This is a genomic window from Vibrio sp. T11.5 (genome assembly GCF_027587155.1).
Taxonomy (GTDB): Bacteria; Pseudomonadota; Gammaproteobacteria; order Enterobacterales; family Vibrionaceae; genus Vibrio; species Vibrio neptunius.
In genome coordinates, this window is record NZ_JAPPTP010000030.1 from 1 (window position 1) to 53432 (window position 53432).

Below are 53432 nucleotides of genomic sequence, written 5' to 3' on the forward strand. Positions count from 1 at the left end.
TGTAAGAGATCCCCAACTCACTTGTTCCTCGTTCTGGGGGTGACATGCATGAAAACAAAAAGGGCCGACGTTATCACGTCAGCCCTCAGGGTTCTCTCGCGGTTCAGCTTACTTGTCTGCTAGCTTCTCTTCCAGTTCAGCCAATTTCTGCTCCATTTCGGTCAGTTTTTGGCGAGTACGTAGCAATACCTGAGTTTGAACATCAAACTCTTCGCGGCTCACGACATCGAGTTTGTTCAGTTGGCCTTGGATGACTTGGCGTACTTTCTGGTCAACGTCTGCACCAAGCTCTTTCACTGGTGTTGGCATTGAGTCATGTATCTGTTTAGCAATTTGTTCTAGTTTCTTTGGGTCAAACATGTGACGAAAACTCCTGTCTCTTATTGTTGGTATTCTATGTAATTGATACGGGAAAGTCGCTACTTCGATAGCAAAAATTCGAAGCGACTAACGACAAATAGTGACCAATAAAAAAGGCCACCGAAGTGGCCTTTTGGCAAACGTTGAGTTTAGCTGTTGTCAGACAGCTGACGCTGTGCGGCTTTTGCTTCGTCAACACGAGCCAGTTTTTCCAGGTCCTTGTCTTCAACAAACACCGGTAGTGGCTTGTGTTTCTCAGCTAGGTAGCTGTAGATAACCGGCAGTACGAACAGGGTAAACAGAGTACCAATCGCCAGACCAGCAACGATAACGATACCGATACTGAAGCGCTGAGCTGCGCCTGCGCCTGTTGCATACATCAGTGGGATAAGACCTGCAATCATCGCAGCAGTCGTCATCAGGATAGGGCGTAGACGAACTTTCGCCGCTTCCATGACCGCTTCTGTCTTACCTAGTTTATTGTGCAACTGCTCTTCTTTGGCCACTTCACAGATCAAGATACCGTGCTTGGTAATCAGACCAACCAAGGTGATCAGACCGACCTGAGAGTAGATGTTCATTGAAGCTGCCCCCCACGCTAGAGCGATTAAAGCGCCACAGATTGCTAATGGTACGGAAACCATGATGACGATTGGGTCTTTGAGAGACTCAAACTGAATTGCCAGAACTAAGAAGATAATCGCTAGTGCTAGACCAAAGGTCGCGTAAAGCGCACTCCCTTCTGTGACATACTGGCGAGCTTCACCCATGTAATCATGATTGTAACCGTTTGGCAGTTTTTCAGTCGCAATATTTTCTAGCCAGTTGACAGCATCACCCATGGCTGTACCTGGTGCAGGTACAGCACCAATGGTGGCAGAGTTAAGCTGGTTGAAGTGTGGCAGTGAGCGTGGCTCAGCGACAACATCAATGGTGATCAAGCTACCCAGAGGAACCGCACGGTCATCTGCAGCACGCACGTAGTAGTTGTTCATCGATTCTGGGTTTAGACGCCATTTTCGCTCAACCTGAGGGATTACTTCATACGAACGACCATTAAGGTCAATTCGGTTGACGTAACCATCAGACATCATAGTGCTCAGCGTGGTACCAATGTCTTGCATTGTTACGCCATATGCCCCCGCTTTGTCCTTGTCGATGTTGATCTTCATTGTCGCTGAGTCGTAGTTCAGATCCAGCTCAGAATAAACAAACATCGGGTTAGACTTTACGTCACCAAGAATATCGGTGGCGATAGTGAACAAGCTTTCGAACGCGTTAGGTGTGGTGATCACGAATTGAACTGGAAGACCTGAACCTGCACCTGGAAGTTCCGGCATCTGGAATGCTGTCACTGCCATTCCAGGAACATGGCTGACTAAACCTGTCACGCGGTTGGCAACTTCAGACTGGCTCGCTTCACGCTCACTCCATGGCACCATAGACGCGATACCAAAGGCTTGGTTCGAGTTAGGCACACCAGTAAACACCTGCGCGTACGCGACTTCTGGTTGGTCAGACAGAATCCGGTTAACGTCATTCATGGTGTTTTGCATGAAGTCGAGGTTGGCATTCGATGGAGCAGTACCCATCAGCATGACTACCCCTTTATCTTCCGACGGTGCCAATTCGCTTGGGATGAACTTGAACAGCATCGGCAAGCTAGCAAACACTATGAGAGCAAAACCAATCACCACAGGGCGGTGCTTCATGACCGCACCCAGCATACGCTCGTAACGGCTGGTCATGCCATCTAAGACACTATGTACCTTCTGTTCGAATTTGTTTGGCGTTTCATTAGCCTTCAGCATCTTCGAACACATCATAGGTGATAGTGTCAGAGCGACGATACCGGATACGAATACCGAACCTGCGAGGGTGAGGGCAAACTCTTTAAATAGTGAGCCAGTAATACCACCCATCAAGGCAATCGGTGCGTATACTGCACCCAGCGTTAGAGTCATGGCGATAACTGGCACCGCGATTTCACGTGTACCGATAATGGCTGCACGGAAAGGTGACTCTCCCAGCTTGATGTGTCGGTCGACGTTCTCTAGAACAACGATCGCATCATCTACCACCAGACCGATGGCCAATACCATCGCCAGTAGCGTCATCAGGTTCCATGAGAAGCCCATCGCTTGCATCACCATCGCCACACCAATCAGAGATAGCGGGATGGTAACTATAGGGATCATAACTGCACGGAAAGAACCTAGGAACAGCGTAATTACGATCAAGACAATCAGTGCCGCTTCAGCGATGGTCTTGATAACCTCGTTGATCGACTCATTAATAGCGATGGTCGAGTCATACATCACGTTCATGTCGATGTTACTTGGCAGGTTACGCTCTAGTTGAGGTAACAGATCAAGGACATCCGCTGCGATGTTGATTGGGTTCGCACTTGGCGCCGCGTTGATCGCCACCACGACCGCTTCTTTACCATTGGCACTTGCACGGTAGACATCGTGGCTCTTCTCAAGGGTGACTTTTGCGATATCGCTAAGGCGAGTGACATCACCTTCGTCAGAGCTAACAACAAGGTTCTTCAGCTCTTCGACGTTAGAGACCTGAGTATCAGCGCTACCGTTATACAGAACGAACTCACCGACAGCCTGACCAGCCGCTGACTGGTAGTTGTTGGCATTTAGCACGTTCATGACATCAGTAGCCGTTTTACCCAGTGCTGCCATTTTGGCAGGGTCTAGCCAAATACGCAGCGCGTATTTCATACCACCATAGAGGTCAACCTTAGAGACACCGTTAACAGTGAACAGCTGCGGGTTGATGACACGCTCTAGGTAGTCTGTTATCTGGCTTGATGAAAGCTCATCACTGGTAAAGCCGATGTAGAGCACCGCTGTTGTAGAACCCGTCGACATAGTTACAGTTGGGTCTTCGGCTTCTTTTGGAAGTTGAGAGCGAACCGAGTTGGTCTTAGCCAGAATGTCAGACAAGGCGGCATTCGGGTCAGTGTTCAACTTCATGTTAACGGTAATGGTCGATGTACCGAGTACTGACGAGGACGTCATGTAATCAATATTGTCAGCCTGAGCGACAGCCTGTTCCAGAGGCTGAGTAATAAAGCCTTGGATAAGGTCGGCACTGGCGCCGTAGTAACTGGTGGTGACCGTTACTACCGTATTTGTCATTTCAGGGTATTCTCGGACCTGCATCTTGAACACCGCTTGCAAACCAAGCAAGGCGATCAAAAAACTGATCGATACCGCTAAAACTGGACGTTTAATAAAAACATCAGTAAAGCGCATGAGGCCTCCAATTACAGCATAGGTGTTTCAGCTGGTGGAGTAGTCGCATCGCTTTCTACTACACGAACTTTCGCGTCATTGCTTAGACGAACCTGACCAGATGTCACGACAAAATCACCAGGTTTAACGCCATCGAGGATGTGAGCAATGTCTTTCACTCGTTCGCCCACTTTAACCACATGTTGCTTAACGCGTTTTTCACCATTCTCTTCAGAGATGATGTAAACATTGTCCCCATAAAGTGTGAAGGTAATGGCGGTTTGCGGCAGGGTTACCTGATTTTCGAGCGTTGGCAAAATGATATTGGCACGCGCGAACATACCGCTACGGAGCTTGCCATCGCTGTTTGGAATGTCAGCTTGAACCTGGATCAGACCACTTTGGACGTTAACTGCAGGTTCAATCGCGGTGATTGAGCCTTCAAATGGTGTCTCAGGGTAAGCATCAACGAAGATATCGACTTGCTGATCGAGTTTGATGCGGGAAATGTCAGTCTGAGGCACAGTGAAGCGCAAACGCATAACACTGGTGTCTTCTAGGCGAACAATGTCCGTACCTGCTTGTAGGTATTGACCTAGGTAAACGTTACGAATACCAACGACGCCTGCGAAAGGGGCTTTGATTTCACGACGGTCGATGGTCGCTTTTAAGCTTTCAATATCGGCTTTAAGCGAGAAGTAGTTCGCTTCGGCGTCATCAAAGGCTTCTTTCGATACTGAGCCTTTCTTATATAGACCTTGGTAGCGTTTATACTTAGCCTGTGCTGCTGGTAGTTTGGCCTGCGAGCTCTTCAGATCAGCTTTTTCTACTTCAGAGTCGAGTAGAACAAGAGGCTGACCTTCTTCAACGACGGTACCTGAATCGAAAGTAATTTTATCAATCACCCCCGCTGTTTCATTGGCTACAGTGACACCTTGGTTCGGTTCAATGAAACCGATCGCTTCGATGACAGGAACCCAATCAACAGGTTGTACTTCCGTTACGGTCACCGGAAACTCAGGTTCTGGGCGATTAGCCAAATATTCGGCTATCTTCTGTTGCTTGAATAGATTGAAGCCTATCACGCTACCAAACAGCAGTATTGCGATAAGCAACATAAAGAAAGTCCACTTTTTCATTCTGATCAGAACTCCAAGTTAGTGTTGAATGATTGCATCCCAGCTAGCTTCGATGGCGGCTTCTAAAGCGACGTCATCCAGCTGGTAGTATCCCAAAGCATGTTTGCGAGCCAGTGCAACACTGGCTTCAAAACTCAGCCCTGAAAGAATCTCATTGTCGAGAGGTTTAAAAATCCCTTGTTCCTTTCCTTGATTAAACAACCGATCCACTTTGGCAAACATTTGTCGCTCAAGTTCCCGAGTTTTTCGCTTGTTTGCACAGGGAAGAGATTCATATTGAACGCGATTGCTCAGGGTTTCCATATTCGAACCTGCAAGGTTCCAGATGTTTAACCACATAGTGCGATAGCGTGTTTTCAAGGGCATATCGTCGTTGACGTCAGCTTGAACGGCAGTTGCGATTCGTTCGGCGACGTTTAAACGCACTTCATCCAGGAGATGCTCTTTATCTGAGAAATAACGATAGATAGTACCTGCAGCCACCCCTGCCTCTTTTGCCAGCTTGTGCATCGAAAGGCCTTGAAAACCTGACTCTGCAATTAGCTTTTCAGCGGCTGTGAGGATCTGCTCGTGCTTATCTATTGATGTGTTACTAGACATAGTCTCACTTTCAATGAATGAACGTTCATTCATTATAGCCCGATAGCTGCACACTAGTGCAATAAAAACATTTTATTAATTAGATAAATTTACAACCAATGAGATCCTTTTAGCCGGAGTGGCTGCACTACGATTAAACATAGCAATCGATCTATTGCACCATTATTATAGGCGCCATAAATTTTGACCTCAGAGACCTCTATGAAGCTGAACCCCAATCAAGACGAAGCCGTTAAGTACGTATCAGGACCCTGTTTGGTTCTAGCGGGAGCGGGATCGGGTAAAACACGTGTTATTACCAACAAGATTGCGTATCTGGTTCAGCAGTGTGGTTATAAAGCTCGTAACATCGCAGCGGTGACGTTCACCAATAAAGCGGCGCGTGAAATGAAAGAACGTGTTGGTCAGACGCTTGGCAAGAACGAATCGAAAGGCTTGATGGTATCGACGTTCCACACCTTAGGCCTCAACATTATTAAACGTGAATACAAGGCATTGGGGTTAAAGTCGGGCTTTTCTCTGTTTGACGACCAAGATCAGTTAGCACTATTGAAAGAGCTGACTGAGAAACAGCTCGATGGCGATAAAGATTTACTACGCCAGCTGCTGAGTACCATTTCCAACTGGAAAAATGACATGCTGACTCCGGAGCAGGCAAAAGCATATGCTCAAGGTGAACAGCAGCAACTGTTTGCCTTCTGTTTCGACATGTATCAGAAACAGATGAAAGCTTACAATGCACTCGACTTTGATGACTTAATCGCTTTGCCGGTTCTGCTGCTGCGCACCAATCAAGACGTCCGTCAGCGTTGGCAGAATCGTATTCGCTATTTATTGGTCGATGAGTATCAGGATACCAACACCAGCCAGTACGAGTTGGTCAAACTGATTGTTGGCGAGCGGGGTCGCCTGACAGTGGTAGGGGATGATGACCAGTCAATCTATTCTTGGCGTGGTGCGAAACCCCAGAACTTGGTGCTGTTGGGTGAAGATTATCCAAGCCTTCGTTTGATAAAGCTGGAGCAAAACTATCGTTCTACCAGCCGAATTTTGCGTGCTGCCAATATACTGATTGCCAACAACCCGCACGTGTATGAAAAGTCGCTGTTTTCTGAAATACCGGATGGCGAAAAGCTTAAAGTATTACTGGCGAAAGATGAAGAACACGAAGCGGAGCGGGTGACAGGTGAGCTGATTGCACATAAGTTTCTTAACCGAACCGATTACCGCGACTACGCTATTTTGTATCGTGGTAACCATCAGTCTCGGCTGATTGAAAAATCTCTGATGCAAAACCGAGTGCCTTACAAGCTCTCTGGCGGTACCTCGTTTTTTGCTCGTGCGGAAATCAAAGACATCATGGCGTATTTACGAGTGTTGGTGAACCCTGATGATGACAACGCATTTTTGCGCATTGTGAACACGCCTCGGCGTGAGATTGGCCCAGTAACACTGGAAAAACTGGGTAGTTACGCCAATATGCGTGGTAAAAGTCTGTTTGAATGCAGTTTTGAAATTGGTCTGGAGCAACATTTGTCTGGCCGTGGGTTAGAAAACTTACGCCGCTTTAGCCAGTGGTTAGTCAAGATAGCGGATCAGGCCGAGCGCGGAGACACAGTCGAAGCCGTGCGTTCATTGGTGCGTGATATCAATTATGAAGACTGGCTGTATGAAACCTCTGCGAGCCCGAAAGCGGCCGAAATGCGGATGAAAAACGTCTCCGATCTCTATTCCTGGATTGTCGCTGATTTAGAAGGGGATAATTATGATCAGGAAGAGAAGACCATTAAAGAAGTGGTTCAACGTTTAACACTACGTGACATGATGGAACGTGGTGAAGAAGATGATGACAGCGATGCGGTACAATTGATGACCCTACATGCTTCCAAAGGCCTAGAGTTCCCTTATGTTTACTTGATTGGTTCGGAGGAGGGGATTCTGCCTCACCAGACCAGCATCGATGAAGACAATGTTGAGGAAGAGCGCCGTTTGATGTACGTCGGGATCACCCGAGCCCAGCGTGAGTTGACCTTTACCATGTGTAAAGAGCGTCGTCAGTTTGGTGAGTTAATCAAGCCGACTCAAAGTCGCTTCCTTGATGAATTACCGTTTGATGACGTGGAATGGGAAGTCAATAAAAAGCCACAAACGCAAGAAGAGCGTATGGCTAAAGGGCAGGCACACATTGCGAATATTCGTGCAATGTTCAACAAAAAATAGCGGTTATTTTTGTTGAACAGAAAAAGAAGGGCTTGGTGAAAACCAAGCCCTTCTTTTATATTAATGAGGGATTACAGACCCGCAATCATGTGCTCAATGGCAGCAACGATTTCGTCATCTGAACAATCCATACAAGAGCCTTTCGCTGGCATGGCATTGAAGCCGTTGATGGCGTGGTCCTTCAGCACGTCTTTACCTTGCGCAATACGCGGGCCCCAGTCACCAGCGTTACCTGTTTTTGGTGCGCCGCTTACCCCTGATGCGTGACAAGCGATACAAAATGTGCCGTAAACCGTTGCACCATCACGTGGGCCAGTTGGCTCAGCTTTTACTGGCTCAGCGCCAGCCAGATAAACACCACCAACAGGTTTAATGCGTTCTGCAATCGCATCGTAGTCTTCTTGGCTGACATTAGCTGCAAAAGAGGCGCTAGAAAAAGTGATCGCAGCGGCCAAAGCGGTTAAGATTTTTCGAGACATATCCATTAAACTCACTTTACATTCCTGAAGGTAAGTTCGTGCTTACCTATTATTAGAGTGTGGCTTGATCGACAGCGTTTTGCTGTTAAATCAATGTAAATATTGGGTGATTATATCCTGATAACTTGTTGCAATAAACAACAAGTTAACCGCTTCCATAGGGTTATCTAATCGGAAATAGGGGTTTATCACACTTTAATTGCCCAAAAAGGCGTCAAACGATAAAAAAAAGTGTAAAAAGTACTAGACGGCCTAGTGTGATATCCGTATTATTCCACTCCGCCGATAGGGCATGCGCCCGTAGCTCAGCTGGATAGAGCGTTGGCCTCCGGAGCCAAAGGTCGAAGGTTCGAATCCTTTCGGGCGCGCCATCCGGACGCTTACTAAGGTAAGTTAATTGGCATATATAATGGTGGCTATAGCTCAGTTGGTAGAGCCCTGGATTGTGATTCCAGTTGTCGCGGGTTCAAGTCCCGTTAGCCACCCCATTATTCTGGTGGCATTGTCTCCATTCTTGATTCATTATCGAGATAAAACATAAGTCGTTGAATAGCGTGTTCGTAGCGTATCTCGGCTCTTGGAATAAGCGGGACCAGAGGGTTGACCCTCTATAACGTAAACCAAGTAAAAAAATAACTTGTCGGTGAATAGCGTGTTTGTAGCGCATCCCGGCTCTTGGAATAAGCGGGACCAGAGGGTTGGCCCTCTATAACGTAAACCAAGTAAAAAAATAACTTGTCGGTGAATAGCGCAGCTTGGTAGCGCATCTGGTTTGGGACCAGAGGGTCGGGGGTTCGAATCCCTCTTCACCGACCACTTTTCGTTTATGGCTTTTAGAGCGGTAGACACAAGAATTGATGGTGGCTATAGCTCAGTTGGTAGAGCCCTGGATTGTGATTCCAGTTGTCGCGGGTTCAAGTCCCGTTAGCCACCCCATTATTTGCTCGATGAATAGCGTGTTTGTAGCGCATCTCGGCTCTTGGAATAAGCGAGACCAGAGGGTTGACCCTCTATAACGTAAACCAAGTAAAAAAATAACTTGTCGGTGAATAGCGCAGCTTGGTAGCGCATCTGGTTTGGGACCAGAGGGTCGGGGGTTCGAATCCCTCTTCACCGACCACTTATCCTTTTCTTAGGTTAGTTTTCTAACGTAAGAATGGGTCGGGGGTTCGCCTGTTCATTGAATTGGCTCTTCACGACCACTATTAGAGAAAACCCCAGTCGAAAGACTGGGGTTTTTTCGTTTTTAGGGTGCCTTTTTTCGTGCTCAACGCTCAGGAAGACGTATTTAGTCCTTCCCTTACCTCATCTCAACAAGGCCTCGCGAGTAGTGAAGCAAAGAGTGGAACGGCCGTTCTTAACGACCTTTATCCGTCTTCATGATGCTCACTGCGTTGATTATTCAGCCTTGAACGCTCAGTATTTTGCTCGCACAACGCCGCTAGCCAAGCGTCATATTGTCTACCCCTGAAAGAGATAGTTAAGCAGAAACCTCACTTTTTATGGCTGTAGTGAATAGGGTTTATTGATGGTAATTTTTGCTGTTGATTTATCATAAATCTGAACTAAAGTTTTACTATTGATGGAATATATAGATTAAGTTACTGATTATCTGTTTAATAGCAGCTTTATGTTTTTATTTTGTTAAATAGTTTGGTTGTGTTTTTTGTGAATTTTTATTCTCTTGCTCTTATAACGTCAACGTCTGGCTTATAACCTTGAGGACTTACAAATAAAGCGTTTTGTTCTCCATTAACAACAGGTATGACCAACTGATGATATAACTCAATTGCATACTTATTTTCATAAGCTGCTTGGTATTTGTTCAAACTCGACTTTTTATTCTATGTTTGTTGCTTTTCTGTGAATTTTTTGCCAAATTGATGACCTTGTAAATTGCCAGAACCGTGTCCCCAATTTTGCTTCACTTGATTGGGTGATCAGGCTGGCTTGAATGGATTCACTTTTCAGACAGGGCAGAAAACTGCCAAAGCAGTAGAGGTCTGGTAATGTCACTTTTAGAAGTTAAAAATCTTCGTATCGAATACCCATCACGCCACGGTGTGCATGCCGCGGTTAAATCTCTATCGTTCAATATTGAGCGTGGAGAAATTGTCGGCGTTGTGGGTGAGTCTGGCGCAGGTAAATCAACGGTCGGTAATGCCGTCATTGATCTACTTAGCCCACCTGGCCGCATCGCTAGTGGTGAAGTTTATTTAGATGGTGAGCTGATTTCAGGTTTATCGGCAGAAGAAATGCGCCAAGTACGAGGTTCAAAAATTGGATTTATCTTTCAGGATCCAATGACCTCACTGAACCCACTTTTTACTGTTGAACAGCAGTTGAAAGAAACCATTCATGCCAATATGAGGGTCACAGACGAGGAAGCGTATCAGCGCGCTTTATCTCTGATGCAGCAAGTGGGGATACCTCAACCGGAAAACCGCCTCAAGCAGTTTCCGCACCAGTTTTCTGGCGGTATGCGTCAGCGTGTTGTTATTGCGATTGCCTTGGCTGGTGAGCCTGACCTGATCATTGCTGACGAACCAACTACGGCTCTCGACGTTTCAATCCAAGACCAAATTCTTAGCCTCATTCGCGAATTGTGCATTAAGAACAATGTGGGCTGCATGTTGGTGACACACGATATGGGTGTGGTTTCCAATGTGACAGACCGTGTCGCAGTGATGTACCGGGGTGATCTGGTTGAATTTGGCCCTACAGCCAAAGTGCTGGGCGAACCCGATCATTCCTATACTCGCAGCCTGATTTCTGCGGTACCACGCTCTGATATCAAGCTAGATCGCTTCCCACTCGTGAGCTACATAGAAGAAGCACACGAAATGGAACCATTGGATGTTAAGAACCATTGGTTAGGTCAAAGCCAGGATCACCGTGATTACACTGGCTCATTATTGACAGTTGAGAATGTCAATCTTCGCTTTACCACTAAAGATTCACTGTTTGAAAGCCGCCGTGAGTATGTTCAAGCATCGAACAATGTCAGCTTCGAAATTTTTGAAGGGGAAACGTTTGGTTTGGTGGGCGAATCTGGTTCGGGTAAGTCAACCATTGCGCGGGTCATTGCTGGTCTGTATCAGCCAAACTCGGGCAAAGTCACCTTTGAAGGGATTGATCTGACATCGCTGAAATCAGAAAAAGAACGTCGCCCTCTGCGTCGTCAGATGCAGATGGTATTCCAGAACCCATATACCTCAATGAATCCGCGCATGAAGATTTTTGACATCATCGCGGAACCTATCCGTTTCCATCAGTTAACCAGTAATGAAACGGAAACCAGGCAGATCGTGCATGACCTTCTCGATCACGTAGGCCTCGGAAAAATGGCGGGTGTGAAGTACCCGCATGAATTTTCAGGCGGGCAGCGTCAGCGCATCTCCATTGCTCGCGCATTAGCGACCCGTCCTCGTCTGCTTATTTGTGATGAACCGACGTCAGCGCTCGACGTGTCAGTGCAGGCTCAGATCCTTAACTTGCTCAAAGATCTGCAAGATGAATTAAATTTAACCATGCTGTTTATCAGCCACGACTTGCCTGTGATTCGTCAGATGTGTGACCGTGTTGGTGTAATGCAGATGGGAACCTTGTTAGAAGTCGCCCCGACAGAGCAACTGTTTAAATCACCTCAGCATGAATACAGCAAACAACTGATTTCCCTAATGCCTGAATTCACGGGCTTAAGAGAAGAAATGAAAACGGCGTAAGTCGTAGACCTTTCCTGATACAAGCAGCATCAGGGACTAAACAGACACAAATACAACAACTAGGGATAGAAATCCCGCATAAGGAGTTATGCAATGAAAACCATGAAAAGCAAACTAGCAGTGGCTTTAATGGCAGCTGGCCTTAGCTTTGGCGCAGCGGCAGCAGATATTACCGTCGCTTATGATGCCGACCCAGTGTCACTGGATCCGCATGAGCAACTGTCTGGCGGTACACTGCAAATGTCTCACATGGTATTTGATCCACTTATCCGTTTTAATCAGAAAATGGAATTTGAACCTCGATTGGCTGAATCTTGGAAACGTCTTGATGGCGAAACAATGCAGTTTACTATCCGCCAAGGTGTGAAGTTTCACTCAGGGAATGTACTAACGGCAGACGATGTAGTGTGGACATTTGATCGTCTAAAGACATCTCCTGACTTTAAAGGTATCTTCGGTCCAATCGTTTCTGTGACTAAAACGGGTGACTATACCGTTGAAGTCAAAACCGATGGCGTTTACCCGCTAGTAGAAAACGTCATGACTTACCTATTCCCGATGGACAGCAAGTTCTACTCAGGTAAGACAGAAGATGGTAAAGACAAAGCTGAGCTAGTGAAGCACGGTAACTCTTACGCATCGACTCATGTGTCTGGCACGGGGCCTTTTATCATCACGCAACGTGAGCAGGGCGTAAAAGTCACGTTTGAGCGTTTCAACGATTACTGGGATAAAGCCTCTAACGGTAACGTAGATAAGCTAACACTAGTGCCAATCAAAGAAGATGCTACCCGTGTTGCCGCTCTTCTATCTGGTGATGTAGACATGATTGCGCCAGTAGCGCCAAACGACTACAAACGCATTAAGAAAGCCGACAGTGTCGACCTTTACACTATGCCTGGTACGCGTGTGATCACGTTCCAGATGAACCAAAACAGCAACCCAGCCCTGAAAGATGTACGTGTTCGTCAAGCGATCACCTACGCTATTAACAACGAAGGCATCACTAAGAAAGTGATGAAGGGCGCAGCAACCGCCGCGGGTCAACAGAGCCCAGTAGGTTTCGTTGGTCACAACCCAGACCTAAAACCTCGCTACGATCTCAAGAAAGCAAAACAGCTGATGAAAGAAGCGGGTTATGAGAACGGTTTCTCACTGACGATGATGTCGCCAAACAACCGTTACGTGAACGATGACAAGATTGCTCAAGCCTCTGCGGCCATGCTCTCTAAAATCGGTATCAAGGTTGACCTAAAGACGATGCCAAAAGCGCAATACTGGCCTGAGTTCGATAAGTGTGCAGCAGACATGCTCTTGATCGGCTGGCACCCAGATACAGAGGATTCAGGTAACTTCACTGAGTTCCTAGCAATGACACGTAACGCTGAAACAGGTAAAGGTCAGTACAACTGTGGTCACTATTCAAACGCTGAAGTTGATAAGCTGATTGAAGAAACGAACACAATGACAGACCTTAAGAAGCGTAGTGCCTCGCTGAAGAAAGTCGAAGAGATTCTATACAACGAAGCGGCATTTGTTCCTCTACACTGGCAAGATCCATCATGGGCAGCGAAAGGTAACGTTGATATTGGTCCAATCATCAACGGCATGAACTTCCCTTACTTCGGTGACTTGGTGGTGAAATAACCCGGCACAGAATTAAGTAACAATACTGGCACCCTCATCGGGTGCCACACTTAATTTTTTGGTGCTTGGCTTTGTTTCAGTCGGGTTAAGTGCCATTTTTCAGACTGATAATGCCACCGGAATATTTCTGGTTGAGCAGACTGAAATCCATGGAAAGTTAAAGGGGCAAGGAATGTTTTCGTTTCTGGTCAAGCGCCTGTTTCAGGCACTGATAGTGATGTTTGTGATCAGTCTAGTGGCGTTTGCCATTCAGGATAACTTAGGCGACCCATTACGTGAGTTGGTTGGTCAGTCGGTTTCAGAAGCCGAGCGTCAAGCACTACGTGATGATCTAGGTCTGAATGATCCCTTCATTACAAAATACACACGCTTTGTTGGCAATGCGCTACAAGGTGATTTAGGTACATCTTACTTCTTCAAGCGCCCAGCGGTTGAAGTGATTCTCGATAAATTAGTCGCCACACTTGAGCTGGTATTTGGTGCCACGCTGATCATTGTATTCTGCTCGATCCCTCTTGGTGTTTACTCGGCGATTCATCCAAAAAGCTTCTTCACTAAGCTCGTCATGGCTGGGAGTAGTATCGGTATCTCGATACCGGTGTTCTTAACCGCCATCATGCTGATGTATGTTTTCTCGATTGAGCTAGGTTGGTTACCATCTTATGGTCGAGGCGAAACAGCGAACCTATTTGGCTGGGAGTCTGGCTACCTGACACTGGATGGCCTAGCACACTTAATACTGCCATGCATTGCGCTCGCCTCTATTATGCTGCCGCTCTTTATTCGCTTGGTTCGTTCTGAAATGCTGGAAGTGCTGAGTTCTGAATACATCAAGTTTGGTAAAGCGAAAGGCTTAGCGCTGAATAAAATCTACTACCAGCACGCACTGAAAAACACCATGTTGCCGGTGCTGACTGTGGGTGGTGTACAAATTGGTACCATGGTGGCATACACCATTCTGACTGAGACAGTATTCCAGTGGCCGGGTACTGGCTTCCTTTTCCTAGAAGCGATCAACCGTGTTGATACACCGTTAATCACGGCTTACGTTATCTTCGTTGGCCTGATTTTCGTCGTGACGAACACCATTGTTGACTTGCTATACGGCGTCATCAACCCGACCGTAAATCTCACTGGTAAAGGAGCATAATCATGAACCAGACAGCAACTGCTCCTTCTCGTTGGGAGCGTTTTAAACAATCGGATTTCTTGTATTACTTCAAGCGTGACAAAGTCGCGATGGCAAGTTTTACCGTGTTCATGCTTTTCTTAGTGATGGCTTTGGCTGCACCAGTGCTATCACCCACTGACCCATACGACTTGTCGTCGATTGATATTATGGACTCAGAACTGCCACCATCATGGATGGAAGAGGGCGATGAGCGATTCCTACTGGGTACCGATGAGCAGGGACGTGATATTCTATCGACCATTCTCTATGGCTCACGTTTGTCACTGACCATCGGCTTTTTGGCGGTAGGTCTGCAACTGGTACTTGGTATCATCATTGGTTTGTCAGCGGGTTATTTTGGCGGTCGTATCGATAGCTTCCTGATGCGTTTTGCCGACGTACAGCTTTCGTTTTCTACCATGATGGTCGCCATCATCGTATCGGCCATTTTCAAAGCCAGCTTTGGTAGTGACTTTTACAGCCAATATGCTGTCGTGATGTTGGTGGTGATTATTGGTGTTGCAGAATGGCCGCAATACGCGCGAACTATTCGTGCTTCAGTATTGGCTGAGAAGAAGAAAGAATATGTCGAAGCGGCGCGTGTGATGGGCTTTAAAGCGCCACGTATCATGTTCCGCCACATTCTACCCAACTGTCTGTCACCCATCTTAGTGATTTCGACGGTACAGGTGGCAAATGCCATCATGTCTGAAGCGGCACTTTCTTTCCTTGGCTTAGGTTTACCTGTAGACCAACCATCATTGGGTGCGCTAATCAGCATTGGTTTTAACTACATCTTCTCTGGAGCGTGGTGGATCACCGCCTTCCCAGGCATCGTATTGGTAACATTAGTATTAGTTATCAACCTGTTGGGTGACTGGTTACGTGATGTATTTAACCCGAAAATCTACAAAGGGTGATCCAAGCCTAAGATTTGATTATAAAATTCACACTAAACTCAGAGCCGTATCTAAATACGGCTCTTTTTTTGCATCGACATTTTCTCAACAGTGAGCCGTCAATAATGTCACTATACCCTTAGGGTAGCGACACCGACTTTAGGGTTTGAATTTAGACTATGGGAACGAGAATGGCTGTTAAATCTAAGCGACCTTTGTTAGCACTGATGAGCTTTGCGGTATTCGCTTTGCCTATGTTGTCCGCCCCGACCTACGCTGAAGAATTTCTCTGTGATGCGACTCAAGCTTCCAGTGCCTCTTTGCCAGTATTAGATGCCGCTTGCCCAATAGGTAAAGGGATGTGGGGCAAACAGCAGCCGAAAGGGCAGTCGTCTTACTTTTGGATTCAGTGTGGGGTGTTTGGCCAACCCTTGGCTTTGCCTGAAGCGAAGCAAGTGTATCAACATATCAGTACCGATATTTGGGCCAAGCAAGAAGGCAACACTTATCGTTGTTTGATCGGGCCTTACAAAGCGTTCTCCGAAGCAAAGGCTGATCTCGCCAAAGTCAAACAGTTGCCCAATTACCAACAAGCCTTTATACGTGAAATCGTCAAAGGTGCGCCTGCTGTTAAAGCTGCGAGCGTGGCACGCGCAGTGACAAAGTCTAAGCCGACGCCTGCGATGAAAGTGGCGCAGCAAAAGACAACAATACTTCCACCCCCCAGCAAGCCTGAGCCTAAAGCCGCCGCAAAGCCTCAGTCAGAGCCCTCACGGGAAAAAGGGGTGTCGATTCGTCAGCACACCATCATCAATGGCGTTGAGTACAAAGTGCCCTACGCGATGTTTGGGAACGATCAGTTCTATATGGAACATGAATTGCCTTGGAATCGCATGGACTATGAGATGGCGTATAAAACTTGCTATCGAATGGGAATGCGTTTGGCGACCGCAAACGAATGGCAAGCTTTACTCAATGCAAAGGTGATGTCACGCGACAAGTGGCCCATGCACTTGCCGTATTGGGGCGCAGAGCGTACTGGGCTTTTCTATAGTGGTAAAGTCAATCAGCTCAAAGGCACATCGCTGCTGAATGTCATGTGTGTTAAATAATCCCAAACCCAGTGGCTGGGCTAGGGGTTTTTATCTTCCGCCTCTTTCATTAAATCGAGATACTTCTGCTCAACAAAGTCTTTCTCTTTAATAGTGTGGTGTAACTGCTGCTGAACCGCTTCAAGTTGGGCTTTAACTTCACCGAGATCGCCTTTCTCTGCGGCTTTTTTCTTATAGGTCTCTATAATGCCAAGCAGTTGTTGCCTTTCGTTCTGATACTCCTGCTCAAGTTTGTTGAAGCCACCAGCCTCGCTGATTTCGACATATTCTTGTTCCAGCTGCTCAAACTGTTTCTCTAACTGCTCTTTCTCTTGTTGCAGGCTTTCTACCGTGTCCGATTGTCGGAGGAGCTTATTTTTTGCCTTTTTAAGCCCTTTGATACTACGGCTAAGGTCGCCTTTTAGCTTTTTGATCAACTGGTGCGATTTACTCAGTTTTTGGTTAAGGTCTTCGATGGATTCCTGATCCTCAGCACTCAGCCCCCCTTGATTCGCGGATTTGATTTGTGAAACCTGCGCTTCTAAAGCTTGCTGGATAACGATCAGGTCATTGAGAGTGTCATTGTTTTCAGCGGTGTAGTTCAACGCGCTGTCAACAGATTGCTGGCAAACTTCATAGGTATTGTCGTCCATATTCTTCTTGCCATGGACCACCTCTTTGGCGAAGTGGCGAAACTCGCGAAGTATCAGCAATAAGATCACAAACCATACCAACAGGATCAACAAACCCAAGTCGACCGCGAGGGCGATGAGATTTTCTGTGGTGAGGAGAGGTGCTAAATCCATGAACTCATTCCATGTTTTTCAATCCCAATAGAGTGTAAGTTTAGTTGTCATAACAAATTGTGCCTATAATTTAGACAGTCGGGTCCAAGAGCAGAATACGATTTGTGAAGATTCTTATTGTTGATGACAGCAAAGCCACATTAGAAATTGTCAGGCGAGCCTTAGAGAATTTTGGTTACCGTCGTTTGTCTATTCAGAAAACCGACAGTGCTCTTGATGCTCTGGAACAAGTGAAACAATCGCAGCCCGAAATCGTCCTGACCGATTGGTACATGCCTGATATGACAGGGCTGACCTTAATCGAGGAAATCAAAAAACTCGACTTGGGTGTCAAGATGGGCATGATCACGACCGTCGATGACCAAGTACAGATCAATCAAGCCAAAGCAGCGGGTGCCAGCTTTGTGTTGTCCAAACCTTTCAATGACAAAGAGCTGCATCGCAAACTCTTACCCTTAGTGCAGGGAGCAGAAGAAAGCGAACGCGCGTTAGACAACATCAATAGTGTCCAGAAAGAACTGGCTTTACCTAAGTTGTCCCAACTGGAAAAGCTGCTGAAAAGGGAAGTCAGTGATCGCCTAGTGTTGAACAATATCCGTCAGCAATCGTTTGATGAGAGCAAAATCCCGTGCCTACTCGCGGTGTACGAAGATGGCGAAACACAAAGACCACGTGCCGTCGCGATTCTCGACATCTATGCGATTTGTGTATTCGCGCGCTGCAACGCTGCGATAAGCAAGCAGGACTTGCAAAGAGCGGTGCACAGCAAGCTGGTGAGCAAAGATATCCTCGATACCTGCCAGCAGGTGCTAGACAAATCCTCGCTGGCCTTTCTTGACGGTAACTCACGCAAGAGTCTGCGCTTGAAAAACGTCAGCTTTGTCCCCTCTGCATTTGAAAAACTGGAAGCCTTGTACAGTAAAGAGGCCGATAAGAGAGTCGATTTTTCTTGTCAGCTTGAAGACATGGCGCAAGGCAAGGTGACCTTAATCGGCTTCTAAATTTAACCGCTGTGAACCACCACTTCCTTTCTGTGGCGTGCACTTTTCTCTGTTGATCCTCACTCGTATCAGTCGCAACCATCTTATCCTTACTTTTAGTAGTAAAACACAATGCATAGGGTATGATACGCATATTATTTTTGCTGATAGTTTTGATAAATCATGGATGTACGTAACCCAGACATGGAAGCCATGTGCCATGTATTCAAACGCTATGTTGAGTACATGGGCGTCGATCAGACGGTGTCTTTTTCTCGGGTAGATACCCAGTTAGAGCAGGTGAAAACCGTATCGACCAACTACTCATGGCACCTAGCGTATTGGGGCGACGAGCTGTATAAAAACCTCCATTCGCGTCTCAAGCCGGGCATTAACCTATGGAACAGCCAAGGAGCGCATAATTTCCGTGAGTCAGCGAAAGCCAGCCATAACCGCGTCGATATCGTCACCAATCAGGGCTCACAGTTCGACATCCTCTCTATCTCTTTGCCAATCACGCCCTTACCTTGCGACGTGGTTAGTCAGGCGATTGCGTTCCGCCCTAAGGTTAACCACCTTGCGCTTGAATGCTGGAGTGATAAAGAGATACAGATCCCGATTGATAGCTTGTCAGCCGCCAATTCAGTTCAGTCGACTTATGACGAAGAGAAGCCGTATGTGTTCGGCAATCTGACGTTGACGCACGATGAGCTCACCAGCGTCCGCTATTTTCTTGAGATGAAAACCTTACACGAGGTGGCGCTACTTCGTGGCTGCAAAGAGGCAGAAGAAGCGCGGCGACTCTATATCATCAAATGCAAACTAGGCTGTGAATCTCAGCCAGATTCAGTCTTCTTTAGAAAACTGGTCGAACATGGAGTAACAGTCGCATGTCTGGACAGTTTCATCACGTATCGCTAACGGTCAGCGATTTAGTCGCCAGCCAAAATTTCTATGCATTGTTTGGTTACCAGCTTGAACGACGTTATCGGGATGAGCAGGTCACCATTCATATGTTGGAAAACCAAGGCTCGAGAATCGAGCTTTTTCATTTTTGTGGGGATGTTTCACCCCCAATTCCTGAATCATTGATCGCGTTAAAAACAGTGGGCATTACCCATTTTGCTTTGCGGGTCGATGATCTTGAAGCCTTACATAGAAAATTATCGGAAGTCACCAACATCACGACTATTTACAACGCTAGGCTAGGTCGTTTCCGTTACTTTTTCTGTTCAGACCCCGATGGAAATCAATTAGAACTTATAGAGGAGTAAAACAGAATGTCACTCACCTGGAAGCAGCGCACCAGTGCTGTCCTTGGTAATGCCATGGAGTTTTATGATATCGCTGTATTCGCATCGATATCGATGTACATTTCCCAGCTTTTCGCCACCCAAGGTATTGAGCACTCAGAGCTGGTGGTGTGGGGCGTTTTTGCCTTACGTTTTTTGGTCAGGCCTTTTGGCGGTGTTGTCATCGGTCGCTACGCCGACAAATACGGCCGCAAGCGGGCACTGGTTTTTTGTAACTTACTGACGGGAATAGCCACCGTCTCAATGGCGTTTGTCCCTGTCGACACCGTTGGACAGTACGTGGTGGTGGTTTTCTTGTTGTTCCAAATGATTCAAGCGTTTAGTTTTGGTGGTGAATACCCGACCTTGATCAATTATCTTCTTTACGACGCGAAGCAATCCGAACGTTCACGTGTCAGTAGCTTGATTGTTGCCAGCTCGATTGTCGGTGTGATTATTTCCCTGCTTATTGTGGCCAGCTTAGAGCACTACTTAACGGCAGAAGAGATGAGCGCTTGGGGGTGGCGAGTACCGCTACTAGTGGGGGTTGCCAACATCATCGTTAGCTTGTACTTGCGTCTTTCTCTGCCTGAACTGCCTAAAGCAGAAGCGGTGGCGAGTCACTCCAGCCGTCAAATCATTGCCAAAGTCTTTTGTATCTCCATTCTTGGAGCGGTGGTGTTCTATGTGCAGAATCTGGCCAGTGGCATTTTGGGTAAAGCCATGGGCATTGAGAACCTTGCGCTGATCAACGCGTCCGTGCTGGTTGTCTTGCTGTTTGTGTTGTCGTTTATCGTCGACAAAACCTCTTCACCACAGCAAGCATTCAAAATCGGCGCCTTATTTATGCTGTTCGCCGCAGTGCCACTGTTTGCCTTACTCGGATCCAGTACCTTTATCTGGCAAGCGCTCGCTGTGCTGGGCATCAGCACCCTAGCCGCGATCATTCTCGGTAATTTGGCCGCGCTGTTATGGCAGCAATCAGCCAACCAAACCACCAGCTTAGGTATTGGTTACAACATTGCCTTGTCTATTTTTGGTGGCTTAACCCCATTGATTGTTACCGAAGCGATGTCATTCAGTGCCATCTATGTTGGTGTGTATGTGGCGCTCGCCACTTTACCGGGGCTTGCGGTACTGTACCGTTTTAATACCCCCGCGCACCCAGAGCCGGCTCACTCGGTATAGGGGTTCAAAGCCGTGAAATATAGGCGCTAACACGCAGTGTTTAGCGCCTTTATGTTAGGCGTTTACTTCGGGTTGCGAAGCGCAAACCCATGGTAGCCGAGGAGTAACCCTTGGCTTATTTACCCTTTTATCGACCATATCAACAGTGATGAATGGTCGATGATTGCTGAGCTCGAACACCGTGTGCTTGTGTTTAATAAAGTCAGCAGGGCGGTGCCTTTGTTGCGTCGCCATGTCACTCTCTGGATAGTGGAGAGAGAACATGGCGAAGATAGCGCTATACGCCTTTGAATGATCTGGTGCGGTATTAAACGATTTTCGGTTGTCCATCGGAAGCGGTTGCACCACCATCAACGGGTAAGTTGACACCGTTAATAAACGAGGCGTCATCACTGGCTAAAAAGGTGACCACTGCGGCAATCTCTTTTGGTTCAGCAGCGCGCCCTAATGGGATTCGCTCATTAAATTTATCACGCACTGCTTGAGGCCAACCATTGGTCATATTGGTTTTAACTAAGCTTGGGCATACGGCATTGATGCGGACCCCTTCCAAACCATGGTCCAGCGCCATTGCACGGGTCAAGTTGACCACGGCTCCTTTGGTTGCACAATAAAATGCTGCCCCCCAATCACCGCCTAATCCAGACACCGAGGCGGTGTTAATTATGCAGCCACGGGTTTTAAGTAACTCTGGCAAGGCAAATTTTGCACAATAAACCACACCATCGATATTGACCGATGAAATTTTACGCCAATCTTCGACGCTGCACTCCAGCACAGTGCCGGGAATATGAAGTCCAGCATTGTTGACTAAAATATCCAACTGGCCAAAATGCGCGACACAATTTTGCACCAAGCTAGCCACTTGCTGGGCGTCAGACACATCGACCTTCTGTGCGACAACTCGAGACTTATCAAAATGCTCCAAAGCATTCAGTAATGGCTCTTGATCCCAGTCTGCCAGCATCAATCGAGCTCCCTCGTCATACAAACGTTGTGCAATCGCCAGACCAATACCATTCGCGGCTCCGGTGACGATCGCCACTTTATCGGTTAAACCTTTCATAGAAAAACTCCTTCGTTGTTAATTTGAAAAACAGGATCTTGTTGCGCTTCGCTTCTGGCTTGCATTAGCTTGTCGTTGTCTGAGTAGTCGACGGGAATCGCGACAACCACGGGGCCTTCTAACTCCATTGCTTGGCGGAGAATAGGCATCAGTTGATCAGCTTGAGTGACGGCAAATCCATGTGCTCCAAACGACTCGGCGTAAGCTTGAAAATCAATCGGCCCAAATTTGACGCCTGAGATACGTTGGTATTTTTGTTGTTCCTGTATCTCGACCATGTTGTAAGCATTGTCAACCCAGATGATGTGAACAATATTGCACTTCAAGCGCACCGCCGTTTCTAACTCCATGCTTGATTGCATAAAGCCACCATCACCAGAAACCGACACCACCTTATGGCCAGGTTTTAATAAGCTTGCAGCAATCGCCCAAGGTAGCGCCACTCCCATCGTTTGCTGACCATTCGATACCAACATCTGCCGAGCACGAAAACAGCTCAAGTAGCGCGCAATCCAAATATGAAAGCTCCCCATATCAAGGCATAAGGTGGTATCGGGTGTGATGATGGCCTGCATGGTTTTAATTAAGCTCAAGGGATGAAAACCGGCGGCTTGTCGCTTAATCGGAGCACTTTTGATGATATGCCGTTGTTGCGCCACCTCTTCTAGAATCGATAAGGCTGTCGACGATAAACGGTTACATTCGCTGATCTGGGTGCATAAGGTTTGTAAGGTCGAACCGATATGACCCACAATTTCGATACAGGGTTGGTAATGCTGTTGGTACTGGGCCGGTTCAATATCAATGTGGATAATGGGGCAACGACCAGCATTCCAGAGTTCTGGATCGTATTCGATGGGGTTAAAACCTATGGTGATGATCAAATCGGCATCTTGCAGTAACACATCCCCGGGCTGATTATTGAATAACCCGACTCGGCCAGCAAAATGGTGATAATAGTTGATATCGACGGCACCAGCCGCTTGATAGGTTCCCACCACAGGCAGTTGCGTTTTTTGTAAAAACTGACTGATCATCGGGGCGTTGGCTTGATCGCTCGCATGTAAACCAAGCAGCACTACACAGCGCTGAGCTTTACTGATCCGATTGGCCGCTTCTTCAATCGCGGCCCGATCCGCATAAGCGTGTGGTCGATAGCTAGGTGGTGTGACTAAATCGGTATCTGTTTGATCACTTAAAACATCTTGAGGGACACTGACAAAGCATGCGCCTGGCCGACCTGACTCAGCAATGCGAAATGCATTTGCCATGATTTCACTGGTTGCATCAATATGCTGGATCTCTGCACTGTATTTAGTGACTGAGCGAAAAATGCTAACCGTATCCATGCTCTGGTGAGTTTGCTTTTGCTGGTAACTGCGTTTGACTGCGCCACCAATGGCTAGCATAGGGTCGCCCTCTGCGTTGGCCGTTGCGACGCCGGTGACTAAATTTCCGCATCCTGGGCCTGAGGTTGCCAGTGTCACGCCCGCCTTGCCTGTTAAACGTCCCATGACTCCGGCCATAAACGCGCCGTTGGCTTCATGTCTTACTGGAATCAGCTGAATTGGGGTATCTTCCAGCGCATCAAATAAGCGATCAATCTTGGCACCGGGTATACCAAATACATACCGTATGCCGGCGGTCTCTAACTGCTGTGCAATTAACTGCGCACCACTGCGCAAAGCGTGATGGGATGACATAATATTTCCTTTTAACTGACTGTGTTGGGTTACTTTTCAGCCGCTTCGATCGCGGCATGAAGGTCGTTGGGTACTAAATCGGCATCAAGAAAATCAGGGGATACTGGGGTATCAATCACTAGGCGCGAGACTCGGCCTATTTGGAGAAAACCCGATGAAATCAGGTAATCCTGAACATGGCCTCCGCCTGTTCTCGCTTGATCAATAAAATGCTCGTGGTAGCCAGGAACGTTAATGCCCGTGGTGTATTTCGGACTGCGAAATCCCGCCATCACGCCTGATTTATGTTTAAAGTGAAAGGTGGGCTGCTGTTCGATCGCTTCCAACATCGGCCGGTAAGGGCGTTGCTGTTTAGGCACGGTTCGGGTTTGAACGGATGGAAACTCGCCTTCAAGCCGAATCGCACAAAAGATGTTGTCACTGGGAATCAGACGGTCGATAAGATGGTGGACTTCCTGACGAGTGAGCGTGTCATTGATTGGCAGTTCAATGTCGGGTTTGAAGAAAGTAAACACGGCAAAAGGCGTTTTTTGGTCAAGCTGAGCAGGGTGCGCAGAGCCATTCGCGTGCAGTTGGAACACTTGGTTATCAAAGGCAATCAACTCGCCATCCAATTGATTAAAAGTGCCTAACCCAAAATCACCATGTTTAAGCAAGTCAGCAATGGTTGTTGGCCCTTCATAAACGCCGGCAATCAAAGCGCTCATCAGTGAAGTTTGATAAATCACACCCTCTCCTGAGCTTTGCTGATAGTGAGCAAACTGCTGTGAAATGTGCTCAGGGCAAGAGCAGGCGGAAGAGAGATAACGTTGCATAATTCGACCTAAATATGAACTGAGGTGTATATTTAGATTGACTTGAGACGCACAACAAATCCAATATAAAAAAGATTTATTTTGATATAAAAAAAATATGGATGAATGATGGAATTTCGCTACATGAAGTACTTTGTTGCTGTGGCTAAAGCGAAGCATTTTACCCGAGCTGCAGAGCAGTTAGGCATCGCCCAACCCCCATTGAGCCAACAGATCAAAAAACTAGAGGAGGAATTGGGTGTTGCGTTATTCAGACGTTTATCTCGTGGTGTGGAACTCACCGCCGCGGGTGAAGAGTTTTATCATGATGCGCAGCATATTTTACAAGAAGTGGAATGTTGTCAGCGTAAGTTAGAGCAAATTGCGCGAGGTGAAAAACAGGAGCTTCGCATCGGGTTTGCTTCTTCAACCGCGAGCAGCAGTGAAGTGTTAGACAATATTCGTTGGTTGCACGAGCAACATCCGACGCTTAATTTGGTTGCTGTTGAGCACTCGATGCCTGAGTTGGTTACATGGCTCAAACAGCGACGTTTAGAGTTCGCCTTTATGCGCTTGCCTTGTTATGCCTGTGAATCGCTCAACCATAAGATTTTATTTGATGATCCTTTTGTGGCCGTCACCCCGACCAACTATCGCTTGGCCGCGCATGCCAGACTCGATTTGGCCCAGTTACACAATGAGAATGTGTTGATGTTTCCCCGTGATACTGGCCCGGCGTTGTATGATCGTCTTGAGGCGGCGTTGCATGATGCGGGCGTACATATTGCTCGGCCCTATGCTGCACCACAACTGCGGACGGCCATTACCATGGCCCAAGCCGGTTTTGGCATTGCGATTGTGCCGTTATCTTTAACTGAGCACCTTGATCAATCGGTTGTAATACAACAAATCAATGATATGCCTTTTGTCAGTCAGGTCGCGTTGGTGTGGGATAGCCGTCACCACCACCCCTTAATTCATACCAGTATTCGATGTTTGGATAGCCTCAAACAATCCTCCCTTGCTGGTGGGTCATCAACATAAGCAAGATAGTCATCAACTATTAAAACTATCAACTACACTTTGATGTGCGAGACGGCCTTGTCAATCTAGGAGAGAGTGTCATGTTGAATATGTATAAAGCTTGTTTATGGTGCTTCTTAGCATTATGTTTTCCCACCCTGAGTCAAGCATCTGAACCCATTGAGTTGACCTTGTCCTATCAGATTAACCCTTCGCCTCCATACCAGATGGGGACAGGAGTAGAGGTGGTTCAGCCGCCGGGTATTGCATTGGATGTGATCAATGCGGCGGCAAAAGAGCTCAATCTCACTATCAAATATGAACGCTACCCAAATGTGAGGGTGCTGCATTTTACTAGAAAACGGACAGATTGACGGTGCGTTTATGTTTTCCTATAAACCCGAGCGAGCGGAGATAGCGCATTATCCTATGACGTCAGATGGTCAGCTAGATTCGTCTAAGCGACTGGCCAGTCTCAGTTACTGGCTCTACTCACAATCAAAAGCGAAATACGATTATGATGGAGAAAGGTATTCAGGGGAAAGCGGTATTATTGTTGCAGAACACGGTGACTCAATTATTAGTGATCTCGAGAAACAAGGGCAAAAAGTGCAACAACCTGAATCCGCGTATAAAGCACTGGTCATGATGACCAAGCGCACGAAAATCGTCGGCGCAGCGCTGCAGGATGTGAAAGCCGCTCCTTTGCTCGATAAGCCAGAGTTTTCTGGTATTGAGCGTTCATCCTCTCCGCTCAAGACGAAGGATTATTTTTTAGTTCTCAGTCATGGTTTTGTTGAGAAACACCCAGATGTGGCCAAAGCATTGTGGCAAAAAATTAGCGAGCTCAGAGATGAGGTTACTCAACAAAGCATGTACCAGTATGCTTCAGTGCAGTAGTTCGCGTCACCTGACTTCTTCATCTCAGATTGTTGGTGCGCATCAGCTATCGAGAAACCGACTAGCCTCGTTATATTGAGGCTAGTCTGAGGTGTAGAATGACTCACGTGTGAGGCGCTGTCTACATTATCTCATGGTCACAAACTCTTCTGAGCCCGTTGGGTGGATAGCTACCACAGAGTCGAAGTCTGCTTTGGTTGCACCCATCTTCATCGCAACGCCGAAACCTTGGATCATTTCATCGACCGTGAAGCCGATACCGTGTAGGCCGACGACGGTTTCTTCTTCACCAGCACAGACCAGTTTCATTTTACATGGTTGACGATGCTTAGTGACCGCTGTGTACATGGCGGTAAAGCCAGATGTGTAGACTTTGATGTTGTCTTTGCCGTACTTCTCTTCCGCTTCTTGGGTTGTGAGGCCGATAGTGCCGATTGGCGGGTGGCTAAACACCACAGTTGGTACTAGGTTGTAGTCCATCTTAGCTTCTGGCTTGTTGTTAAACAGGCGCTCAGATAGCTGGCGACCTGCTTTAACCGCCACTGGTGTTAGCTCGATACCACCTTCCATGATATCACCGACACAGTAGATGCCAGACACATTGGTCTGCTGATATTCATCGACCTTGATGTAACCACGGTCATTGGTTTCAACACCCGTTGATGCTAGGTTGATAGCGTCAGTTGCTGGGTGGCGACCGATTGCCCAGATTAGCGTATCGACGTTTTGAGAATTACCGTTTTCTAGGTGAAGCGTTAGGCTGCCATCGGCTTCCTTAACCACTTCTTTTGGCACTGAGTGGGTGTGCAGCGTTGGGCCTTCGGCTTCCATCACTTCAACTAGCGTCTCAATGATCATCGGATCAAAGCTGCGCAGTGGTGATTCTTTACGACAGAACAGGTGAGTGTCTGTGCCAAGCGCGCTCAGTACGCCAGCAATTTCAACCGCGATGTAACCCGCGCCAATAACCGCGACGCGTTTTGGTTGCTCGTTCAGCTCGAAGAAACCGTTTGAATCGATGCCGTGCTCTGCCCCCGGGATGTTAGGAATCGTTGGACGACCACCTACAGCGATTAGGATGTGATCTGCGGTGTAGTGTTCGCCGTTCACTTCAACGGTTTTCTCGTCAACAAACTTAGCGAAGCCTTTAATAACATTGACTTTGTTGTTGCCAAGTACGCGATCGTAAGATTGGTGAATACGACCGATGTACGCTTGACGACTTTCAACCAGCTTGCTCCAGTCGAAGCCTTTTACATCAACATCAAAGCCGTAGTCTTCTGCGTAAAGGTTCATCGCTTCAGCCACCTGAGCACCATGCCACATGACTTTCTTCGGTACACAACCTACGTTTACACACGTGCCGCCTAGATCCTGAGCTTCAATCAGCGCAACTTTAGCACCATACATCGCTGCTCGGTTTGCTGAAGCAATACCACCACTACCGCCACCGATACAGATATAGTCAAAATGAGTCGCCATTACTTTCTCCAATTATTGCGGGATTAAGGCGCTGTGCGACATCTGTTGCCCAGTCGCAAGCTCCCTGCGAGTTTTAATTCATTGTCTTTGATATGGAGGATAGATCGGTTGAACTCAATCTATCCTGTTTAACTTTTTCTTCGCCCTGCGCGGTACTCGTCGCAAGCGGCTATTACTCCGGTACTATCCAGTCTACTTTGATATGACCGGTTGCAGGCGCAATAGCTTCTTTGAGGAAAGGCAAAATAGCATTCATCTGGCTTTCCAATTTCCACGGAGGATTAATCACAATCATGCCTGACGCGGTCATCCCGTGCTCATTGCTATCCGCCGCAACACCTAATTCAATTTGCAGGATCTTACGGATACCCAAGCTTTGCAGACCTTCAATCATGTCTTCAATGTCGCAGCGATTAACAACCGGATACCAGATTGCATAGATGCCCGTGGCCCAGCGTTTATGGCTCTGATAAATCGCTTGGACGACATCACGGTATTCCTTCGCCAGTTCGTAAGGCGGGTCAATCAGTACCAGACCACGGCGTTCCTGTGGAGGTAAGCTTGCCTTCAAACGCTTGAAACCGTCTTCCTTATAAATGCTGACTTGACGGTCACGATGAAATTCTTGTTCCAGCAATGGGTAGTCGCTTGGGTGAAGCTCCGTCAAGACCATACGGTCCTGTGGTCGCAGATGCGCACGAGCCACACGCGGCGAGCCTGGGTAATAACGCAGTGTGTCACCGTTGTTCAGTGCCTGAATCGATGCGAGGTAGCTTTGGATCTCTTCTGGGATCTCAGCTTGTTGCCAGACACGTGCGATACCTTGTTTGTATTCACCTGTCTTTTCTGACCATTCGTGGGTTAAGTCATAGCGACCCACACCCGAGTGGGTATCATGGTAAACAAATGGCTTATCTTTTTGCTTGAGCGCGTTGAGGATAAGGCTTTGAACAATATGCTTAACCACGTCAGCATGGTTACCTGCGTGGAAGCTGTGGCGATAACTTAACAAAATGACACTCTCTAACTGGTGACGACACCGGGTAATTTAATAGCAGATAGTATACGCCACTATTGAAAATTGCTGAACCTACCTATATTTACTATTTAAGACAAACGAGAAATAACAAAGACGGACCCGTCAGTTCGCTTTTTGCCAATAAAAGGAATGCTTTATGTCTAATCCTCTTCTGAGCTTTACCGATTTGCCCCCGTTTTCTGATATCAAACCTGAACACGTGAAACCAGCCGTTGAACAGGCGATTACAGACTGCCGAGCAAAAATCGAGCAGGTACTAGAAGGCAACAGTAACCCAAGCTGGGAAAGCGTTGTTGCGCCAATTGAAGAAGTGGATGATCGCCTCAGCCGCCTTTGGTCACCTGTGAGTCATATGAATTCAGTGATGAACAGTGATGAATTGCGTGAAGCGTATGAAAGCTGCTTACCTCTATTGTCCGAATACGGTACTTGGGTAGGGCAGCACAAAGGCTTATTTGAAGCCTATAAAGCGATGAAAGCCAGTGAAGAATTTGCTGACTTGACTCAGGCACAGCAGAAAACCATCACAGATTCGCTACGTGATTTCGAGTTGTCAGGCATCGGTTTGCCTGCCGATGAGCAGCACCGCTATGGTGAGATCAGTAAGCGTATGTCTGAGTTGGGTTCTAAGTTTTCTAACAATGTGTTGGACGCGACCATGGGTTGGACCAAACACGTTGAAGATGAAAAACAATTGGCAGGTATGCCGGAGTCTGCATTGGCAGCAGCCAAAGCGGCGGCTGAGTCTAAAGAGCTGGATGGTTACCTGCTAACGCTAGATATCCCATCTTACCTTCCGGTGATGACTTACTGTGACAATCAGGAATTACGTAAAGAACTCTATGAAGCTTATGTCACTCGCGCCTCGGACCGTGGCCCGAAAGCGGGCGAATGGGACAACAGTGAAATCATTAATGAACAGTTGAAGCTGCGTTATGAAATCGCCCGTATGCTGGGTTTCAATACCTTTAGTGAGAAGTCTCTGGCGACTAAGATGGCAGAAAACCCATCGCAAGTGTTGGGCTTCCTCAATGACCTTGCCCACAAAGCCAAGCCGCAAGGCGAGCGCGAAGTTGAAGAGTTACGCCAGTTTGCTAAGAGCGAGTTTGGGGTTGAAGAACTCAACCTTTGGGATATTGCTTACTACAGTGAAAAGCAGAAGCAGCATTTGTTCCAGATTTCTGACGAAGAGCTACGTCCTTACTTCCCAGAACAAAGAGCGATCAGTGGCTTGTTTGAAGTCTTAAACCGTGTATTTGGTATGAATGTCAAACAGCGAGAGGGCGTTGACGTTTGGCATGAGTCAGTACGATTCTTTGATATTTTTGATGCCAACGATCAGCTTCGTGGCAGCTTCTATCTTGACCTGTATGCGCGTGAACACAAGCGCGGCGGTGCTTGGATGGACGAATGCCGTGTGCGCCGTATCAATGCGCAAGGTGAGCTGCAATCACCGGTGGCGTATCTGACCTGTAACTTTAACAAACCGGTTGGCGACAAGCCTGCGCTGTTTACTCACAATGAAGTCGTGACGCTATTCCATGAGTTTGGCCACGGTATTCATCACATGCTGACTCAGGTCGATACTGGGTCAGTTTCAGGCATCAACGGGGTTCCGTGGGATGCGGTCGAGTTGCCAAGTCAGTTCCTAGAGAACTGGTGTTGGGAAGAAGAGGCGCTAGCGTTTATCTCTGGTCACTTCGAAACGGGCGAACCACTGCCAAAAGAGATGCTGGATAAGATGCTGGCGGCGAAGAACTTCCAATCGGCGATGTTTATTCTTCGTCAGCTCGAGTTTGGTTTGTTTGATTTCACGCTGCACACGGAGTTTGACCCTGAAACCGGTCCTCGCGTGCTGGAAACACTGGCGGATGTGAAGTCTAAGGTCGCTGTCTTGCCTAGTCTGGAATGGAACCGATTCTCGCACAGCTTTAGCCATATCTTTGCTGGTGGTTACAGTGCAGGTTATTACAGCTACCTGTGGGCGGAAGTGCTTTCTTCAGATGCCTTCTCTCGTTTTGAAGAAGAAGGCATCTTTAATACCGACACCGGTAAGAGCTTCCTAAATAACATTCTGGAAATGGGCGGTAGTGAAGAGCCAATGGAGCTGTTCAAGCGCTTCCGTGGTCGTGAGCCGCAAATCGATGCCTTGCTGCGTCATTCTGGGATTCGTGCTTAAGCACTGAGCTTTGAAACTAAAAACGCCCTCCAATTGAGGGCGTTTTGGTATTGGTTTTACCCTTGTAGCTTGCGCTTAATCAGCTTATCCAGAGAAACCAAGCCGGGCCCCCAGACGATGACGTTGAGAATCATCAAGCCCCAGAGTTGGTGGTCGTAAAAGCCTTTTTCCCACAATAGCGGGTAGGAAACGACAGCAATAATATTGAACACGAACAAGATGGCCGCCATGGGTCGGGTCAACAGGCCGAATGCTAAGAAAGCTGGCAGAATAAGCTCGGCGGCAGTACCTAGGTAAGCTGCCAGTTCCCAAGGTAAAATCGGCACCTGATATTCGTATTCAAACAGGTAAAGGGTGCTGTCCCAAGAAGCAATTTTGGTCAGGCCAGAATTAAAAAAGACCCAAGCAACCCAGAGTCGACAAAACAGCAGTAGTAGTGGCACAAACACACATTGGGCTTTATCGACTAAGGCGTCGTAGCGCTCAATCACGTTTTTTATAGCGTTAGACATAGCAACAATCCTTATTCTTATTGGGCGAGAGAAAACCCAGAAATTAACTGGTTCTCCAGCAGCACTCCCAGATAAGGTAGGTGGGTTTCTGGGATTTCTCCTAGCGTGCAACCTGAGCTGAGATACTGAAGCAGTTCAAAAGGCAGCTGACCGAGTGACATCGTCCAACATTGGCCGTCGGGTTGACTGATGATCACGCCGAACTCGGCTTGATGGAGCGTCAGCTGTTCGAAATCATTGTTCTCAATGGCCAGACGCAGCGCATACACCGCGTAGGGTGAATGAAAAGGTAAAGTGCCGGGCGAAAGGTAAAAATGGATGTTAGGCTGCTGCTGCTCTGCTACTTCCGCTAAGCGAGCAATCGGCCAAATATCTTCCGGTGTTTTGACACTACCTTGACGTTGTTGAGAGACATCGATTTGCCATTCAAAACGTGCCACATCCGCAGCATAAGGGGCCGCTTCAACCACTGCTGGAAAAGCTTCTATGGTGGTGGCGAAATGTTCACCATAGTCAGTCACGTCACCAGTGCGAAGAGGGTGGTTGAGGACATGCGAACGAGCCATTTGCTCAAAGCACTCTTCACCCACCAGCGCCAGCACCATAGGGTAAGTGGCCTGAAGTACTTCGCTTAAGCTGATGATAAAGTTGTTGCGGTAAATTTGCATCCGTTCGTCGGCACTGAAGGTATCAGAACAGATATCACAGGCATCACCCGTCGCTTGATAGTGTAGGGCATTGGCGAAGTTTTTTTGTAACTCTGCTAGGGATCGAGTCATGACGCCTTCCTCCCCTGCAACGCGTCGAACTGAATCAGCCTCTCACTGGCTTTGTGGCATTCTGCCAACAGCACTTCGGGCTGGGGAATGTCCAGATCCCATTCAATTAGCGTATGGCGCGGGCCGTGAGCAGCCAGCCATTGTTCGTATAGCGTCCACACTTCATCAGAAACAGGCTGACTGTGGGTATCTATCCAGATTTGACCTTTTTCCAACTGCTTAATCGTAAAGCCTGCCAAATGAATTTCATCGACTTTATCGGCCGGAATCGCATTGATGTAGGTCTGACTATCGAAACCGTGGTTAAAGGCGGAAACGTGGATATTGTTGAGATCAAGCAGTAATCGGCAGTCGGTACGCTTTTGTACTTCAGCCAGAAATTCCCATTCGGCAATCGTAGAGTGAGCAAACTTCACATAGCTCGATGGGTTTTCTATCAACATTGGCCGCTGAATATAATCCTGAACGTCGATGACGTTGCGGCAAAACACCGCTAAGGCTTCTTCTGTATAAGGCAGCGGCAGCAGATCATTAAAATAGTGGCCGCCATTTTCACTCCAACTGAGATGATCGGAGACCAAAAATGGGTTGACCTCATCAATGAGTGATTTGAGTTGTTTAAGATGGTGTTGGTTAACCTTGTCAACGCTGCCGAGCGATAAGCCAATGCCATGACAGCTTATTTGGTAGTCATCCCTCAGTTTGCGCAGGCTTTGTCTCGCGGGTGAGTATGGTTGAAAGTAGTTTTCACTGTGAATTTCCAACCAAGATAAGTCGGGTTTATTGTCAGTGAAATAATCGATATGAGGAGAGCGCAGTCCTACACCCACCTGATTGTGGTAGTTGTCCTTATTCACGAACTCTTCCTTTGTGGGTAAAAACAATAAAGGCGACCGAGTTGAGCCTAGGTCGCCCCATCCAATCGATTAAGAAGACTGAGTGCTACCGCCAACGAGCTTGCCACATAGTCCTTTAGGAACGACTACGAAGGCATCTTTCTGGTTATCTTCTTTTGCAGTACCTGCACAAGAACTGGTTTTGGTTGCACAATCGTTTTTACCTGCTTTTGAAACGCCGTAGCATTTCTCTTTTTCTGCAGCAACAGCAGGTGCCGCAGTAAGCATTGTGCCGCCTAAAGCGAGTAGACCAGTAACAGCAGCAGTAACAGCAAGATTAGACTTTTTCATAGTAATTTCCTCAGACTTTTCCTTTCTTAGTGAATACCCAAGTGATCTGCGGTTAAAACGTTTATTCAAAGGTCACTTGGGTATTTTTCACAAGCTAATTCATCAACTTGCTTAATTAAAAGGATAGGAAAAGCCTCAATAAACTTTCAGAAAACCAATAAAAAATCGCTTTGTTATTGGTTTTGTTTATTTAAGGTTATGTTTTTTAATGAAAATACAACATGAAAAATTTGTGTTTTTTCTTCTGAAATAGATAGGGTGTTTAGGTTATAATCGATTTTCATGTATAGATAACCAGTAGCTGAGCTCATAATGGATCCTTCATTACTTCTTGACGGCCTTAACGATAAGCAGCGTGAAGCCGTTGCCGCTCCACTTGAAAATTTACTTGTCCTAGCGGGCGCAGGGAGTGGTAAAACCCGGGTGCTGGTGCACCGTATCGCGTGGCTGATGTCGGTGGAGCAGGCGTCTCCTTTTTCCATTATGTCGGTGACGTTTACCAATAAAGCCGCTTCGGAAATGCGGGGCCGTATTGAAGAGTTGATGATGGGTAGTGCGTCAGGAATGTGGAATGGCACGTTTCACGGTATCTGCCATCGTATCCTACGTGCCCATTATATTGATGCGAAATTACCGGAAGACTTTCAGATCATTGATACGGATGACCAACAGAGATTGTTGCGTCGTCTCATTAAAGCGCAAAATCTGGATGAGAAGCAGTGGCCAGCCCGTCAGGTAAGCTGGTGGATTAACGGCAAAAAAGACGAAGGTCTGCGTCCAAGTCATATTGATGCTTACCATGATCCTGTGACCAAAACCTATCTGCAACTCTATACGGCTTATCAGGAAGCGTGTGACCGTGCTGGTTTGGTCGATTTCGCCGAAATTCTTCTGCGTACTCATGAGTTGTTGCGGGATAACAAGTTTGTGCGTGAGCACTACCAGGCACGCTTTAAACATATTTTGGTGGATGAGTTCCAAGATACCAACAACATTCAATACGCTTGGCTGCGAATGATGGCCGGCCCAGAGTCACACGTGATGATTGTTGGGGATGATGACCAGTCTATATACGGCTGGCGTGGCGCTAAGATTGAAAATATTGAGAAGTTCACGCGCGAGTTCCCAAGCGTCAACACCATTCGTCTGGAGCAAAACTACCGCTCTACTAAAACCATCCTCGAAGCCTCCAACACTCTAATTGCTAATAATACAGAGCGTATGGGGAAAGAGTTATGGACTGATGGCGTCGAAGGTGAGCCGATCTCTGTTTACTCTGCTTACAATGAGTTGGATGAAGCCCGTTTTGCTGTCAACAAAATTAAGGAATGGCAGGAAAAAGGTGGTGCATTGAATGATGCGGCCATGCTTTATCGTAACAACGCTCAGTCTCGGGTACTGGAAGAAGCGTTAATTCAGGCTGGCTTACCCTATCGCATTTATGGTGGTATGCGATTTTTCGAGCGTCAGGAAATCAAAGATGCACTGAGCTATCTACGATTGATGGCAAATCGCAATGATGATGCGGCGTTTGAGCGGGTAGTGAATACACCAACCCGCGGGCTTGGAGACAAAACCCTAGAGACGATTCGTTTTGCAGCGCGGGATCGTGGTTGCACCATGTGGCAAGCGAGTGTTGCTCTGCTGGATGAGCAGGTTTTGGCTGGTCGAGCGGCGGGAGCGTTAAGCCGTTTCGTTGAGCTGGTCAGCGCGCTGGAAGATGATACCTGTGAAATGTCTCTGCATGAGCAGACGGACCATGTGATCAAATACTCCGGCTTATTTGCCATGTACGAACAGGAAAAAGGCGAGAAATCCAAGGCGCGAATAGAGAACTTGGAAGAGTTGGTCACCGCCACGCGCCAATTCGAAAAGCCGGAAGAAGCGGAAGAGATGACGTTGCTCACGGCATTCCTGACCCATGCAGCGCTGGAGGCGGGTGAAGGTCAGGCCGACGAGTTCGAAGATGCGGTGCAACTGATGACCTTGCACAGTGCAAAAGGTCTGGAGTTCCCATTGGTGTTTATGGTTGGTGTCGAAGAAGGTATGTTCCCAAGCCAGATGTCCGCTGAAGAGGCTGGGCGCTTGGAAGAGGAACGTCGACTGTGCTACGTGGGGATGACCCGGGCGATGGAAAAACTCTACATCACCTATGCTGAGATGCGTCGCTTGTACGGTCAGGACAAATACCACAAACCTTCGCGCTTTATCCGTGAACTGCCAGAAGGCTGCTTAGATGAAGTGCGAATGAAAGCGCAGGTCAGCCGTCCGGCAAGCTCGGGCCGCTTTAGCCAGACAGTGGTCAAAGAGAATTTTAACGAGACAGGTTTTAGTCTTGGTTCTCGCGTTATGCACCCTAAGTTTGGTGAAGGGACGATCATCAACTTTGAAGGCAGTGGTCCGCAAAGTCGCGTTCAGGTTGCTTTTAATGGCGAAGGTATCAAATGGTTAGTGACCGCTTACGCTAAACTAGAAACGTTATAACTGCTAAGTTTATTTTCTCAAAATAGCTGGGTTTGTAGACAAGGCGGCAATTGAACGAGCCCCCTGAGCGTAGGGAACCTATGTGATGGGGCGAGTGAAAGCAGACAACGCAGTCTAAAGTTCAAATATGAAGAGAAAAAGATAAAGAAAAACCCCGAGGGCTTGCGCCCATCGGGGTTATAGTCTTACTCGCAGCAATCCGGCTACTATAAGTGCTCCATGCATCAAATCCTTGATAGTATGCTGATGTCCTTCAGCGTCGTCCATTCATCGCCATCCTAGCGGTGTCCTTGACCCTATCCTGGTCCACTAACTATCCTAGTTAGCTCACTTCACTTGTTCCTTAAGCGGTGTCCTTGTCATCATCCTGATGATAAGTCCTTTCCTCATCCCGAGGTGTCCATTTCCCATCCTTAGTAGTAACCATCCTAGTTACTAATGAGTCCGTTCAATGTCCTATTCGCTGTCCTTGCCGATTGTTCATCCTGAGCAACCGTATCTTCTTCCTGAAGATGACCAAATCCTTGGTAATTCCTGTTCCGTGTCAGCATCCTTCCGACAGGTTCAATATTACGTTTCTGACGGCTTTCATCAACAGCATAGAATTAGATTTGTTGAATGAGTGTCTGGTTAAAAATAGATCATTGTCTTTTATTACAATGACATACGTGTAATAAGTTGTAATCTTCTCACTAAAAAAGCTATTTTTGCTCACCAGCCTGTAAGAGATCTCGCACAAGCTGGTGAGCAGATCGACGCTATTGACCGATAGCCGCACCTTCGCGTCTTGGGTCTGCTGCGCCTTCTAATTCATTATTCTTGAATAGAATTGCGTGTAGGCCAGAATTCAAGTCACGAATATTCACTTCGAAACCCATTTTCTCTAGTTCTGACTTGAGGTTTTCTGCCTCCGTTCCTTGCTCAATATCTAATGTACCGAAGCGATTCAGTAAGTGTGGTTGGTTGATCGCTTGCTGAATATCCATATCCCACTGAGTGTGAGCAATGATGGCTTGAGCGACATAGCCAATAATGCGGCTGCCACCCGGAGATCCGATCGCCATGTAAGGTTTGCCGTCTTGCATGATGATGGTCGGCGCCATTGAAGAGCGAGGACGCTTACCCGGCTCTAAACGGTTTGCAATAGGATGCCCGTCTCTGTGGGTTCGGAAAGAAAAGTCGGTCAACTCATTGTTTAGCAGGAACCCATTGGTCATCAAACGTGAGCCAAACGCGTTTTCAATCGTGGTGGTGATCGACACCACATTGCCTTCTTTATCTACCACATTGAAGTGGCTGGTCGATGGCAGCTCAATCGATTCATCACGGCTTTGACGCTGAGCGTAACTCCAAGGCGGTGTACCTGCAGATGCTGACTCCAGTGCTTTCCCCGGTGTAATGAGTTTTGCACGCTGTTTGAGGTAGTCTGAATTGAGTAAACCTTGAGTCGGCATAGGGACAAAATCTTCATCGGCCATATACATGCCGCGGTCGGCAAAGGCTAAGCGTGAAGCGTCGGCGATGACTTGCCAAGATTTGGCGTTATCAGGACCCCAGTTTTTAAGATCAAACTGCTCTGTCATTGTCAAAATTTGACCCACGGTAAGAGCTCCAGAGCCAGGTGGCCCCATTCCACAGATGTCGAAGCTTTGAGACGCGGAGCAGACAGGCTGACGCTGTTTGATTTGGTAAGCATCGAAATCAGCTTGCGCTAGTACGCCTGGGTTGCCAGCGGCCGATTGGACGGTTTTGATGATATCGCTTGCAATTTTGCCCTGATAAAAGGCGTCGGCACCCGCTTTCGCGATTGCTTCGAGTGTGGCCGCGTATTCAGGGTTCTTCAGTAATGTACCTTGTTGTTTGGCAGAGCCATCACGATTAAAGAAATAGGCTTTGGTTGCTGGGAAACGCGATAGGCGTTCTGCATCTTTCTCAATCAAGGTGGCTAAGCGAGGGCTAATGGTAAAACCGTTTTTAGCGACCTTAACTACAGGTTCAATCAGCGTTTTCCATTCAAGTTTGCCGTATTTCTGGTGAGTATCCCACATCAGTTTCACGGTGCCTGGTGTACCGACAGAGCGGCCACCTACCACAGCGTCGTAAAATTGCATCGGTTCGCCATTCTTATCTTGGAAAAGGCGAGGTGTTGCTGCTAGAGGTGCAGTTTCACGGCCATCATAAGTGGTCAATTGCTGCTTTTTTGCATCCCAATACACTAAAAAAGCACCGCCACCAATACCAGAGGACTGTGGCTCCACTAGGCCAAGCATGAGCTGAGTGGTGACCATAGCATCGATAGCGTTACCGCCTTGTTTGAGGATATCAGCACCTGCTTGTGTTGCTAGCGGGTTAGCGGCGGTGACCATCCAGTCTTTGGCCTTAACCAGTTGCTTTTGTTCTAAGCCACTACTGTGTTCTGGGGCAACTGAATCGGCGGCCTGATTTGCGGCTGCACCAACGGACGTTAGTAATAGGCACGTCGTTAGGAAAGTACGTTTCCACTGCATCTTGTTCTCCTTGTTATTTATGCAGCGACAAGAGTGACAGCGGAGTGACCGTGAGTCTAAGAGTTTGTTATGAAAATGTAAGCTCGAATCAAATTTTAGACACTAGAGAGTAGGGCAGACAAGGATTGCAATAAAATGCTCACTCCGATAACAGTGAATAGCACGCCACAAAGGCCATCTATGTATACGGCTAGAGAATGAATTTTTCGTTGCATGCGCTGCGTGGACAGTGCCCAAGCAAGAAACGAGAACCAGAATAACGACAGACTCCAGAGAATAACCAGCGCTAACCCTTTACCGGTTAACGACATGCTGGCAGGCACCAAACTCGACATCAGGCTGACAAAAAACACCAAAGCCTTTGGATTGAGTATGTTAGTGGCAAATCCGCGTGACAAAGCCTGACGTTTGTTGCTTAGTAATAAGCTGGCTTGTGCGGGGCGCTCGTCAATGTGATGGTTATTGCGGAGTGTTGACCAGCTAGCCCTGAGTGCGCCGTAACCCAGGTAGAACAAGTAGCTGCCACCAGCGAGCTGCAGCACAGCAAACAACATCGGTTGCTGATGAACAAGGTAGCTAACGCCCGTTAAGCTCAGTACCGAGTGCAGAAGAATGCCAAATGATAAGCCAAGCGCAATGTATAAGCCCGTCTGGCGACCATAGCGTGTTGCGTTTTGTACCACCAGCGCAAAATCCGGTCCTGGGCTCATTAAAGCGACAAAGTGAACTACAGCTAAGGTGGTGAGAATGGTGATTTCGTTCATCTGATTTGGTTGATTGTTTTAGATGGCTTCAGTGTGCTATGGATTGCGTTTGAAAGATTGTAAAAAACTGACACTAACTGATTTGAGAAGGGTTAACGCCGTAAGTGGACTTAAACGCCTTGCTGAAATGAGCCTGATCATAAAAACCCACTTGATGGGCGACTTCTGTGCCGCTCACTCCCGATTTGAGCAGCTTCATTCCTTGCTCCATGCGCAGGCGGCTCAACCAAGCATAGGGGGTTAATCCGACTTTGGCTTTGAAATGGCGTTGAAACTGGGTAGGGCTCAATTCACACAACTGTGACAGTTGTTCTAGTCTCATTGGCTGATCGAGATTGTCCAATAGGTACTCTTTCAACGTTGCTATAGATTGGTTACCTAAGGGGATGGCGCGCTTTTGTTCTAAACGGCCGTAATGGCTAAACAAACGTTCAAACCCCTCATAAGGCAGACAATCTTTTGCCAGTTGGCTGAGGTTATTGCGTGTAAGCAATTGGTGAAGTTGTGAGAGAGGCTGAAACACTTTCTGATCGGAAATGATCAGTTGCTTGAAGTGAAGTAGAGCACTCTGTTGCTTGAGCTGAGCAAGTTCGCTAAACCACGCAGGGTCAAGCGAAAATACCCGGGTTTGATAACCGGACTCCAAGATGGATTGACCGTCATGCAGCTCATCAGGGGGCATGATGACTAATTGCCCTTTCCCCACATGATGGTTTGAGCCTTTATAGTGGAACTTTTGCTGTCCACCCGTGATAAGGCCAATATGAAAATCAAGATGATAGTGGCGTGAAAAAGCGAATGACCGATAATTCGCTTCAATCAGACCTATCTCTTTTGTCTCAGTACTGTGGTAATTGACCTTATCCATACAACGAAAAAAGCTTGATGATTATTTCATCAAGCTTATATGTGGGTCAGTGATTTGTCTTGTAAAAAACGATCACTTTTCTGTTGCCGCTCTACGCGAACGCTTGCTGGTCTTCAGACCATCAAAGCTAAAGATCACTAAAGCCCCCCAAATGAAGGCAAAGGTGATGGCTTTGTCTGTGGTAAAGGTTTCGCCATACACTAAAACCGCCAGTAGGAACATTAAGCTTGGGCCAATATACTGAAAAAAGCCTAGGGTTGAGAGCTTAAGACGAGTGGCTGCGCCAGTGAAACACAACAAAGGTAAAGTAGTGATGACGCCTGCGGAGATCAGCAGCAGGTTCAGGGTCATAGGGTTCGCTGCAAAGTCGGAAGTCGGGGAGTCGGCAATCCACAATAGATACACCGCTGCGGCTGGCAGCATAACCAGTGTTTCAATAAATAGGCCTGTTTGAGCATCGAGGCTGACTTTCTTACGTAATAGCCCGTAAAAACCAAACGTTAGTGCAAGCGCGATCGCGACGATAGGCACAGAGCCAAAAGCGATCAACTGAACCATCACACCGCAAGCTGCAAGTGCAACGGCAAACCACTGCAATTTACGTAGCCGCTCACCTAAGAACAACATGCCGAGTAGCACATTAATTAGTGGGTTGATGTAGTAACCGAGACTGGCATCCAGCATGTGATTGGCATTGACCGCCCAGATAAAAATCAGCCAGTTGACTCCTACGAGTAGTGAAGTCGAAACCAGAAACAGCACTTTGGTTTTGGAGCGAATGACATCTCGCACGCCACGCCAGCGACGGCCTATATGTAGTAATACTGCCAACAGAGCAAAAGACCACACCACTCGATGACTGAGAATTTCAAACGGTGACACTTCACTGATGGATTTAAAATAGATCGGTGCAATGCCCCACATGGTGTAGGCACCGATGGCGAGAAGGATGCCTTGCCGTGCTCTTTGCTGTTCTTCTGGTGTCATTGACGTTTACTCAAAGGATGATTGTCTGCAAAAGGAAGCATCCAGTATACGAATGAGTCAGTTAATCACCTAGCAATTTGCGGTTTTATTCACATCCGAACACTACTACAATGTGGCCTTTGCATTCCCCATTCTTTGCTCAATCGAGATATCAATGACCGCGACACTGCTTGCTGAACAATCTGAACCGTCACCAACTCCACAAAGCGTACTGGAGGATGTGTTTGGTTATCAGTCATTTCGAGATGGTCAGCAAGAGGTCATTGAAGCGGCTGTCAGCGGTCAGGATAGTTTGGTCATCATGCCTACGGGTGGCGGTAAATCACTCTGCTATCAGGTTCCGGCCTTGGTGCGTGACGGTTTAACATTGGTGATTTCTCCTCTGATATCACTGATGAAAGATCAGGTCGATCAGCTCAAAGCCAATGGTGTTGCGGCGGAGTGTGTCAACTCTTCCATGCCCCGCGATGAGTTGTTCTCGGTCTATCAGCGGATGCAGTCAGGCCAACTTAAACTGGTGTATGTGTCACCCGAACGCGTGTTGATGCGCGACTTTATCGAACGCCTTGAAAGTCTGTCGCTGTCTATGATCGCCGTTGACGAAGCACACTGTATTTCTCAGTGGGGACATGATTTTAGACCTGAATACGCGTCGCTTGGCCAGATCAAACAACACTTTCCTCATGTGCCTTTTATGGCGCTGACGGCAACGGCCGATGATGCGACGCGCAATGACATCATGCATCGTCTGCAATTGAACGAGCCTCATATCCACTTGAGTAGTTTCGACCGCCCCAACATCCGTTATACCTTAGTTGAAAAACACAAACCGATTTCTCAGGTGATCCGTTTTCTCGACACTCAGAAAGGCAACTGCGGCATCATCTATTGTGGTAGCCGTAAGAAAGTTGAAATGGTGACGGAAAAACTGTGCAACAACCATATTCGTGCCGCCAGTTACCATGCAGGCTTAGAGGCAGACGAGCGCGCTTATGTGCAAGAAGCGTTTCAGCGTGATGATATCCAAATTGTGGTCGCCACGGTGGCGTTTGGTATGGGGATCAACAAACCCAACGTACGCTTTGTGGTCCATTTTGATATTCCACGCAACATTGAATCCTACTATCAGGAAACTGGTCGAGCAGGTCGGGATGGTTTGCCAGCAGAAGCGATGATGCTATATGACCCAGCAGATATCAGCTGGTTGAGGCGCATGTTGGATGAAAAAGACGATGGGCCACAAAAGCAAGTGGAAGCGCATAAGCTCAATGCGATGAGTGCTTTTGCTGAAGCACAGACGTGCCGTCGTCAAGTGTTACTAAATTACTTTGGTGAGTATCGTGAGCAGCCTTGTGGCAACTGCGACATCTGTTTGGACCCGCCCAAGCATTTTGATGCCACTGAACAGGCACGTAAAGCGCTGTCTTGTGTCTACCGGGTTAATCAGAGCTTTGGTATGGGTTATGTGGTTGAAGTCTTGCGTGGTATGCAGAACATCCGCGTACGCGAAAATGGTCACGACAAGCTCACCACTTATGGTATAGGACGTGAGAATAGCCACGACTACTGGGTGAGTATTTTCCGTCAGTTGATTCATAAAGGCATGTTGTTCCAGAATATTACTCGCAACTCAACCTTACAGCTTACGGAAGAAGCGCGTCCGCTATTACGTGGTGATACTGCTCTTGAATTAGCCGTGCCTCGTCTTGATACTGCCGCGAGAGCCGCTAAGTCCGATAAACTTACCAGTAAGAACTACGATAAAAAGCTATTTGCTAAGTTGCGTAAGCTTCGCAAAGCGATTGCCGATGAAGATGGTTTACCACCATACGTGGTGTTCAGCGATGCCACCTTGATTGATATGGCAGAAATTTTGCCCACTTCTTATGGTGAAATGCTAGCGGTCAATGGGGTAGGGCAGCGTAAGTTAGACAAATATGCCGATCCATTCTTAGATTTAATCCAGGAGCACATTACTCATCATGGTTGATTCAGTGCAGCAAACGGAATTTGGTTTGCTTGAGTATCAAGCGCAAGAAGGGCGTATCATTATGCGATCTCCGCGTTTTGATTTTGATAGTTTTCCTCAGCTGGCTGATAAGCTGATAAAACTCCTCTCTGCGTCTGTGATTGAAAAGCAATGGGACGCCGACATGCATTCATGGTTGATTGATTTTGAAGGATGTCAGTTGTTTCTCAAATCGGAACATTATAGTGAGAGTGTTTGGTTGGAGGCTCTGGCCATAACAGAGAGCAGAGAAGAGTTGGATTACCTCGCGGGCCTATTTCAACGCGGATTCTAGTTAGGCGAACCGATTGCATTAAGCACATCTATTGCCACTTATATCGGTTAATGTATAATCGCCGGCCGCGATATTGGTCATGTTTAAAGCTTCACTTGGTTTAATGGCACAGCGCTATTTTGATGAAGCGATAGTCATCTCAATATCGAGTTTTATTTTCGTTTTACATTGTTGGTAAGAGTCTTTCCGTGGCTGGAACAGATTCGCTTTGGGTTCCCTCACCCCCAAACCAAACTAAAAAGGTATCGCATGAGTAACTTTACCCCTGCGCAGCAGCGCAAAGCCCTTTTGTTATTAGTTCTATTTCACTTGATCATTATTGCATCGAGTAATTATCTGGTTCAGCTTCCATTTACTATCTTTGGTTTCCACACCACGTGGGGCGCCTTCACGTTTCCGTTTATCTTTTTGGCAACTGATCTGACAGTACGAATTTTTGGTGCCCAACTTGCGCGTAAGATCATTTTCTGGGTGATGCTACCAGCGCTGGCAGTGTCCTATGGCTTATCGGTATTGTTTTTTGAAGGGCAATTTCAGGGTTTCTCACACTTAGGTGAGTTTAATTTGTTTGTTGCGCGTATTGCGATTGCGAGCTTTATGGCTTATCTACTAGGGCAAATCCTAGATGTGCATGTGTTTAATCGCCTGCGCCAGATGAAGCAGTGGTGGGTTGCCCCAACGTGTTCCACTCTGTTTGGTAACGCGCTGGATACTATCGCTTTCTTTGCCATTGCATTCTACCAAAGCCCTGATCCATTTATGGCTGAGCACTGGACCGAAATCGCGCTGGTGGATTATGGATTCAAACTGGTGATCAGCTTAGGCCTATTTGTACCTATGTATGGTGTGCTGCTGAATTACTTGGTGAAGAAACTCACAGCTGTTAATCCTGACTTTAAAGTGATTGGCGCCAAATAAGGTTCGCCTTTCGAAAACAAAAAAGCCCGACAAGTGACCTTGTCGGGCTTTTTATTTGTTCGTTAGTTAGTTGGCAATGATGCTCAAAGGCCAGCCAATGTCACTTTGACGGTTGGCTTCTATTTCTAACTCCGCCGCAGTTAGAGGGTTGGCTTTCAGCCACTGTTCTGCAACCGTTAGGGTGAGCTTATCGCCTTGAGATTGAAGTGCGATATTGGGCTCCAAATCCGGATTGCGACGATGGGTCAGTAAAACCGCGAGACGCAGCAAACGTAATACGCGTTTGGCACTGTTACCTGACAGCGCATGTTGCTCTGGCAGAGAAGTGAGTTGTTCGCGATAACGACGTGATACTTCACCAAGGAAGTGCTTTTGTGCTCGGGTGTAACCGGGTAGATCCAAGTTTTGCAATAAGTACGCACTGTGCTCACCGCCTTTCTTGAAGTCAATCGTTAGACCGATTTCATGCAGCTTCGCCGCTGTCTCTAGCAGAACGCTGCCCTGAGCTTCTGCAATCCACTCGGCTTCACATTGCTCAAGCAGTTTACTGGCTAAGGTTGCGACTTGTTGACCGTAAACCGTATCAATTTGGTAGCGGGTTTGAACACTGGCAATTGTGCGAGCACGAATATCGTCTTGCTTGAGTTCATCGACCATTTCATACACTAAGCCTTCGCGCAGTGCGCCGCCAGCCAATGTCATTGAATCAATTTCCAGTAATTCAAAGATAGCGATGAGAATCGAAAGACCGCTTGGGAAGACCAGTGCGCGTTCTAGCGTGAGCCCTTCTATCTCCAGCTCTTCCAAATGATCCGCCAGCATAGCTTGTTTTTGCAGACGCTTGAGTTTGGCGTGAGTAATGACTTCGTCCATACCTTGCGCTAGCATAATTTCCTGCAAAGCCTGAACTGTACCAGAAGCACCGACACACACATCCCAGCCAATTTTAGTGTATTGCTCAAGGATAGGTCTCAGCGTTTCTTTAGACGCTTCAATTGCATTGTTAAAGTTGGTTACGGTGAGCTGGCGGTCTTTAAAGTGGCGCTCCAGCCAAGTAACACAGCCCATTTTCAGGCTGGTCAGTGCCTTGGCTTCAAAACCTTCACCGATAATAAGTTCGGTACTGGCACCGCCAATATCGACCACCAAACGACGACCGCTACCGCCAGATGTGTGTGCCACCCCTTTATAAATAGTGGCCGCTTCTTCTTCGCCACAGATCACTTCAATCTTGTGACCAAGAATCTGGTTTGCTTTATCAAGAAAGATATCCACATTGGTGGCGGTGCGCAGTGTTGCCGTGCCCACAATGCGGATATTCTGCGTTGGTATATCTTGAAGTCGCTCTGCAAATAGACTCAAGCAGTCCCATCCGCGTTGCATGGCTTCCTGGCTTAAAGCGTTATTGTCGTCTAACCCTGCGGCAAGACGAACCTTACGTTTAATTTTTGCCATAGTCTGAACGCTGCCATCAATGTGACGCACAACGAGCATATGAAAACTGTTCGACCCGAGGTCGATGGCAGCGTAGAGCGGGGAAGAAACTGCTTGGCTCATAGACGACTTAAGAATCCTTTTGGTGACGTTGACGAGAGCGGTTGTTGTTACGACGGTTGCCTGAGCGTGAACCACCCGTGTTGGTACGACGTTGTTGCGGACGATTAGAACGCATACGTAGTGGTGCTGGTAAATCTTCGATCAGCGCACTTGGGTCGTAGTCTGAAACAGGAATGGTGTGCTCAATGTACTCTTCAATCGGCGGTAAGTTAATAGCGTAGTCTTCACACGCAAAGCTGATTGAATGGCCACTTGCCCCTGCACGACCCGTACGACCGATGCGGTGTACGTAATCTTCGCAATCGTCAGGTAGGTCAAAGTTAAATACGTGAGTCACTTGAGGGATGTGAAGGCCACGAGCCGCTACGTCTGTTGCCACTAGCAGGTCAACTTCACCTTTTGTGAACTGTTCCAAGATGCGTTCGCGCTTCTTCTGCGGTACATCGCCCGTCAATAGACCTACACGATGCCCATCAGCCGCTAGGTGACCCCATACGGATTCACACTTGTGTTTGGTATTGGCAAAGATGATCGCGCGTTCTGGCCATTCTTCTTCAATAAGAGTTTGTAGAAGTGACATCTTGTGTTCGTTAGATGGGTAAAACAGCTCTTCTTGAATACGGTGGCCAGTTTTGGTTTCTGGTTCCGACTCAACGTGCTTTGGATTATGCATGTGTTCAAACGCCAGTTCTTGAACGCGATAAGAAAGCGTAGCAGAGAACAACATGTTCAAACGATCTTTGGGTTCAGGCATTCGACGGAATAGAAAACGAATGTCTTTAATGAAACCAAGATCGAACATACGATCAGCTTCATCAAGCACAACCGCTTGGATGTGGTTAAGGTTAAATACCTTCTGCTTGTAGAAGTCGATAATACGACCTGTGGTACCGATCAGCACGTCTACACCTTGCTCTAACTTAGCAAGTTGCTTGTCGTAGCTCTCGCCACCATATGCTAGTGCGGCTTTAATACCGGTTTCTGCAATTAGAGGTTCAGCGTCATTGTAAATCTGAATTGCCAGTTCACGAGTCGGTGCCATGATAATCGCACGTGGTTGAGTCGGCTTGCGACCTTCGTGCTCTGGTGTATTCAGCAGGTGGTTAAAAGTAGCAGTCAGAAAAGCCAGGGTTTTTCCTGTCCCTGTTTGTGCCTGACCTGCAATGTCTTGGCCGGTGAGCAGTACCGGCAACGCCAAGGCTTGAATTGGGGTACAAAACTCGAACCCTTTTTTCTCCAAACCTTCAACAACTTGGGGGTGTAAACCCAAATCGGCGAACTTTTGCTCTGTGATATGCGTCTTTTTCATGGCTATAGAATATCAGCTTAAGCTTGCAATACGAAAGTAAATACATTCCAATAGGGCATCTAAATACTGGTTATCATCCAACCAGTTCCGAAAAAACACATTGGAGTGGAAGATGAGTGATAAGATTTTGCAGCTAACTGATGACGGTTTTGAAGCCGACGTACTCAACGCTGCAAGCCCGGTTCTTGTTGATTTTTGGGCAGAATGGTGTGGTCCTTGTAAGATGATTGCTCCTATTCTGGACGAGATCGCCGAAGAGTACGAAGGCAAACTCACTATCGGTAAACTGAATATCGACCAAAATGCAGGTACTCCACCTAAATTTGGTATTCGTGGTATCCCAACACTATTACTTTTCAAAAATGGTAGTGTTGCAGCGACGAAAGTAGGTGCGCTGTCTAAAACTCAGTTGAAAGAGTTTTTGGACGCTAACCTATAATTCAGTTGTTCAGATAAGGCCGTGCATTTAACAAAATGCACGGTTTTGTTTTTGAAGACTAACAAAATCTAGACTAGGCTAGTATTTAGTGCTAATTTATCGCACGTTAAATAAACAAGTTTCTCTTCTTGGTCGATCCTGTGACCAAAATTCATCTTAACTAAATAACAGATCCTATTTTGACTAAAAAAGTATCCACCACCATGAATCTAACAGAACTGAAGAACAGACCAGTGTCTGATCTTGTCAAACTTGGCGAAAGCTTGGGCCTTGAAAACCTAGCTCGTCTAAGAAAGCAAGACATTATCTTCGCTATCCTTAAAGCGCATGCGAAAAGCGGCGAAGACATTTTTGGCGACGGGGTTCTGGAAATACTTCAAGACGGTTTTGGCTTCTTGCGCAGTGCAGACAGCTCTTACTTGGCAGGCCCAGATGACATCTATGTATCTCCAAGTCAGATCCGCCGATTCAACCTTCGTACAGGCGACTCTATTGCTGGTAAGATTCGTCCACCAAAAGATGGCGAACGTTATTTTGCTCTGTTAAAAGTCAATACAGTTAACGATGACAAGCCAGACAACGCGCGTAACAAGATTCTATTTGAAAACTTGACGCCACTGCACGCAAACGAGCGTATGGTGATGGAGCGTGGTAACGGTTCGACTGAAGATATTACTGCACGTGTTCTTGACCTGGCTTCACCAATTGGTAAAGGTCAGCGTGGTCTGATTGTTGCTCCGCCAAAAGCGGGTAAAACAATGCTGCTACAGAACATTGCTCAAAGCATTGCTTACAACCACCCTGAGTGTGAGCTAATGGTGCTTCTTATCGATGAGCGTCCAGAAGAAGTAACCGAGATGCAACGCCTAGTTAAAGGTGAAGTGGTTGCATCTACGTTTGATGAGCCTGCATCTCGCCACGTACAAGTTGCTGAGATGGTTATCGAGAAAGCAAAACGTCTTGTTGAACACAAGAAAGACGTAGTAATCCTGCTTGATTCTATCACTCGTCTAGCTCGTGCATACAACACAGTTGTTCCATCATCAGGTAAAGTCCTGACTGGTGGTGTCGATGCTAACGCATTACACCGTCCTAAGCGCTTCTTCGGTGCTGCACGTAACGTAGAAGAAGGCGGTAGTCTGACAATTCTCGCGACGGCTCTTGTTGATACTGGTTCTAAGATGGACGAAGTTATCTACGAAGAGTTTAAAGGTACAGGTAACATGGAAATTCACCTGAACCGTAAGATAGCTGAGAAACGTGTTTTCCCTGCCATTGACTTCAACCGTTCAGGTACTCGTCGTGAAGAACTTCTGACTAAGAATGAAGAGCTTCAGAAGATGTGGATTCTGCGCAAGATTGTTCATCCAATGGGTGAAATCGACGCGATGGAGTTCTTGATCGACAAGCTCGCCATGACCAAGACTAACGATGAGTTTTTTGACGCCATGCGTCGTCAGTAAAAATTTGTGACCTCAAACGCCATCGACATTGTCGGTGGCGTTTTTGTTTGCATTCTTATCTGATTGGCCCCACAATGGCCAAGAATGTTAAGAGGAGGTTAACATGCAACAAGGAATGTTGTCGTCGGTTCTCCTATGCACGTCATTATTGATTGGAGCACCAACGGTTGCTGCGAAGGAAATGCAGTCAGAACAAGTCGAGCTGTTACTTCAGGATCAACAGATTAATCTGAAAGTTGCAGAACTGCTCCAACATGCTGTCGAAAATAATATCGACTCACTCAATTTCGCCCTCGAAAGACTGTCGCTTCCTCAACAAGAAGTGGCGCGTTTCCTACTGTTAAAAAAAATTGAAGACCAAGATGTCATCTTGACGCCTAAAATGGCTTTGTTCGTTGAAAAACAAAAAGCTATGGTGCCGACCTATCAAGTGTTGGAGAGAGGCGATGGGTATGAGTTTTCCATTCCTGCCTTTAACTATCCAGCTATCGCCAGTCGTTTACTTAAACAATGGCAACAGGATCAATCGACACTAGAATTTGTGTTGAGTGCAGAACGTGGCGAGCTGGAACTAAAACAGTGGCTGTCGGGTAGCGATTATCAAATCCAAGCGCGTGAAGCATTACTGGTTCGTGAGTTGGATAGTTTGTCGCCGGAGGCCGTGCAAAATTTAGTGCTTCAACTCACCGGAACAGCTGTGACCAGTTGGCTACCCTCATCACAGGTTATGGTGCGTTTAGCTCAGGTGAGTGAAAACCCTGACGTCTATAAACTGCTTTGGTTGATGCGTGCCGATTTTCAAAGCCAGTCTGAACTTAGCCGTTTGGCGACAGTGGGCGATGAATTCTCAGTCAATCAGATCATGCTTGCTGCTCATAATCCGAGCCTTAAGGAACAAGCTATCAAAGAGCTGACTCGTATCAAGCCAATGAAGGATAAGGTAAAGGCCTTTTTGATAGACCGAATGGCAGTTCGAGGTGAAGCCTCGATGGTCGCGACAGAGCTTGCGAATCAGGGCTATTCGTCATGGTTAAAAGAGCTAGCTAACCATAATCAAACAGTCCGTAGTGGAGCGATTTTGAACGTTTTATCACAATAAAAATAACCTTATAGAAAAGAGGGATCGTAAGATCCCTCTTTTTGTTATACTGCTTGCACTTTAATCAGTCACAGAAGACCAATGATTTTTAAGGATTTACGCGACTTTATCGCTCACCTTGAGCAGGAAGGGAAGCTTAAACGCATCTCTGAGCCTGTCGACCCACATTATGAAATGACAGAAATTAGTGACCGTACTTTGCGTGCCGGTGGTCCAGCGTTGTTGTTTGAAAACCCTATCGGCTACGATGTGCCTGTACTCACCAACTTATTTGGTACTCCCGAGCGAGTTGCGATAGGTATGGGGCGCGAGGATGTCAAAGATCTGCGTGAAGTGGGTAAATTGTTGGCTTATCTCAAAGAGCCAGAACCTCCACGTGGTTTTAAGGATGCGTTAGAGAAACTTCCTGTTTTTAGACAAGTCCTGAATATGCCTGTCAAAAGACTACGTAAAGCGCCGTGTCAGGAGATTGTTTGGCAAGGTGACGATGTCGACCTCGATAAAATTCCTGTGATGAGTTGTTGGCAAGATGACGTTGCTCCTCTGCTTACTTGGGGACTAACCGTGACTAGAGGGCCACATAAAAAGCGTCAGAACCTTGGAATTTACCGTCAGCAGAAAATTAGCAACAACAAAATAATCATGCGTTGGTTAGCACACCGTGGTGGTGCACTTGATCTGCGTGACTGGATCGAAACCCATCCGGGAGAGCCATTTCCAGTGTCGGTTGCCTTTGGTGCTGACCCAGCCACTATTTTGGGTGCAGTCACCCCTGTGCCTGATACGTTATCTGAGTATGCGTTTGCGGGTTTGCTTAGAGGCAGCAAAACAGAAGTTGTCAAATCTGTTAGTAATGATCTTGAAGTACCTGCCAGCGCTGAGATCGTGCTTGAGGGCTACATTGACCCGAACGAGTATGCAGACGAAGGCCCTTATGGTGATCATACAGGGTATTACAACGAAAAAGAGAAACACCACGTGTTTACCATTACGCATATTACGATGCGTAAGGACCCGATCTATCACAGTACCTATACGGGGCGTCCGCCAGATGAACCAGCAGTATTGGGTGTGGCGTTAAACGAAGTGTTTGTCCCTATCCTGCAAAAGCAGTTTCCCGAGATTGAAGATTTCTACCTACCGCCTGAAGGCTGTTCGTACCGAATGGCGGTGGTGACGATGAAAAAGCAATACCCAGGGCATGCTAAGCGAGTCATGATGGGGGTATGGTCTTTCCTTCGCCAGTTCATGTACACCAAGTTTGTTGTGGTGTGTGATGAAAGTGTCAATGCGCGCAGTTGGGATGATGTCGTGAAGGCCATGTGTGAGCATATGGAACCTGTTCGCGATACCTTAATGATTGACAACACGCCTATTGATTCTCTCGACTTCGCCTCACCAGTTGTAGGGCTTGGCTCTAAGATGGGCTTAGATGCAACGATTAAATGGGATGCCGAGAAGGCCTCTGACCCAGAGTTAGCATCCGCAAGCCAAACAGCAATTACAGATGAACAGTTACGTCAACTTCGTCAGGCATTTCCGGAAATTGTCGATATCGCTTTGCCAAAATCTGCTGGTGCCGATCGCTTTATGGTGCTGTCGATGAAGAAAAACCACGCCATGCAATCGAAAGCGGTGCTCAATGGTGTGTGGGAGTTTCTAAAGCAGTATACAGATGCTAAGTTTGTTATTCTCTGCGATGATGACGTCAATGTGCACGATTGGAATGACATAATTTGGGCGATTACCACGAGAATGGATCCAAATCGTGACACAGTGCAGATAGAAGCAAAAGAAGGTCGTAGTTCCAAATTGGGTTTGGATGCGACCAACAAGTTTGAGGGAGAAGTCCAGCGAGAGTGGGGCGTCCCAATCAAGAAAGATTCTCAGTTAGTTGCGCAGGTCGATGCAAAATGGAGTAAGCTGGGAATATTATGAGCCATTTGGTGACCTTGAAGCCGCAGAATATACAATTCTATGTGCAGGAAGGGGAAACGGTATTGGAAGCTGCGCTCAACAATCACATCAGCTTCCCAAACCGCTGCCAAGTGGGAGCATGCGCAGCGTGTCTGTGTCGGAAAATAGAAGGTCGAGTCAATTACCAGCTTGAGCCAATGCTCACAGAGAAAGAGCAGCAACAAGGCTGGGTGTTTGCTTGTCAGGCCTTCGCAGAAAGTAATTTGGTACTTACTTTTGAGGAGTAAGTAAGAGGAATAAAATGACCATCCAATGTAAAGTAAAGTCTATTGAGCCGTTAGCTTGTAATACCCATCGAATTCTGTTGCATCCAAAGACACCAGTCAGCTTTAAGGCTGGCCAGTATCTAATGGTTGTGATGGGAGAAAAAGATAAACGTCCATTCTCTATTGCAAGCAGTCCTTGTCGTCATGAAGGTGAGCTTGAGCTTCACATTGGTGCAGCAGAGCATAACGCGTATGCTCTTGAAGTTGTGGAAGCGATGCAAAACGCATTAGAAAATGATGGTGACATCAGTATTGATGCACCTCATGGCGAGGCGTGGGTTAAAGAAGAGAGCGAGCGTCCTCTACTTTTGATTGCTGGTGGTACAGGCTTTAGTTATGTGCGTTCGATATTGGACCACTGTGTTGCTCAAAATAAAACTAATGAGATCTATCTTTATTGGGGTGGCCGAGATGAACGCCAGCTATATGCTAAGGATGAACTGGATGGTATCGCAACACAGTTCAGCAACGTGCACTTTATTCCAGTAGTAGAAGAAGCGACTTCTGAATGGCAAGGCAAAGTCGGAAACGTACTTCAAGCCGTTAGTGACGATTTTGATTCTCTTGCAGAATATGACATCTACATTGCTGGACGTTTTGAAATGGCGGGTGCGGCTCGTGAACAATTTACCCAGAACAAAGGCGCAAATAGCAACCGCATGTTTGCTGACGCGTACGCATTTATTTAAAACTGAATTAAATAGATAGATAAAAGAGGGCTTTTTGCCCTCTTTTTTGTTGTTTTGAACACATTTTCAACGAACGATGAGTTTTTTCAATTTTTTTTGAAAAAGGGCTTGCGCTATCAGAGGGACTCTCTATAATGCGCATCCACTGACACGGCAGACGCCACAAGGCTTCAGCGGTGTTAGAGAGGTGAAAAGCTTCTGAGAAAATAAGTTTGAAAAAGTGTTTGACTCTTCAAATTATCTCGCTAGAATGCACCTCCGCTTTGAGAGAAAGTTTCTTGAAAAGCACA

At 47.1% G+C, this 53432-nt stretch carries 46 protein-coding genes and 5 tRNA genes; 29 read left to right on the top strand and 22 right to left on the bottom strand.

All coding sequences use genetic code 11. The annotated features are described in order from the left end of the window. Positions 1 to 108 precede the first annotated feature (108 nt). From ubiK to OH455_RS20520, 4 genes are all read right to left on the bottom strand, one after another. A complete protein-coding gene (gene ubiK, locus OH455_RS20505; RefSeq protein ID WP_045977431.1) occupies positions 109 to 360 on the bottom strand; it encodes a ubiquinone biosynthesis accessory factor UbiK in 252 nt (83 codons plus the stop codon). Between the two features lie 149 nt (positions 361 to 509). Further along, a complete protein-coding gene (locus tag OH455_RS20510; protein ID WP_045977430.1) occupies positions 510 to 3632 on the bottom strand; it encodes a multidrug efflux RND transporter permease subunit in 3123 nt (1040 codons plus the stop codon). Positions 3633 to 3643: 11 nt separating this feature from the next. Further along, positions 3644 to 4750: an efflux RND transporter periplasmic adaptor subunit gene (locus tag OH455_RS20515; RefSeq protein WP_206371088.1), complete on the bottom strand. Its 1107-nt coding sequence runs from the start codon at positions 4748 to 4750 to the stop codon at positions 3644 to 3646. Between the two features lie 18 nt (positions 4751 to 4768). Beyond that, entirely contained in the window at positions 4769 to 5350 is a 582-nt protein-coding gene (locus OH455_RS20520; RefSeq protein WP_157634076.1) for a TetR/AcrR family transcriptional regulator, read from the bottom strand. Positions 5351 to 5551: 201 nt separating this feature from the next. Between OH455_RS20520 and rep the strand changes: the two genes are divergently transcribed. After that, a complete protein-coding gene (rep, locus tag OH455_RS20525) occupies positions 5552 to 7570 on the top strand; it encodes a DNA helicase Rep (protein WP_269982648.1) in 2019 nt (672 codons plus the stop codon). Between the two features lie 71 nt (positions 7571 to 7641). On the opposite strand, the gene OH455_RS20530 is transcribed toward rep, so the two are convergent. Continuing rightward, on the bottom strand, positions 7642 to 8055 hold the full coding sequence (locus OH455_RS20530) for a c-type cytochrome (protein WP_045977426.1): 414 nt from the start codon (positions 8053 to 8055) through the stop codon (positions 7642 to 7644). Positions 8056 to 8343: 288 nt separating this feature from the next. Between OH455_RS20530 and OH455_RS20535 the strand changes: the two genes are divergently transcribed. From OH455_RS20535 to OH455_RS20580, 10 genes are all read left to right on the top strand, one after another. Then, positions 8344 to 8420 (top strand) — tRNA-Arg (locus OH455_RS20535). A gap of 41 nt (positions 8421 to 8461) precedes the next feature. After that, positions 8462 to 8537 (top strand) — tRNA-His (locus tag OH455_RS20540). Between the two features lie 251 nt (positions 8538 to 8788). Next, a tRNA-Pro gene (locus tag OH455_RS20545) sits at positions 8789 to 8865 on the top strand. A 44-nt stretch (positions 8866 to 8909) separates the two neighbouring features. Beyond that, positions 8910 to 8985: transfer RNA gene (locus OH455_RS20550), tRNA-His, on the top strand. 107 nt (positions 8986 to 9092) lie between these two features. Then, a tRNA-Pro gene (locus OH455_RS20555) sits at positions 9093 to 9169 on the top strand. Between the two features lie 889 nt (positions 9170 to 10058). Next, positions 10059 to 11774 carry a dipeptide ABC transporter ATP-binding protein gene (locus OH455_RS20560; protein WP_269982649.1) on the top strand — a complete coding sequence of 572 codons (1716 nt, stop codon included), beginning with the start codon at positions 10059 to 10061 and terminating at the stop codon, positions 11772 to 11774. A 93-nt stretch (positions 11775 to 11867) separates the two neighbouring features. Continuing rightward, positions 11868 to 13421 carry an ABC transporter substrate-binding protein gene (locus tag OH455_RS20565; protein ID WP_045977424.1) on the top strand — a complete coding sequence of 518 codons (1554 nt, stop codon included), beginning with the start codon at positions 11868 to 11870 and terminating at the stop codon, positions 13419 to 13421. A 172-nt stretch (positions 13422 to 13593) separates the two neighbouring features. Next, positions 13594 to 14571 (top strand): ABC transporter permease, encoded by a 978-nt coding sequence (locus OH455_RS20570; RefSeq protein ID WP_045977423.1) that lies wholly within the window; start codon positions 13594 to 13596, stop codon positions 14569 to 14571. A gap of 2 nt (positions 14572 to 14573) precedes the next feature. Continuing rightward, positions 14574 to 15512: an ABC transporter permease gene (locus OH455_RS20575; RefSeq protein WP_206371084.1), complete on the top strand. Its 939-nt coding sequence runs from the start codon at positions 14574 to 14576 to the stop codon at positions 15510 to 15512. Positions 15513 to 15682: 170 nt separating this feature from the next. Further along, positions 15683 to 16603, top strand: a complete 921-nt coding sequence (locus OH455_RS20580) for an SPOR domain-containing protein (protein WP_269982650.1) — start codon at positions 15683 to 15685, stop codon at positions 16601 to 16603. Between the two features lie 20 nt (positions 16604 to 16623). Here OH455_RS20580 and OH455_RS20585 read toward each other — a convergent pair whose 3' ends face one another. Continuing rightward, positions 16624 to 17388, bottom strand: a complete 765-nt coding sequence (locus OH455_RS20585; protein ID WP_269982651.1) for a chromosome partitioning protein ParA — start codon at positions 17386 to 17388, stop codon at positions 16624 to 16626. Positions 17389 to 17492: 104 nt separating this feature from the next. On the opposite strand from OH455_RS20585, the gene OH455_RS20590 reads away from it, so the two are divergent. From OH455_RS20590 to OH455_RS20605, 4 genes are all read left to right on the top strand, one after another. Further along, a complete protein-coding gene (locus tag OH455_RS20590; protein ID WP_206371081.1) occupies positions 17493 to 18389 on the top strand; it encodes a response regulator in 897 nt (298 codons plus the stop codon). Between the two features lie 162 nt (positions 18390 to 18551). After that, positions 18552 to 19289, top strand: coding sequence for a hypothetical protein (locus tag OH455_RS20595; RefSeq protein ID WP_269982652.1), 738 nt, complete (start codon positions 18552 to 18554; stop codon positions 19287 to 19289). Then, a complete protein-coding gene (locus tag OH455_RS20600; RefSeq protein ID WP_269982653.1) occupies positions 19259 to 19642 on the top strand; it encodes a VOC family protein in 384 nt (127 codons plus the stop codon). The genes OH455_RS20595 and OH455_RS20600 overlap by 31 nt, the downstream gene beginning before the upstream one ends. A 6-nt stretch (positions 19643 to 19648) precedes the next feature. Further along, positions 19649 to 20848, top strand: coding sequence for an MFS transporter (locus OH455_RS20605; protein ID WP_045977417.1), 1200 nt, complete (start codon positions 19649 to 19651; stop codon positions 20846 to 20848). A 54-nt stretch (positions 20849 to 20902) separates the two neighbouring features. Here OH455_RS20605 and OH455_RS20610 read toward each other — a convergent pair whose 3' ends face one another. Genes OH455_RS20610 through budA form a run of 4 tightly spaced genes read right to left on the bottom strand, consistent with a single transcriptional unit; the run spans position 20903 to position 24432 of the window. Next, positions 20903 to 21178 carry a hypothetical protein gene (locus tag OH455_RS20610; protein WP_269982654.1) on the bottom strand — a complete coding sequence of 92 codons (276 nt, stop codon included), beginning with the start codon at positions 21176 to 21178 and terminating at the stop codon, positions 20903 to 20905. After that, positions 21156 to 21914 carry an SDR family NAD(P)-dependent oxidoreductase gene (locus tag OH455_RS20615; protein ID WP_269982655.1) on the bottom strand — a complete coding sequence of 253 codons (759 nt, stop codon included), beginning with the start codon at positions 21912 to 21914 and terminating at the stop codon, positions 21156 to 21158. Before OH455_RS20615 ends, OH455_RS20610 begins: the two co-directional genes overlap by 23 nt. Beyond that, positions 21911 to 23617 carry an acetolactate synthase AlsS gene (gene alsS, locus OH455_RS20620; RefSeq protein WP_269982656.1) on the bottom strand — a complete coding sequence of 569 codons (1707 nt, stop codon included), beginning with the start codon at positions 23615 to 23617 and terminating at the stop codon, positions 21911 to 21913. Before alsS ends, OH455_RS20615 begins: the two co-directional genes overlap by 4 nt. A gap of 29 nt (positions 23618 to 23646) precedes the next feature. Continuing rightward, the gene (gene budA, locus OH455_RS20625; RefSeq protein ID WP_045977865.1) at positions 23647 to 24432 is read right to left on the bottom strand and encodes an acetolactate decarboxylase; all 786 of its coding nucleotides are present in this window, start codon (positions 24430 to 24432) and stop codon (positions 23647 to 23649) included. Between the two features lie 108 nt (positions 24433 to 24540). Here budA and OH455_RS20630 point away from each other — a divergent pair, with 108 nt between their 5' ends. The 3 genes from OH455_RS20630 to OH455_RS20640 all read left to right on the top strand — a co-directional run bounded on the left by OH455_RS20630 (position 24541) and on the right by OH455_RS20640 (position 26334). Then, positions 24541 to 25455, top strand: coding sequence for a LysR family transcriptional regulator (locus OH455_RS20630; RefSeq protein ID WP_269982657.1), 915 nt, complete (start codon positions 24541 to 24543; stop codon positions 25453 to 25455). Positions 25456 to 25535: 80 nt separating this feature from the next. Further along, positions 25536 to 25808, top strand: a complete 273-nt coding sequence (locus tag OH455_RS20635) for a hypothetical protein (RefSeq protein WP_269982658.1) — start codon at positions 25536 to 25538, stop codon at positions 25806 to 25808. Positions 25809 to 25818: 10 nt separating this feature from the next. Beyond that, on the top strand, positions 25819 to 26334 hold the full coding sequence (locus tag OH455_RS20640; protein ID WP_269982659.1) for a hypothetical protein: 516 nt from the start codon (positions 25819 to 25821) through the stop codon (positions 26332 to 26334). A 126-nt stretch (positions 26335 to 26460) separates the two neighbouring features. Here the strand turns inward: OH455_RS20640 and gorA are convergent, their stop codons facing one another. Further along, complete coding sequence (gorA, locus tag OH455_RS20645; protein ID WP_269982660.1) at positions 26461 to 27816, bottom strand: glutathione-disulfide reductase; 1356 nt, start codon at positions 27814 to 27816, stop codon at positions 26461 to 26463. 172 nt (positions 27817 to 27988) lie between these two features. Next, complete coding sequence (locus OH455_RS20650) at positions 27989 to 28828, bottom strand: 23S rRNA (adenine(2030)-N(6))-methyltransferase RlmJ (protein ID WP_206371075.1); 840 nt, start codon at positions 28826 to 28828, stop codon at positions 27989 to 27991. 163 nt (positions 28829 to 28991) lie between these two features. Between OH455_RS20650 and prlC the strand changes: the two genes are divergently transcribed. Further along, positions 28992 to 31034 (top strand): oligopeptidase A, encoded by a 2043-nt coding sequence (gene prlC / locus OH455_RS20655; RefSeq protein WP_269982661.1) that lies wholly within the window; start codon positions 28992 to 28994, stop codon positions 31032 to 31034. Between the two features lie 56 nt (positions 31035 to 31090). Here prlC and OH455_RS20660 read toward each other — a convergent pair whose 3' ends face one another. The 4 genes from OH455_RS20660 to OH455_RS20675 form a co-directional block, all read right to left on the bottom strand. After that, complete coding sequence (locus OH455_RS20660) at positions 31091 to 31546, bottom strand: DoxX family protein (RefSeq protein ID WP_045977859.1); 456 nt, start codon at positions 31544 to 31546, stop codon at positions 31091 to 31093. A gap of 17 nt (positions 31547 to 31563) precedes the next feature. Next, entirely contained in the window at positions 31564 to 32325 is a 762-nt protein-coding gene (locus OH455_RS20665; protein ID WP_269982662.1) for an HvfC/BufC N-terminal domain-containing protein, read from the bottom strand. After that, positions 32322 to 33182, bottom strand: coding sequence for an MNIO family bufferin maturase (gene bufB / locus OH455_RS20670; RefSeq protein WP_269982663.1), 861 nt, complete (start codon positions 33180 to 33182; stop codon positions 32322 to 32324). The genes OH455_RS20665 and bufB overlap by 4 nt, the downstream gene beginning before the upstream one ends. A 69-nt stretch (positions 33183 to 33251) precedes the next feature. Then, complete coding sequence (locus OH455_RS20675; protein WP_045977856.1) at positions 33252 to 33512, bottom strand: BufA1 family periplasmic bufferin-type metallophore; 261 nt, start codon at positions 33510 to 33512, stop codon at positions 33252 to 33254. A gap of 309 nt (positions 33513 to 33821) precedes the next feature. Between OH455_RS20675 and uvrD the strand changes: the two genes are divergently transcribed. Next, positions 33822 to 35996 carry a DNA helicase II gene (gene uvrD, locus OH455_RS20680; protein ID WP_157634087.1) on the top strand — a complete coding sequence of 725 codons (2175 nt, stop codon included), beginning with the start codon at positions 33822 to 33824 and terminating at the stop codon, positions 35994 to 35996. Between the two features lie 758 nt (positions 35997 to 36754). On the opposite strand, the gene ggt is transcribed toward uvrD, so the two are convergent. The 4 genes from ggt to rarD all read right to left on the bottom strand — a co-directional run bounded on the left by ggt (position 36755) and on the right by rarD (position 41122). Next, entirely contained in the window at positions 36755 to 38503 is a 1749-nt protein-coding gene (gene ggt, locus OH455_RS20685) for a gamma-glutamyltransferase (RefSeq protein ID WP_269982664.1), read from the bottom strand. Positions 38504 to 38598: 95 nt separating this feature from the next. Next, positions 38599 to 39267 carry a LysE family translocator gene (locus OH455_RS20690; protein WP_045977853.1) on the bottom strand — a complete coding sequence of 223 codons (669 nt, stop codon included), beginning with the start codon at positions 39265 to 39267 and terminating at the stop codon, positions 38599 to 38601. A 73-nt stretch (positions 39268 to 39340) separates the two neighbouring features. Next, a complete protein-coding gene (locus OH455_RS20695) occupies positions 39341 to 40135 on the bottom strand; it encodes an AraC family transcriptional regulator (RefSeq protein ID WP_045977852.1) in 795 nt (264 codons plus the stop codon). A 72-nt stretch (positions 40136 to 40207) separates the two neighbouring features. Then, positions 40208 to 41122 carry an EamA family transporter RarD gene (gene rarD / locus OH455_RS20700; RefSeq protein WP_269982665.1) on the bottom strand — a complete coding sequence of 305 codons (915 nt, stop codon included), beginning with the start codon at positions 41120 to 41122 and terminating at the stop codon, positions 40208 to 40210. A 154-nt stretch (positions 41123 to 41276) separates the two neighbouring features. Here rarD and recQ point away from each other — a divergent pair, with 154 nt between their 5' ends. From recQ to OH455_RS20715, 3 genes are all read left to right on the top strand, one after another. Next, the gene (recQ, locus tag OH455_RS20705) at positions 41277 to 43112 is read left to right on the top strand and encodes an ATP-dependent DNA helicase RecQ (protein WP_269982666.1); all 1836 of its coding nucleotides are present in this window, start codon (positions 41277 to 41279) and stop codon (positions 43110 to 43112) included. Next, positions 43105 to 43425, top strand: a complete 321-nt coding sequence (locus OH455_RS20710; RefSeq protein ID WP_269982667.1) for a DUF3630 family protein — start codon at positions 43105 to 43107, stop codon at positions 43423 to 43425. The genes recQ and OH455_RS20710 overlap by 8 nt, the downstream gene beginning before the upstream one ends. Positions 43426 to 43674: 249 nt before the next feature. Continuing rightward, positions 43675 to 44343, top strand: coding sequence for a 7-cyano-7-deazaguanine/7-aminomethyl-7-deazaguanine transporter (locus tag OH455_RS20715; RefSeq protein ID WP_045977848.1), 669 nt, complete (start codon positions 43675 to 43677; stop codon positions 44341 to 44343). A 66-nt stretch (positions 44344 to 44409) separates the two neighbouring features. On the opposite strand, the gene gppA is transcribed toward OH455_RS20715, so the two are convergent. Both gppA and rhlB read right to left on the bottom strand, forming a co-directional pair. Then, positions 44410 to 45900 carry a guanosine-5'-triphosphate,3'-diphosphate diphosphatase gene (gppA, locus tag OH455_RS20720; RefSeq protein WP_269982668.1) on the bottom strand — a complete coding sequence of 497 codons (1491 nt, stop codon included), beginning with the start codon at positions 45898 to 45900 and terminating at the stop codon, positions 44410 to 44412. Between the two features lie 7 nt (positions 45901 to 45907). Further along, positions 45908 to 47209, bottom strand: a complete 1302-nt coding sequence (gene rhlB, locus OH455_RS20725; RefSeq protein WP_269982669.1) for an ATP-dependent RNA helicase RhlB — start codon at positions 47207 to 47209, stop codon at positions 45908 to 45910. A gap of 112 nt (positions 47210 to 47321) precedes the next feature. Here rhlB and trxA point away from each other — a divergent pair, with 112 nt between their 5' ends. The 6 genes from trxA to fre all read left to right on the top strand — a co-directional run bounded on the left by trxA (position 47322) and on the right by fre (position 53142). After that, the gene (trxA, locus tag OH455_RS20730; protein ID WP_045977845.1) at positions 47322 to 47648 is read left to right on the top strand and encodes a thioredoxin TrxA; all 327 of its coding nucleotides are present in this window, start codon (positions 47322 to 47324) and stop codon (positions 47646 to 47648) included. Positions 47649 to 47851: 203 nt separating this feature from the next. After that, positions 47852 to 49111, top strand: a complete 1260-nt coding sequence (gene rho, locus OH455_RS20735) for a transcription termination factor Rho (protein ID WP_004745495.1) — start codon at positions 47852 to 47854, stop codon at positions 49109 to 49111. Positions 49112 to 49214: 103 nt separating this feature from the next. Next, the gene (locus tag OH455_RS20740) at positions 49215 to 50210 is read left to right on the top strand and encodes a hypothetical protein (protein WP_269982670.1); all 996 of its coding nucleotides are present in this window, start codon (positions 49215 to 49217) and stop codon (positions 50208 to 50210) included. A gap of 81 nt (positions 50211 to 50291) precedes the next feature. Next, entirely contained in the window at positions 50292 to 52148 is a 1857-nt protein-coding gene (ubiD, locus tag OH455_RS20745; RefSeq protein WP_269982671.1) for a 4-hydroxy-3-polyprenylbenzoate decarboxylase, read from the top strand. After that, the gene (locus OH455_RS20750; protein WP_045977842.1) at positions 52145 to 52414 is read left to right on the top strand and encodes a 2Fe-2S iron-sulfur cluster-binding protein; all 270 of its coding nucleotides are present in this window, start codon (positions 52145 to 52147) and stop codon (positions 52412 to 52414) included. Before ubiD ends, OH455_RS20750 begins: the two co-directional genes overlap by 4 nt. 14 nt (positions 52415 to 52428) lie before the next feature. Further along, positions 52429 to 53142: an NAD(P)H-flavin reductase gene (fre, locus tag OH455_RS20755; RefSeq protein ID WP_269982672.1), complete on the top strand. Its 714-nt coding sequence runs from the start codon at positions 52429 to 52431 to the stop codon at positions 53140 to 53142. The last annotated feature ends 290 nt before the right edge of the window (positions 53143 to 53432 follow it).

Bases quoted from the DNA above. Each gene is read 5' to 3' on its own strand.
- trxA (WP_045977845.1), top strand. From the start codon at position 47,322: ATGAGTGATAAGATTTTGCAGCTAACTGATGACGGTTTTGAAGCCGAC.
- OH455_RS20570 (WP_045977423.1), top strand. From the start codon at position 13,594: ATGTTTTCGTTTCTGGTCAAGCGCCTGTTTCAGGCACTGATAGTGATG.
- OH455_RS20585 (WP_269982651.1), bottom strand. From the start codon at position 17,388: ATGGATTTAGCACCTCTCCTCACCACAGAAAATCTCATCGCCCTCGCG.
- budA (WP_045977865.1), bottom strand. From the start codon at position 24,432: ATGCAACGTTATCTCTCTTCCGCCTGCTCTTGCCCTGAGCACATTTCA.
- prlC (WP_269982661.1), top strand. From the start codon at position 28,992: ATGTCTAATCCTCTTCTGAGCTTTACCGATTTGCCCCCGTTTTCTGAT.
- alsS (WP_269982656.1), bottom strand. From the start codon at position 23,617: ATGTCATCCCATCACGCTTTGCGCAGTGGTGCGCAGTTAATTGCACAG.
- gorA (WP_269982660.1), bottom strand. From the start codon at position 27,816: ATGGCGACTCATTTTGACTATATCTGTATCGGTGGCGGTAGTGGTGGT.
- OH455_RS20690 (WP_045977853.1), bottom strand. From the start codon at position 39,267: ATGAACGAAATCACCATTCTCACCACCTTAGCTGTAGTTCACTTTGTC.
- OH455_RS20640 (WP_269982659.1), top strand. From the start codon at position 25,819: ATGTTTTCCTATAAACCCGAGCGAGCGGAGATAGCGCATTATCCTATG.
- OH455_RS20675 (WP_045977856.1), bottom strand. From the start codon at position 33,512: ATGAAAAAGTCTAATCTTGCTGTTACTGCTGCTGTTACTGGTCTACTC.
- OH455_RS20695 (WP_045977852.1), bottom strand. From the start codon at position 40,135: ATGGATAAGGTCAATTACCACAGTACTGAGACAAAAGAGATAGGTCTG.
- OH455_RS20605 (WP_045977417.1), top strand. From the start codon at position 19,649: ATGTCACTCACCTGGAAGCAGCGCACCAGTGCTGTCCTTGGTAATGCC.
- recQ (WP_269982666.1), top strand. From the start codon at position 41,277: ATGACCGCGACACTGCTTGCTGAACAATCTGAACCGTCACCAACTCCA.
- OH455_RS20575 (WP_206371084.1), top strand. From the start codon at position 14,574: ATGAACCAGACAGCAACTGCTCCTTCTCGTTGGGAGCGTTTTAAACAA.
- rho (WP_004745495.1), top strand. From the start codon at position 47,852: ATGAATCTAACAGAACTGAAGAACAGACCAGTGTCTGATCTTGTCAAA.
- rhlB (WP_269982669.1), bottom strand. From the start codon at position 47,209: ATGAAAAAGACGCATATCACAGAGCAAAAGTTCGCCGATTTGGGTTTA.
- OH455_RS20515 (WP_206371088.1), bottom strand. From the start codon at position 4,750: ATGAAAAAGTGGACTTTCTTTATGTTGCTTATCGCAATACTGCTGTTT.
- OH455_RS20565 (WP_045977424.1), top strand. From the start codon at position 11,868: ATGAAAACCATGAAAAGCAAACTAGCAGTGGCTTTAATGGCAGCTGGC.
- OH455_RS20595 (WP_269982652.1), top strand. From the start codon at position 18,552: ATGGATGTACGTAACCCAGACATGGAAGCCATGTGCCATGTATTCAAA.
- OH455_RS20520 (WP_157634076.1), bottom strand. From the start codon at position 5,350: ATGTCTAGTAACACATCAATAGATAAGCACGAGCAGATCCTCACAGCC.
- OH455_RS20635 (WP_269982658.1), top strand. From the start codon at position 25,536: ATGTTGAATATGTATAAAGCTTGTTTATGGTGCTTCTTAGCATTATGT.
- fre (WP_269982672.1), top strand. From the start codon at position 52,429: ATGACCATCCAATGTAAAGTAAAGTCTATTGAGCCGTTAGCTTGTAAT.
- OH455_RS20510 (WP_045977430.1), bottom strand. From the start codon at position 3,632: ATGCGCTTTACTGATGTTTTTATTAAACGTCCAGTTTTAGCGGTATCG.
- OH455_RS20710 (WP_269982667.1), top strand. From the start codon at position 43,105: ATGGTTGATTCAGTGCAGCAAACGGAATTTGGTTTGCTTGAGTATCAA.
- rarD (WP_269982665.1), bottom strand. From the start codon at position 41,122: ATGACACCAGAAGAACAGCAAAGAGCACGGCAAGGCATCCTTCTCGCC.
- OH455_RS20630 (WP_269982657.1), top strand. From the start codon at position 24,541: ATGGAATTTCGCTACATGAAGTACTTTGTTGCTGTGGCTAAAGCGAAG.
- OH455_RS20530 (WP_045977426.1), bottom strand. From the start codon at position 8,055: ATGGATATGTCTCGAAAAATCTTAACCGCTTTGGCCGCTGCGATCACT.
- OH455_RS20610 (WP_269982654.1), bottom strand. From the start codon at position 21,178: ATGGACAACCGAAAATCGTTTAATACCGCACCAGATCATTCAAAGGCG.
- ggt (WP_269982664.1), bottom strand. From the start codon at position 38,503: ATGCAGTGGAAACGTACTTTCCTAACGACGTGCCTATTACTAACGTCC.
- rep (WP_269982648.1), top strand. From the start codon at position 5,552: ATGAAGCTGAACCCCAATCAAGACGAAGCCGTTAAGTACGTATCAGGA.
- OH455_RS20740 (WP_269982670.1), top strand. From the start codon at position 49,215: ATGCAACAAGGAATGTTGTCGTCGGTTCTCCTATGCACGTCATTATTG.
- OH455_RS20660 (WP_045977859.1), bottom strand. From the start codon at position 31,546: ATGTCTAACGCTATAAAAAACGTGATTGAGCGCTACGACGCCTTAGTC.
- OH455_RS20615 (WP_269982655.1), bottom strand. From the start codon at position 21,914: ATGAAAGGTTTAACCGATAAAGTGGCGATCGTCACCGGAGCCGCGAAT.
- OH455_RS20665 (WP_269982662.1), bottom strand. From the start codon at position 32,325: ATGACTCGATCCCTAGCAGAGTTACAAAAAAACTTCGCCAATGCCCTA.
- ubiK (WP_045977431.1), bottom strand. From the start codon at position 360: ATGTTTGACCCAAAGAAACTAGAACAAATTGCTAAACAGATACATGAC.
- ubiD (WP_269982671.1), top strand. From the start codon at position 50,292: ATGATTTTTAAGGATTTACGCGACTTTATCGCTCACCTTGAGCAGGAA.
- OH455_RS20560 (WP_269982649.1), top strand. From the start codon at position 10,059: ATGTCACTTTTAGAAGTTAAAAATCTTCGTATCGAATACCCATCACGC.
- gppA (WP_269982668.1), bottom strand. From the start codon at position 45,900: ATGAGCCAAGCAGTTTCTTCCCCGCTCTACGCTGCCATCGACCTCGGG.
- OH455_RS20580 (WP_269982650.1), top strand. From the start codon at position 15,683: ATGGCTGTTAAATCTAAGCGACCTTTGTTAGCACTGATGAGCTTTGCG.
- OH455_RS20600 (WP_269982653.1), top strand. From the start codon at position 19,259: ATGTCTGGACAGTTTCATCACGTATCGCTAACGGTCAGCGATTTAGTC.
- OH455_RS20750 (WP_045977842.1), top strand. From the start codon at position 52,145: ATGAGCCATTTGGTGACCTTGAAGCCGCAGAATATACAATTCTATGTG.
- OH455_RS20715 (WP_045977848.1), top strand. From the start codon at position 43,675: ATGAGTAACTTTACCCCTGCGCAGCAGCGCAAAGCCCTTTTGTTATTA.